The 55631-nt window shown below is 68.2% G+C and carries 53 protein-coding genes (2 of these 53 running past the window's edge); 25 read left to right on the forward strand and 28 right to left on the reverse strand.

The features are described from left to right. A protein-coding gene (locus BMW51_RS05640) for a putative 2OG-Fe(II) oxygenase (protein WP_093004274.1) crosses the window boundary here: on the reverse strand, nt 1-939 show its 5' portion. Its footprint begins 615 nt before the window's first position; only the first 939 of its 1554 coding nucleotides appear in the window; the start codon lies at nt 937-939; its stop codon lies beyond the left edge, outside the window. 71 nt (nt 940-1010) lie between these two features. Further along, nucleotides 1011-4217, reverse strand: a complete 3207-nt coding sequence (locus tag BMW51_RS05645) for a TonB-dependent receptor domain-containing protein (RefSeq protein WP_093004276.1) — start codon at nt 4215-4217, stop codon at nt 1011-1013. 163 nt (nt 4218-4380) lie between these two features. Between BMW51_RS05645 and BMW51_RS05650 the strand changes: the two genes are divergently transcribed. Next, nucleotides 4381-4914 (forward strand): hypothetical protein, encoded by a 534-nt coding sequence (locus BMW51_RS05650; RefSeq protein ID WP_093004278.1) that lies wholly within the window; start codon nt 4381-4383, stop codon nt 4912-4914. Between the two features lie 9 nt (nt 4915-4923). On the opposite strand, the gene BMW51_RS05655 is transcribed toward BMW51_RS05650, so the two are convergent. Both BMW51_RS05655 and xseA read right to left on the reverse strand, forming a co-directional pair. Continuing rightward, the gene (locus BMW51_RS05655; protein WP_093004280.1) at nt 4924-5124 is read right to left on the reverse strand and encodes a DUF2093 domain-containing protein; all 201 of its coding nucleotides are present in this window, start codon (nt 5122-5124) and stop codon (nt 4924-4926) included. Between the two features lie 14 nt (nt 5125-5138). Then, nucleotides 5139-6581: an exodeoxyribonuclease VII large subunit gene (xseA, locus tag BMW51_RS05660; protein WP_093004282.1), complete on the reverse strand. Its 1443-nt coding sequence runs from the start codon at nt 6579-6581 to the stop codon at nt 5139-5141. Here xseA and purD point away from each other — a divergent pair. Genes purD through BMW51_RS05675 form a run of 3 tightly spaced genes read left to right on the forward strand, consistent with a single transcriptional unit; the run spans nt 6580 to nt 9122 of the window. Next, a complete protein-coding gene (gene purD / locus BMW51_RS05665) occupies nt 6580-7869 on the forward strand; it encodes a phosphoribosylamine--glycine ligase (RefSeq protein WP_093004284.1) in 1290 nt (429 codons plus the stop codon). The genes xseA and purD overlap by 2 nt on opposite strands. A 48-nt stretch (nt 7870-7917) precedes the next feature. Beyond that, complete coding sequence (locus BMW51_RS05670; protein WP_143051815.1) at nt 7918-8670, forward strand: hypothetical protein; 753 nt, start codon at nt 7918-7920, stop codon at nt 8668-8670. After that, nucleotides 8667-9122: a GreA/GreB family elongation factor gene (locus BMW51_RS05675; RefSeq protein WP_093004288.1), complete on the forward strand. Its 456-nt coding sequence runs from the start codon at nt 8667-8669 to the stop codon at nt 9120-9122. Before BMW51_RS05670 ends, BMW51_RS05675 begins: the two co-directional genes overlap by 4 nt. 14 nt (nt 9123-9136) lie before the next feature. Here the strand turns inward: BMW51_RS05675 and BMW51_RS05680 are convergent, their stop codons facing one another. Genes BMW51_RS05680 through ykgO form a run of 3 tightly spaced genes read right to left on the reverse strand, consistent with a single transcriptional unit; the run spans nt 9137 to nt 10849 of the window. Beyond that, nucleotides 9137-10027: an EamA family transporter gene (locus BMW51_RS05680; RefSeq protein WP_093004290.1), complete on the reverse strand. Its 891-nt coding sequence runs from the start codon at nt 10025-10027 to the stop codon at nt 9137-9139. Nucleotides 10028-10065: 38 nt separating this feature from the next. Continuing rightward, a complete protein-coding gene (locus BMW51_RS05685) occupies nt 10066-10677 on the reverse strand; it encodes an HAD family hydrolase (protein WP_093004292.1) in 612 nt (203 codons plus the stop codon). A gap of 46 nt (nt 10678-10723) precedes the next feature. Next, on the reverse strand, nt 10724-10849 hold the full coding sequence (ykgO, locus tag BMW51_RS05690; protein ID WP_003046794.1) for a type B 50S ribosomal protein L36: 126 nt from the start codon (nt 10847-10849) through the stop codon (nt 10724-10726). Nucleotides 10850-11031: 182 nt separating this feature from the next. On the opposite strand from ykgO, the gene BMW51_RS05695 reads away from it, so the two are divergent. Then, complete coding sequence (locus tag BMW51_RS05695; RefSeq protein ID WP_093004294.1) at nt 11032-11634, forward strand: hypothetical protein; 603 nt, start codon at nt 11032-11034, stop codon at nt 11632-11634. Nucleotides 11635-11647: 13 nt separating this feature from the next. Further along, nucleotides 11648-12757: a M14 family metallopeptidase gene (locus BMW51_RS05700; RefSeq protein ID WP_093004296.1), complete on the forward strand. Its 1110-nt coding sequence runs from the start codon at nt 11648-11650 to the stop codon at nt 12755-12757. 42 nt (nt 12758-12799) lie between these two features. Here the strand turns inward: BMW51_RS05700 and BMW51_RS05705 are convergent, their stop codons facing one another. Continuing rightward, nucleotides 12800-16894, reverse strand: coding sequence for a translocation/assembly module TamB domain-containing protein (locus BMW51_RS05705; protein ID WP_093005060.1), 4095 nt, complete (start codon nt 16892-16894; stop codon nt 12800-12802). A gap of 20 nt (nt 16895-16914) precedes the next feature. Next, a complete protein-coding gene (locus tag BMW51_RS05710) occupies nt 16915-18864 on the reverse strand; it encodes an autotransporter assembly complex protein TamA (protein WP_093004298.1) in 1950 nt (649 codons plus the stop codon). A 203-nt stretch (nt 18865-19067) separates the two neighbouring features. On the opposite strand from BMW51_RS05710, the gene BMW51_RS16035 reads away from it, so the two are divergent. Beyond that, complete coding sequence (locus BMW51_RS16035) at nt 19068-19241, forward strand: hypothetical protein (RefSeq protein WP_177171530.1); 174 nt, start codon at nt 19068-19070, stop codon at nt 19239-19241. Nucleotides 19242-19245: 4 nt separating this feature from the next. On the opposite strand, the gene BMW51_RS05715 is transcribed toward BMW51_RS16035, so the two are convergent. Further along, complete coding sequence (locus BMW51_RS05715) at nt 19246-19869, reverse strand: S24 family peptidase (RefSeq protein ID WP_093004300.1); 624 nt, start codon at nt 19867-19869, stop codon at nt 19246-19248. A gap of 95 nt (nt 19870-19964) precedes the next feature. Between BMW51_RS05715 and BMW51_RS16040 the strand changes: the two genes are divergently transcribed. Both BMW51_RS16040 and BMW51_RS05720 read left to right on the forward strand, forming a co-directional pair. Continuing rightward, entirely contained in the window at nt 19965-20135 is a 171-nt protein-coding gene (locus BMW51_RS16040) for a hypothetical protein (protein WP_019517339.1), read from the forward strand. Further along, a complete protein-coding gene (locus BMW51_RS05720) occupies nt 20135-20437 on the forward strand; it encodes a hypothetical protein (RefSeq protein ID WP_093004302.1) in 303 nt (100 codons plus the stop codon). Before BMW51_RS16040 ends, BMW51_RS05720 begins: the two co-directional genes overlap by 1 nt. Here the strand turns inward: BMW51_RS05720 and BMW51_RS05725 are convergent, their stop codons facing one another. Both BMW51_RS05725 and BMW51_RS05730 read right to left on the reverse strand, forming a co-directional pair. Next, entirely contained in the window at nt 20438-21607 is a 1170-nt protein-coding gene (locus BMW51_RS05725) for a hypothetical protein (protein WP_143051816.1), read from the reverse strand. Then, entirely contained in the window at nt 21577-22812 is a 1236-nt protein-coding gene (locus BMW51_RS05730; protein WP_093004306.1) for a TIGR04063 family PEP-CTERM/XrtA system glycosyltransferase, read from the reverse strand. Before BMW51_RS05730 ends, BMW51_RS05725 begins: the two co-directional genes overlap by 31 nt. Nucleotides 22813-22895: 83 nt before the next feature. Here BMW51_RS05730 and BMW51_RS16325 point away from each other — a divergent pair, with 83 nt between their 5' ends. After that, entirely contained in the window at nt 22896-23030 is a 135-nt protein-coding gene (locus BMW51_RS16325; RefSeq protein ID WP_281243239.1) for a hypothetical protein, read from the forward strand. Further along, entirely contained in the window at nt 23023-24387 is a 1365-nt protein-coding gene (locus BMW51_RS05735) for a putative O-glycosylation ligase, exosortase A system-associated (RefSeq protein WP_093004308.1), read from the forward strand. Before BMW51_RS16325 ends, BMW51_RS05735 begins: the two co-directional genes overlap by 8 nt. Nucleotides 24388-24396: 9 nt before the next feature. On the opposite strand, the gene BMW51_RS05740 is transcribed toward BMW51_RS05735, so the two are convergent. Further along, nucleotides 24397-24954 (reverse strand): type 1 glutamine amidotransferase domain-containing protein, encoded by a 558-nt coding sequence (locus BMW51_RS05740; protein ID WP_093004310.1) that lies wholly within the window; start codon nt 24952-24954, stop codon nt 24397-24399. A 113-nt stretch (nt 24955-25067) separates the two neighbouring features. Here BMW51_RS05740 and BMW51_RS05745 point away from each other — a divergent pair, with 113 nt between their 5' ends. From BMW51_RS05745 to BMW51_RS05755, 3 genes are all read left to right on the forward strand, one after another. Continuing rightward, nucleotides 25068-26081, forward strand: coding sequence for a DNA topoisomerase IB (locus BMW51_RS05745; protein WP_093004312.1), 1014 nt, complete (start codon nt 25068-25070; stop codon nt 26079-26081). Nucleotides 26082-26103: 22 nt separating this feature from the next. Continuing rightward, nucleotides 26104-27285, forward strand: a complete 1182-nt coding sequence (locus BMW51_RS05750) for a mechanosensitive ion channel family protein (RefSeq protein WP_093004314.1) — start codon at nt 26104-26106, stop codon at nt 27283-27285. Between the two features lie 88 nt (nt 27286-27373). Next, nucleotides 27374-27667: a hypothetical protein gene (locus BMW51_RS05755; protein WP_093004316.1), complete on the forward strand. Its 294-nt coding sequence runs from the start codon at nt 27374-27376 to the stop codon at nt 27665-27667. Here BMW51_RS05755 and BMW51_RS05760 read toward each other — a convergent pair. Next, entirely contained in the window at nt 27651-28172 is a 522-nt protein-coding gene (locus BMW51_RS05760; protein ID WP_093004318.1) for a GAF domain-containing protein, read from the reverse strand. The two genes, BMW51_RS05755 and BMW51_RS05760, sit on opposite strands and share 17 nt — an antisense overlap. A 111-nt stretch (nt 28173-28283) precedes the next feature. Here BMW51_RS05760 and BMW51_RS05765 point away from each other — a divergent pair, with 111 nt between their 5' ends. Further along, nucleotides 28284-28664, forward strand: coding sequence for a glycine zipper 2TM domain-containing protein (locus BMW51_RS05765; protein WP_093004320.1), 381 nt, complete (start codon nt 28284-28286; stop codon nt 28662-28664). Between the two features lie 61 nt (nt 28665-28725). Here the strand turns inward: BMW51_RS05765 and BMW51_RS05770 are convergent, their stop codons facing one another. Then, nucleotides 28726-31668, reverse strand: coding sequence for an L-glutamate gamma-semialdehyde dehydrogenase (locus BMW51_RS05770; protein ID WP_245708302.1), 2943 nt, complete (start codon nt 31666-31668; stop codon nt 28726-28728). A gap of 173 nt (nt 31669-31841) precedes the next feature. Between BMW51_RS05770 and BMW51_RS05775 the strand changes: the two genes are divergently transcribed. From BMW51_RS05775 to BMW51_RS05785, 3 genes are all read left to right on the forward strand, one after another. Continuing rightward, the gene (locus BMW51_RS05775; protein ID WP_093005064.1) at nt 31842-32276 is read left to right on the forward strand and encodes a MaoC family dehydratase; all 435 of its coding nucleotides are present in this window, start codon (nt 31842-31844) and stop codon (nt 32274-32276) included. Nucleotides 32277-32317: 41 nt separating this feature from the next. Further along, the gene (locus BMW51_RS05780; RefSeq protein ID WP_093004322.1) at nt 32318-33496 is read left to right on the forward strand and encodes an acetyl-CoA C-acyltransferase; all 1179 of its coding nucleotides are present in this window, start codon (nt 32318-32320) and stop codon (nt 33494-33496) included. Between the two features lie 355 nt (nt 33497-33851). Continuing rightward, nucleotides 33852-34355 (forward strand): pyridoxamine 5'-phosphate oxidase family protein, encoded by a 504-nt coding sequence (locus BMW51_RS05785; protein WP_093004324.1) that lies wholly within the window; start codon nt 33852-33854, stop codon nt 34353-34355. Between the two features lie 59 nt (nt 34356-34414). Here BMW51_RS05785 and BMW51_RS05790 read toward each other — a convergent pair whose 3' ends face one another. Then, nucleotides 34415-35647, reverse strand: a complete 1233-nt coding sequence (locus tag BMW51_RS05790) for a polyhydroxyalkanoate depolymerase (RefSeq protein ID WP_093004326.1) — start codon at nt 35645-35647, stop codon at nt 34415-34417. 166 nt (nt 35648-35813) lie between these two features. On the opposite strand from BMW51_RS05790, the gene BMW51_RS05795 reads away from it, so the two are divergent. The 4 genes from BMW51_RS05795 (at nt 35814) to BMW51_RS05805 (ending at nt 39483) form a co-directional block, all read left to right on the forward strand. Further along, nucleotides 35814-37607, forward strand: coding sequence for an ABC transporter transmembrane domain-containing protein (locus BMW51_RS05795; protein ID WP_093004328.1), 1794 nt, complete (start codon nt 35814-35816; stop codon nt 37605-37607). 129 nt (nt 37608-37736) lie between these two features. Next, nucleotides 37737-37913: a hypothetical protein gene (locus tag BMW51_RS16045; protein WP_177171552.1), complete on the forward strand. Its 177-nt coding sequence runs from the start codon at nt 37737-37739 to the stop codon at nt 37911-37913. Further along, the gene (locus tag BMW51_RS05800) at nt 37910-38230 is read left to right on the forward strand and encodes a hypothetical protein (protein ID WP_177171553.1); all 321 of its coding nucleotides are present in this window, start codon (nt 37910-37912) and stop codon (nt 38228-38230) included. The genes BMW51_RS16045 and BMW51_RS05800 overlap by 4 nt, the downstream gene beginning before the upstream one ends. Nucleotides 38231-38316: 86 nt before the next feature. Beyond that, on the forward strand, nt 38317-39483 hold the full coding sequence (locus BMW51_RS05805) for a saccharopine dehydrogenase family protein (protein WP_093004330.1): 1167 nt from the start codon (nt 38317-38319) through the stop codon (nt 39481-39483). Between the two features lie 37 nt (nt 39484-39520). Here the strand turns inward: BMW51_RS05805 and BMW51_RS05810 are convergent, their stop codons facing one another. Genes BMW51_RS05810 through BMW51_RS05825 form a run of 4 tightly spaced genes read right to left on the reverse strand, consistent with a single transcriptional unit; the run spans nt 39521 to nt 44648 of the window. After that, nucleotides 39521-39808 (reverse strand): hypothetical protein, encoded by a 288-nt coding sequence (locus tag BMW51_RS05810; RefSeq protein ID WP_143051817.1) that lies wholly within the window; start codon nt 39806-39808, stop codon nt 39521-39523. Between the two features lie 24 nt (nt 39809-39832). Then, complete coding sequence (locus BMW51_RS05815) at nt 39833-42070, reverse strand: ribonuclease R family protein (protein ID WP_093005066.1); 2238 nt, start codon at nt 42068-42070, stop codon at nt 39833-39835. 60 nt (nt 42071-42130) lie between these two features. Further along, the gene (proS, locus tag BMW51_RS05820; RefSeq protein ID WP_093004334.1) at nt 42131-43663 is read right to left on the reverse strand and encodes a proline--tRNA ligase; all 1533 of its coding nucleotides are present in this window, start codon (nt 43661-43663) and stop codon (nt 42131-42133) included. A 55-nt stretch (nt 43664-43718) separates the two neighbouring features. Beyond that, nucleotides 43719-44648: a right-handed parallel beta-helix repeat-containing protein gene (locus tag BMW51_RS05825; RefSeq protein ID WP_093004336.1), complete on the reverse strand. Its 930-nt coding sequence runs from the start codon at nt 44646-44648 to the stop codon at nt 43719-43721. A 231-nt stretch (nt 44649-44879) separates the two neighbouring features. On the opposite strand from BMW51_RS05825, the gene BMW51_RS05830 reads away from it, so the two are divergent. Beyond that, nucleotides 44880-46304, forward strand: coding sequence for an aldehyde dehydrogenase family protein (locus tag BMW51_RS05830; protein ID WP_093005068.1), 1425 nt, complete (start codon nt 44880-44882; stop codon nt 46302-46304). A gap of 69 nt (nt 46305-46373) precedes the next feature. Then, nucleotides 46374-47588 (forward strand): alginate export family protein, encoded by a 1215-nt coding sequence (locus BMW51_RS05835; RefSeq protein ID WP_093005070.1) that lies wholly within the window; start codon nt 46374-46376, stop codon nt 47586-47588. 19 nt (nt 47589-47607) lie between these two features. Here the strand turns inward: BMW51_RS05835 and BMW51_RS05840 are convergent, their stop codons facing one another. From BMW51_RS05840 to BMW51_RS05875, 8 genes are all read right to left on the reverse strand, one after another. Continuing rightward, nucleotides 47608-48303 carry a TetR family transcriptional regulator gene (locus BMW51_RS05840; RefSeq protein WP_093004338.1) on the reverse strand — a complete coding sequence of 232 codons (696 nt, stop codon included), beginning with the start codon at nt 48301-48303 and terminating at the stop codon, nt 47608-47610. 109 nt (nt 48304-48412) lie between these two features. Continuing rightward, the gene (mmsB, locus tag BMW51_RS05845) at nt 48413-49306 is read right to left on the reverse strand and encodes a 3-hydroxyisobutyrate dehydrogenase (protein WP_093004340.1); all 894 of its coding nucleotides are present in this window, start codon (nt 49304-49306) and stop codon (nt 48413-48415) included. After that, nucleotides 49306-49569, reverse strand: a complete 264-nt coding sequence (locus BMW51_RS05850; RefSeq protein WP_093004342.1) for a hypothetical protein — start codon at nt 49567-49569, stop codon at nt 49306-49308. Before BMW51_RS05850 ends, mmsB begins: the two co-directional genes overlap by 1 nt. A gap of 1 nt (nt 49570) precedes the next feature. Beyond that, complete coding sequence (locus BMW51_RS05855) at nt 49571-50347, reverse strand: enoyl-CoA hydratase (RefSeq protein WP_093004344.1); 777 nt, start codon at nt 50345-50347, stop codon at nt 49571-49573. A gap of 34 nt (nt 50348-50381) precedes the next feature. After that, the gene (locus tag BMW51_RS05860; protein WP_093004346.1) at nt 50382-51428 is read right to left on the reverse strand and encodes an enoyl-CoA hydratase/isomerase family protein; all 1047 of its coding nucleotides are present in this window, start codon (nt 51426-51428) and stop codon (nt 50382-50384) included. Continuing rightward, the gene (locus tag BMW51_RS05865; RefSeq protein WP_177171554.1) at nt 51428-52582 is read right to left on the reverse strand and encodes an acyl-CoA dehydrogenase family protein; all 1155 of its coding nucleotides are present in this window, start codon (nt 52580-52582) and stop codon (nt 51428-51430) included. Before BMW51_RS05865 ends, BMW51_RS05860 begins: the two co-directional genes overlap by 1 nt. 28 nt (nt 52583-52610) lie before the next feature. Next, nucleotides 52611-53150 (reverse strand): hypothetical protein, encoded by a 540-nt coding sequence (locus BMW51_RS05870; RefSeq protein WP_093004348.1) that lies wholly within the window; start codon nt 53148-53150, stop codon nt 52611-52613. Nucleotides 53151-53153: 3 nt separating this feature from the next. Next, the gene (locus BMW51_RS05875; protein ID WP_093004350.1) at nt 53154-54701 is read right to left on the reverse strand and encodes a CoA-acylating methylmalonate-semialdehyde dehydrogenase; all 1548 of its coding nucleotides are present in this window, start codon (nt 54699-54701) and stop codon (nt 53154-53156) included. An 86-nt stretch (nt 54702-54787) separates the two neighbouring features. On the opposite strand from BMW51_RS05875, the gene BMW51_RS05880 reads away from it, so the two are divergent. After that, nucleotides 54788-55631, forward strand: partial view of a LysR family transcriptional regulator gene (locus BMW51_RS05880; RefSeq protein ID WP_093005074.1) — the 5' portion only. The gene runs 53 nt beyond the window's last position; only the first 844 of its 897 coding nucleotides appear in the window; the start codon lies at nt 54788-54790; its stop codon lies off the right edge, out of view.

A 55631-nucleotide genomic window follows, 5' to 3' on the forward strand; every position in this document is an offset into this window, starting at 1 on the left:
GCGCGGGTCGCCGGTCAGGCGCCAGACCAGTGACGAATAGGGGTAGAAGGACGCCGACTGCGGGCGCTCCAGCCACGGCTCGATCACCCGCGCCGCATGGTCGACCCGCCCGTGGCGCAGAAGATTGCGAAGGTGGTAGACCGCCATCACCGAGTCGCTCGCCGCCTCGGGCGTGGAGAACGCCTCGGCGTCGGCTGACAGCGATCCTCTTTCGGCGCGTGCGGCAAGTTCGCTCGCGCGCACGAACGGCTGATCCCCGAGGCTGGCCCGCGCCGCGCTCACCGTGCGCAACACGTCGTCGTACCGCTTCGCCTGCAGCAAGAGTTCGAGCAGCAACTGCCACTTCGCCGGCTCGGCGGGTTGCGCGGCAATGCTGCGTCGTAGCGGCGCGAAGGCGTTCGCGCCTGCACCGCGCAGCCAGAGCAGGTGCGCGAGCTCACGCTGCCCGTCGATCCACCTCGGCTCCTGCGCGAGCACCTGCGCCAGGCTGTCGCATGCCCGCGCTGCCTCGCCTGCGGAGAACAGCGCCGCCGCGCGCCCGAGCAGCAATCCGCCGTCGAACGGTGCCAATGCGAGCGCCGCATCGAACTGTTCTAGGCTCGGCAGCCCAGCCTCGTAGCGGCATTGCGCCAGCCCGTGCGCGATCCGCACATCATTGGGGGCCAGCCTTGCCGCGGTCGCGAAGGCGTTCAGTGCGCTACGCCGATCGTCGAGCGCACGGTGCAGCAGCGCGGTCCATTGCCACAGGCGCGGATCGCTGCCTGCGCGGCGTGCTGCAGCCGCGACCTGCTCGACCACCCGCTCCTCGCCGCCGTGCGCCAGCGCCTGCTCCGCCAGCATCGCGGCGTCGCGCGGGCTCAGCACCGCAGCCGCTCGACCGCCAAACGGCAGCACTCCACCGGCAAGTCGCGATTGATCGGGCAAGGACATGGCCTGCATGTGGTAACGCCTCGCGCGCACAAAAAAAGGGCCGGGAAAACATCCCGGCCCCCTCTAAGCTGATCGATCGATCAGAAGTTTAGCGTCACACCCGAGTAGATGTAGCGGCCGAGCGCGTCATACACCTGCGGATAGGTGTTGCCGTTGGCGAAGCCGGCCGGCTGCGCGTAGGCGCCCGCACCCGCGACGAGCGGCGGATCCTTGTCGAGCAGGTTCTGCACGCCCAAGCGGAAGTTGAACTTTTCCGCAATCGGCGCGGTCAGCGCCAGATCGAAGTAGCTCTGCGGCTTGATGCGCGCATTGTACGCGGTGAAGTCACCCGTCAACGCGGCCTGGTTGCTGCTCGCATCGATGCGAACGGCGGAGAAGTAACGCCACTGACCCGAGATACCGATGCCGTCGGCAAGAGTGAAGGTCAGGCGCGTCTTGTGGCGCCACTCCGGTGCCGGGGTGCCGCACTGCGTGCCGTAGTAACCCGCGCAATCGTAGGTCTCGACAACACCGTTGTTGACCTTGAACTCGTTCAGCCACGTGCCGTTGAAGTTGAACGAGATCGTGCCGACCGAGCCCACTTCGGAATTGAAGTTGGCGCCGACGTCGATGCCACTGGTCTTCAGCGTACCCAGGTTCTGCGTCAGGTCGGTGACGTAGCCCTGGCTTGAGCGCCACAGCGATCCGGTCGAGTCGCGGTTGATCAACGAACAGAACGGCGAGGCCGCATTGGCGGTGCACGACGCGAGGATCGTGTCCTGACCGATCTGGCGGACGGTGTCCTTCACCTTGATGTTGAAGTAATCGACCGTGACCGCGAAGTTGCGCAGGAACGAGATGAACTCCGGCCGCAGCACGACACCTGCGGTGTACGTGTCCGCCGTTTCCGGAATAAGGTTCGGGTTCCCACCGATCAGGCCGTTGTACTGGCTCGAAGGGTTCAGCGCTACGGTCTGACCGACACGCAGACCCTGCGCCAGACAGCCCGCATCCGCCGCGGTTAGCACACGACCCGCGCACGGATCGGTCGATCCGTTCAGGACCACACGCTGCGTCGCGAAGAACTCCTGAATGTTCGGCGAGCGTACCGCGCGGTTGTACGCGCCGCGGAAGCGGATCGCACGCACCGGCGCGAAATCGACCGCGACCTTGTAGGTGTCGGTGCTGTAGTCGCGCGCACCCACTTCGTACTTCGAGTAGCGGTAGCCGCCTTCGACTGCGAGGCTGTTGATGAAGCCGTCCGAGATGATCGGCACGCGCGCTTCGCCGAATGCTTCGTACACGTTGAACGCGCCGTTGATCGGCAGCGTCGCCGCACCCTGACCCGCGAGATCGCCGGTCTGGAACGCCGTGTCGGTGTTGAGGTTCAGCGTCTCGCGACGATACTCACCACCGAAGTTGACGCCGACGCCCTCGTTCGCCCACGGCGACTGGAGGCCGTATTCACCCAGCAAGCCGGTGAAGTTCACCGACGCGATCTGTTCGGTCACCTGACCGCGCTGGAAGCCCGGCGTCGCGAGATAGTTGATCGATGCCTGCGATACGCCGCCCTGCGTGAAGATGTTGTAGGGAACGCAGTTCGGATCACTGCCATCCACCACCGAGCGGCAGGTCGCCACACCGTTGACCGACACGACATCGAGCGCACGGCCGAGGCGCGTGACCGAGAAGTCGTTCAGATAGGTTTCCGAGTAATTCGTGCGACCATACTGATAATAAGCGTCGTAGGTCAGGCCCTTGGCAACGTCACCGCGCGCACCGGCGACGATGCGGTAGGCGGTGTGCTGCAGGTCGTCCTGACGCGGCCCACCCTCGACGTTACGGCGCAGAATCTGCGCGAAACCGCGATTATAGGTACCACCCGTCGTCGTATCGATGAAGTTGAACGGCGTAAACGCATCGGCCGGTACGCCGGCAATACCACCAAATGACGCGATGTTCTGCGCCACTGACGAAACGACACCCGTCGCCGCATAGGACGGCGCCACGGTGGTGTACGCCCCCGTGTCCGGGTTCTGCACGACCGAGCGCGCGATCAGGCTGGTCGGTGCACAGATGATGTTGCGCTGCTGCGCGCTGAGCAACGGGTTGTTGCAGTTGAGCGAGTAGGTGTTGCCGAAGTCACCCGACGGCGCGATCTGGGCGACCGTGCGGTCGTCCATGAACATGCCTTCCATGTACGGCTTGAACGAGTCGGACACTTCGTAATTGGCGAAGAAGCCGGCGGTGTAACGCTCGTCGGGGCGCTGGTAGTAGTTGGTCGGCGCGTAGTTGTACGGGGTCGAGCCGGGGACCAGCGTCGAGTTGGCGCCGACCTGATAGGTGTTTGACTGACCGTCGAAGATCGTGCCGTTGGCCGAGGTGGCCGAACCGCCGCAGCTGGGCACGCCGGCGCGGCTGAACGCGAGCGCGCAGGCGCTATAGTCGCGGTTTGCCTGCGTCACCGCGTTGATCTTGCGATAGCCGAGATAGGCAGTGATGTGACCACGGTTGTCGTCGAACGACGTACCCATGATGCCGCTGACGTCAATCGTGCCGCCATCGGCGACCGGGCCGCTCGGATAGCCGAAGCCGCGGTTGCGCAGCGCGTTGATCGTGCCCTGACCGGCGTTGTTGTCATGCTGGTACAGGCTGTACTGGCCGTCGAGCTTGAAGCCGGTGAAGTCAGTGTCGAGGATGAAGTTGACGACGCCGCCGACCGCGTCCGCGCCGTAGGTCGACGAAGCGCCACCCGTCAGCACTTCCGCACGCTTGATCAGCGTCGCAGGAACGAAGTTGATGTCGGCGGCCGAATCGCTCGGGTCACCGGGGACGAGGCGACGGCCGTTGATCAGCACGAGGGTGCGGTTCGCACCCAGGTTGCGCAGGTTGACGGTCGAGGTGCCGGTGGCGCCGTTCGAGACCGAGCCACCCTGGTCGGCGAACACCTGGGGCAGCGAGTTGAGCAGATCTTCGGTGCGGGTCACGCCCTGCAGCTTGAAGTCCTGCTGGTTGACGACGGTGACCGGGCTGCTCGAGGTCAGGTTCGGCTGCGGAATGCGCGAACCGGTGACGACGATATCGCCGCCCTGCGCCGCGGCGTTGTTGCCGTCCGCGCTGGCGGGGTTCGCCTGGTCGGCGGGGCTCAGGCCCTCGACCGGACCCGCGGTCGGCTGCGCCGTCTGCGGCGTGGTACCCGTGGTCGTGTCAGGCTGCGTCTGCGCGAACGCCGGCGCGGACATGAGGCCGAGGCCGATGATGACCGGGGCCGCACCCGCCTTCAAACTGGCAAGCAATTGCTTCTTCACTGCCGAGATCCCTTTCCGTTCTTTCACGGCACATTGCTGTGGTCGCAACTTCGTGACGTGTTATGTCCTGCTTGCTGCCGTATCGTGTCGCCTGTAAATCCATCGTTACAATGCGGCAGCGCTTTCCGAGGCGAGCGTCACCGAAAAGACACAGGGTGGGCAGATGGCAATGATCGGCGTCATGATCGGGCTGGCAGCGCAGGCAGCAAATGCAGCGCCGGCGAATGCGCCGAAAAGTCAGGCACTTGATCCATTGATCGCGTGCCGGGCGATTACGCGCGACGCCGACCGGCTGGCCTGTTTCGACCGCGAGGTCGCGGCGCTGTCGTCGGCGGCCGAGACGAAGAAGATCGTGGTGCTCGACGAGAAAGCCGTGCGCGAGACGCGCCGGTCGCTGTTCGGCTTCGCGTTGCCGTCGCGCAATCTGTTCGGGAAGGACGACGGCGACTCATCGAAGCGCGAGTCGGCCGAGCTCAAGCGGCTCGACACGGTGGTGACGAGTTCGGCCAAGAACAGCGCCGGGCAGCTCGTCTTCACGGTCGAAGGTGGTGCGCGCTGGGTGCAGGACGACGACCGCACGCTGATGCTCACGCGGATCAAGCCCGGCACGAAGGTGCGGATCAGCGCCGGCGTGCTCGGCAGCTATTTCGCGGTGTTCGACGGCAACGGCTCGGCCAAGGTACGGCGCGATCGCTGACGCGCCCGCTCAGCGCGGACGCATCGCCTCGCTCGCCAACTCGGCGGTCGCGAACGGGCGCTGCCCGGCGACATCCCAGTAGCGCAGATCGTCGAGCGCGATCGCCGCGCCCGAGGCGGCGCAGACGACGTGATCGCCCGAACTGAGCACGCGAAAGCCGTTCGCCATGTAATGCAGCTTGGCCGGGCGGTTGGTGTTGGACATCAGCATGGGGTCTTGTTCCGTCAGAGTAATGTCGGCTGCTCGGCCTTGCCGGCGTCGGTGGATGGCTTGCGACGCAATTGGGGTCGGGCGGGCGCTTCCTCAACCGTACCGGCGACGACCACGTCGACCACTTCGTGATGGCGGAAGTGGAGCGTCAACGCGCCCGCGTCGAGTGCGGCCTGCGCGCTGGTGATCGTCGCACCCGCCGGCGTGGTCACGCGGGCGTAACCGCGTTCGAGGATGCGATCGGGATTCAGGCTCTCGACCAGCCGTCCGACATCGGAAAGGCTGCGGCGCGCCGCTTCCAGCCGACGCTCGAGCGTCGCCGGACGGATCGCGCCCGCGACACGGTCGAGGGTGCCGCGCGCGTTCGCGACGCGACGCTCGAGCGCGCGGTCGGCGCGCGTCGCCGCCTCGTCCATCCGCTGCCGCTGCGGACCCAGCAGCCGGTCACGCGACGGCAGCAGCCTGGCGAGCGCGGTCAGCCGCTCGCGCCCGCGCTCGACATGGCGGCTGGCGCAGCGCGCGGTGCGCGCGCTCATCGCGTCGAGCGTGTAACGCAGGTCGGCGAGGACAGGGACGGCGATCTCCGCCGCCGCAGTCGGCGTCGGCGCGCGCAGGTCGGCGGCGTGGTCGCACAAGGTCGTGTCCGTCTCGTGCCCCACCGCGGAGATTATCGGGATCGAGCAGCCGGCGACCGCGCGAACGACCGGCTCTTCGTTGAATGCCCACAAATCCTCGATCGACCCGCCGCCACGCGCCACGATGACCAAATCTGGTTTCGCAACAGCGCCCGGCGCCGCATCATCACGGCCGGGCAGCGCATCGAACCCGCGCACGGCCGCCGCAATCTCCTCCGCCGCGCCCTGCCCCTGCACCTTGACCGGCCAGACAATGACATGGGTCGGGCAGCGATCCTCCAATCGGTGGAGAATGTCGCGGATCACCGCGCCGGTGCCTGAGGTAACGACGCCGATGACGCGCGGCATGAAGGGCAGCGCCCGGCGCGCGCGCGACTTGGCGAACAAACCCTCGGCATCGAAGCGCGCCTTGTTGCGCTCGAGCAGCGCCATCAGCGCGCCCGCCCCCGCCAGCTCCATCCGCTCGATGATGATTTGGTATTTCGACCGGCCCGGATAGGTCGTCAGCCGCCCGGTGGCGATCACCTCGATCCCGTCCTCAGGCCGAAAGGCGAGGCTCGCGCTGTTGCCCTTCCACATCACGCCGTCGATCACCGCGCTGTCGTCTTTCAGCGCCAGATACGAGTGGCCCGAGGCGACGCGCTTGTAGCCCGAGATTTCGCCGCGCAGCCGGACGTGGCCGAACTCGCCCTCGACCATTCGCTTCAGCCGGCCCGACAGCTCGCCGACCGACAGCGCCATCGCATTGTCGCCCGCGACCGGCTCGGCTACCAGCCGCCCTGCCGCAGCGTCCACGGACGTATCGAAAAGGGGGTCGGCCATGAATATCCTGTTGATCGGGTCGGGCGGCCGCGAACACGCGCTGGCGTGGCGGCTGGCGCAGTCGCCCCGTCTCGATACGCTCTTCGCCGCGCCGGGCAACCCCGGGATCGCCGAGCACGCCCAGATCGCCGAGCTGGATACAGCGGACCACCGCGCGGTGATCGACTTCGTACGGCGCCAGCAGATCGGGCTGGTCGTGGTCGGGCCGGAGGCGCCGCTGGTCGAGGGGCTGGCCGACAACGTCCGCGCGATCGGCGTGCCCGTGTTCGGTCCGGGCCGCGAGGCAGCGAAGCTGGAGGGATCGAAGGGCTTCACCAAGGATCTGTGCGCACGCGTGGGCATTCCGACCGCGCGCTATTTCCGCGTCACCTCGCGCGACGGCGCACTCGCCTGCCTCGACGACTTCGCGGACGGTGACACGTGCCGCTGCGTCATCAAGGCAGACGGCCTCGCCGCGGGCAAGGGCGTGACGGTGGCAATGTCGCGCGACGAGGCGGAAGCCGCGATCCGCGACCTGTTCGCGCACGGCCCCGCCGAGGCAGTGATCGAGGAGTTCCTGGAGGGCGAAGAAGCCAGCCTGTTTGTGCTGAGCGACGGCACGGGCAGCGCGTCATTCGGATCGGCGCAGGACCACAAGCGCGTCGGCGACGGCGACACGGGCGCGAACACCGGCGGCATGGGCGCCTATTCTCCCGCCGCGTGTCTATCCCCGCAAGACGAGGAACGCGCGCTGGGCGAGATCGTCCGCCCGACGATCGACGCGCTGGCGGCGGCGGGCACACCCTATGTCGGGGTGCTCTACGCCGGGCTGATGCTGACCGCGGACGGGCCCAAGCTGATCGAGTACAATGTCCGCTTCGGCGATCCCGAGTGTCAGGTGCTGATGGCCCGCTTCGACGGCGATCTGGTCCAAGTGCTGCTCGCGGTCGCCGAAGGGCGGCTCGCCGACCTGCCCGCGCCGCGTTTCCGCGACGAGATCGCGCTGACCGTGGTGATGGCGGCGCGCGGCTATCCCGGCACGCCCGAAACCGGTGGGGCGATCCGTGGCATCTCGGACGCGGAAGCGGGCGGCGCACGCGTGTTCCAGGCGGGTACGCGCCTGCAGGACGGGCAGCTGGTGGCGAGCGGCGGGCGCGTCCTCGCCGTCACCGCGACCGGCGACAGCGTGCGTGCGGCGCAGACCGCCGCCTACGCCGCGGTCGACCGTATCGACTTCCCGACCGGCTTCTGTCGCCGCGACATCGGCTGGCGCGAGATCGCGCGCGAGGATGAGCAAGCGCTGCCTTGAGGACATAACGAGCGCACTCTACGTTCCCGACGCATGGACAATTACGCAATGATACCGTTCTCGCAGGACAGCGTGCTGGTGCTGGTCGCGCTCGGGCTGGTCGCGGTGCTCGCGATCCTGACGATCCTGGGGATGATCAAGGGCGCGCGGCTGAAGAGCGCGCGCCGCGCCGCCGAGAAGGAAGAGCAGGCCCGGATCGACGCGCTGCGCGAGGACGGCGTCGAGGAACGCGAGGCCGACAACGCGGGTGAGTCGTTCACCGACGCGCCGCCGCGAAACGCGGCCTCGACGCTCGCGCCCGAGAAACCGGAGGAAGCCGGCGACTGTGACGGTCACGACGCTGCGCCGCTCGCTTCCTCAACGTCGCCCGAGGCGCCGACCGAGACGATCCACCAAGATCAGACGGATGACCGCCTGTCCGACGAGCAGCCGAGCGAGCGACCGCTCGCCGACGAGCCGATCGCGGCGGCCGCTCCGCTCGACGCCTCACCCGCGAGCGCCGCGGCTGATGCGCCCGGCGCGGGCGAGCCTGCTCCTGCTCCTGCCGCGACGACACCGGGCAATGGTTCGATCACGCAATTGAAAGGCCTTGGTCCGAAGATCGCGGCGCGTCTGGGTGAGCTCGGCATCACGCAGGTCGACCAGCTCGCCTGGCTCGACGACGCGGAGGCCGCCGAGCTCGACGCGAAGCTCGGCGCGTTCCAGGGTCGGATGGAGCGGGACCGCTGGCGCGAACAGGCGCGCTTCCTCGCGAAGGGCGACCGCGCGGGCTACGAGGCGCAGTTCGGCAAGCTCGGATGAGCGTCGCCTTTCGCCGCGAAAGCGACGACGAGCATCTCGAACCCACGTTCGAGCTGCCGCTGCCGTCCGGACCCAATCTGGTGACGCCGCGCGGGCGCGCGCTGATCGACGATCGCATCGCCGCTCTGGAACGGCAGATCGTCGAAACGGGTGACGCCGAAGAGGTCAAGAAACTGCGCCGCGACCTGCGCTACTGGCAGACGCGCCAGGTGACCGCGGTGGAGACGGCGCCGCGCTCCGATGGCGCGATCGGCTTCGGCAATCGTGTGACCTTCACGCTCGGCGGCAAGGAACGGCAGGTCACGCTGGTCGGCGATGACGAGGCCGATCCGGCAGCGGGCGCGATCCCCTTCTCCGCCCCGCTCGCGCGTGCATTGATGGGAGCAGAGGCGGGCGAGACGGTCGCCTTCAACGGACGCGAGGACGCGATCGAGGTGTTGACGGTCGACTAGATTCTGGCGGCCGGCTAGGCCCCCGCGCCGCGGCGCCACGGGATACGCCCGGCGAGCGGCCACAGGATGTTGAGCGCGAGCCCGCCGAGCACCAGCGCGCCCGCGCTCAGCTTCCATCCCGGCAGCGGCTCCCCCAGCAGTAGCGCGCTCGCCCCCATGCCGAACACCGGCACCAGCATCGCGAGCGGCGTGATCGTCGCCGCCGGATGGCGCGCGAGCAGCCAGCCCCAGGCGGCATAACCGAACAGCGAATTGCCGACCGACTGCCACACCACCGCTGCCCAGGCACCCGACGTCGCGTGCGCCAGCGCGGTCGCAATCGGCCCAGCACCTTCCAGCAGCAGCGCGGCTACGACCAGCGGCGGCACCGCGAACATGCTCGACCACACGACGAAGGCGAGCATGTCGGTCACTCCGCTCGCCTTCGCGACATGGTTGCCGCCCGCCCAGCTGAGCGCCGCCGCGATGACGAACACGAGGCCGAGCGGCGTCGCCGCCCCACCGCCGTGCGCGACGATCACGCCGATCCCCGCGGTCGCCATGACGAGCGCCAGCACCTGCACCGGCTTCACCCGCTCACCGCGGAACGCCATCGCGAGCGCGATCGTGAAGAACACTTGGCTCTGCACCACCAGGCTGGCGAGCCCGGGCGAGATCATCCCGTTCATAGCGATGAATAGCAGCCCGAACTGACCCGCGCCGATCAGCACGCCGTAAGCGGCGAGATCGCGCCAGCGTACCGCCGGGCGACGGATGAACAAGGCGGCGGGCAGGAAGGCGAGCGTGAAGCGCAGTGCCGCAAAGGCGAGCGGCGGCAATTGCTCCAGCGCGACGCGGATCACGACGAAATTGGTGCCCCAGACCACCACCACGGCGAGCCCGAGCAGCAGGTGACGCAGCGGCACGTGCCCGCCCCCTGTACTGGCGCTCGCGGCCGGCTGGCTCAGCGCAGCAGTCCCAGCTCGGTCAGCTCGGCACGCAGCGTCTCGGCATCACGGAAATGATGCGCGTGGATGCCGACCGCGCGCGCGCCTGCGATATTCGCCGCATTGTCGTCGACGAAGATCGTCTCATCCGCCGCCACGCCGAAGCGGCGCAGCGCTAGGTGGTAGATCGCGACGTCGGGCTTGATCAGCTTCTCGTCGCCCGAGACAACGATATCGCGAAAGCGGTCGAACAGCGCCGCCTCGCGTGCACGAAAGGGTGCGAAGAACTCGCCCGAAAAGTTGGTGATCGCGAACAGCGGCACGCCGTTCGCGTCCAGTTCCTCGACGATTGCCGGCATGCCCGCGATCGGCCCCGGTATCTGCTCGGAAAAGCGCGGACCCCAGGCGCGAATCATCTCCGCATGCTCGGGGTGGAGCGCAATCAGCTCGGCCGACGTCTCTGAGAAGGGGCGCCCGGCGTCGTGCTGAAAATGCCACTCGCGCGTGGCGACGTCGCGCAGGAACGCGTCGAGCGCCCGTTCGTCGTCGAACAGGCGCTCGTACAGGACCCGCGGGTCCCAGTCGTAGAGGACGTGCCCGACATCGAAGATCACCGATGTGACGGGCATGAACCGCTTTATCTCAACCGTGCCGAACGAATCAGCGCCGGGCGAATCAGCCCTGGCGTGCCTTGAAGCGGCGGTTCGTCTTGTTGATGACGTAGGTACGGCCGCGGCGACGGATCACGCGATTGTCGCGGTGGCGGTCCTTGAGCGACTTCAAGCTGTTGCGGATCTTCATGGTGCGCCTTTGGGAACGTGTTTCGTGTGAGAATAAGGAAGCGCGCCGCCTAGTGAAGCCGGGCGCGCAAGTCAACCGCGCGGCGGAATGCACCCGTGCACGATCGCGCTGCACCGGCTGGGAGCTTGCGCGCGCCTGCGGCGTTACTGCACCGAAACGACCCTTTCCAGGAGAGACGCCTCATGCGCGCTTTGCCCATCGCCGCCCTCGCCGCTGCCACCATGATGTCGGCCTGCGCCACCGGGCCGCAGCGCTTTCCGGTGTCCGCCACCCGCTTCCACTACGACCCGGTGACGCAGCGCGGCACGATCTCGGTCGAGCCGCTGGCCGGCCCCACGACGCCCAGCATCGAGTACAAGACCTACGCCGCCGCAGTGCAGAGCGAGTTGTTGCGGCAGGGCTTTACCAACCCCGCGCCGGGCACGACCGCTGAATATATCGCGACCGTGGGCTTCACCCGCGCGCCGCAATCGCTGCCGCGACGCCGCTCGCCGATCTCGATCGGCCTTGGCGGCGGGGTCGGTGGCGGCGGCTGGCGCAGCGGCGGCGGGGTCGGTGCGGGCGTCGGCTTCCCGGTCGGCGGCGGCGGTGGTGGCGAGGGCGTCGTAACCGAGCTGTCGGTGCGCATCCGCAAGGGCCCCGACGCGATCTGGGAAGGTCAGGCGCAATCGCTGACCGATGTCAGCGCGCCGACTGCCGACGCCGCCTCGATCGCGCAGCGGCTCGCGGGCGCGCTGTTCACTGGCTTCCCCGGCGAATCGGGTCGCACGATCGAGGTGAAATAGCTAGGCAAGGTCAATGACCCTATCGATCAACGCCGCCTTTGATGGCGGCAACATCCGCGTCGTCGCCGTTAGCGACACTCACGTCGATCTGGAGATCGTCAACGATCACCAGTCGGACTTCTTTCAATGGTTCTACTTTCGCGCGGCCGGGCTTGCAGGTCGTGCGACGACCTTTCGCATCCTGAACGCGGGCAAATCGGCCTATCCGTTCGGGTGGCCGGGGTACAAGACGCGCGCCTCGACCGACTTGGTTCACTGGCGGATGATCGACACACGCTACGAAAATGGCGTGCTCGAGTTCGACTGGGATGGCAGCGGCGACCTCGCCTGGTTCGCTTATTTCGCCCCCTATACGATGGAGATGCACGCGCATCTGATCGCGCGAATCGCCGCGCGCCCCGGTGTCACGCATCGCGAGATCGGCCAGACGCTCGACGGGCAGGCCATCGATTATCTCCGTGTCGGGTCGGGCGAGAAGCAGGTGTGGCTCTACGGCCGCCAGCATCCGGGCGAATCGATGACCGAATGGTGGATGGAGGGCGCGCTCGATTGGCTGACCAGCGATGCGGCGCGGCCTTTGCTCGACAAGGCGACAGTCCACGTCGTGCCCAACATGAACCCCGACGGCACGCGCCGCGGCCACCTGCGCACCAACGCGGCGGGGGTGAACCTCAACCGCGAGTGGCACGCGCCGAGTGCCGAGCGTAGCCCTGAGGTGCTCTGCGTCCTCGCCGAAATGGACCGCACCGGCGTCACCTTCGCGATGGACGTTCACGGCGACGAAGCCATTGCCGCCAACTTTATCGCAGGGTTCGAAGGCATTCCGTCGTGGACCGACGCGCACGGCGACAAATTCTACGATTTCGGCCGGCGCCTGGCGGCACACACGCCCGATTTCCAGACCGAGCTCGGTTACGACAAGTCGGCGGCGGGCAAGGCGAACCTGTCGATGTCGACCAACCAGCTCGCCGAGCGCTTCGGCGCGGTGTCGGTGACGCTGGAGATGCCGTTCAAGGATCACGATCCGAACCCGGACGCTGAATTCGGCTGGAGCCCAGAGCGATCGAAGCGGCTCGGCGTGTCCTGCCTCGAAGTCTTGTCGGAGATGATCGACGGATTGTGACTGACTGACGCTCCCGCCCACGCCCGGGCGGGAGCCGGCGGCTCAATAATCCTTCGACACGCGCACGTTGCCGCTCTGCCGGCCGAGCGTCGAGATCGACGACAGGAGCGACAGCCAGCGCGTGACCTGGAACTCCACCCGGGTCGCGGAATAGCCCTGCCCGTCGGTGATGATCTCTGCGTACAGCCGTCGCGTCACGTACTTGCCCGCCGCGATCGAGGTCGCCTGCCCGGTCTGCGGGTCGGCCGGCAGGATGCGCAGGCGGTCGAGCCCGGCCGCGCGGCGCACCGCGTTGATCGGGTTGATGCCGTTCCCGCCGTCCTGCAACGCTGCCACCGCGGCGGCGAGCTGCAATGCCTCGGGCGCGGACAGGTTGGTGATCGAGGTGCCGAACAGCAGCCGTGACAGCAGTTCGTCCTGCGGCAGCGCGGGCACACTGCTGAACGTGATCTCGGGCTTCTGCGCAACACCCGTCACGCGGATGCTGGCGCGCAGACCCGTCGAATCGGCGTTCGCCTCGATGTCGAGCGCGGGATTGGCGGGCACCTCACCGCCGAAACGCAGCACGCCGCGCTCCAGCTCGAACTCGCGCCCGGCGAACTCGTAATCACCGCGGATCAGGTCGGCGCGGCCGGTGATCGCGGGATTGTCGGGGGTGCCGGCGATGTTCACGTCGGTCGACCATTCGGACGACAGGCCGAGGCCGCTGACCATCAACCCGCCCTTCGCCCGCGCGTGCACCGCGAGCGTCCAAGGTGCAGGTCCGGTGTCATCGTCGGCTTCGCCACCACCGGGCAAGTTGATCTCGCGCACGTTTAGCTGCGGCAGCGCGCTCGCGACGGTCGCCTGACCGAGCCGGTAGCGGCTGGCGTCGAGCCGCACGTCGCCCGCGATCCGCCCGCCCGACCCGTCGGAGGTGAAGGTCACCGGCCCGGTCACCGTCGCGCCGATATCGTCGCGGTCGATCAGCACCGCGTGGTTCGCCTGCATCCTGAGATCGAGCGCGACGCCTTTCGCGCCGGCGAAATCGAACCGGCCGGTGCCGGTGACCGTCCCCCCGCGCCCGGCGTCGGCGGTGAAGCTCTGCACCTGCAATTGCGATCCGGCGAAGCGGCCCGCCGCCTGCACGTTGGTGAGCGCGGTGCCCGTCGTCGCGCTGCTGATCCGCGCGCCGGTCGCCCTCACCTGCCCCCTGATCTGCGGTGCGCGCACGCTGCCGGACACGTCGGCGGCGATCGCGACGGGTCCGGCAAGGTCGAACAGCTCGACCCGCGTCAGCCGCCACAGCGTATCCGCCGGGCCGGAATAGCGCAGCTGCGCAAATAGTCCCGCACCCGTCAGCCGCTCGACCGCGTCACCCTGCCCCAGCGGCCGCAGCAGCGCCTGTGCGCGCCCGATCGTGCGCCCGTTCGACGCCATGACGGCGCGCACGCCCGCCTTGTCGGCGGTCAATACGCCCGCGATCCCCAGATCGATCGGCGTGGAGGATTGCAGCAGCCCCGAGCGCGTCAGCCCGCGCACCGTCATGTTGACGCGACCGGTCGGCGCGTCGCTTCCCCGCGCCGAATAATGCAGCGAACCCGATGCATTGCCGCCGAGACCGAGTCCGGCATAGCCGATATCGAGCACCGACAAGGGCATCGTGTCGACGGTGAGGTCAACTGCGGTGTCGACTGCCCCAAACCGTCCCGACACCTGCGCCTTGCCGCCCGCGAACGACAGCGCGGTCGGCGCGAGGAGCCAGTCGTCGCCGTCGCGGCGCAGCCGCGCGGGCGTGTCGAGCCGGATCGGCTGGTTGCCGACCTTCCCTTGCGCCTGCACGGTGTAACCGTCGGCGGCGATCTGCGTCACCGTCTGGATCTGGAACCCCGCACCGCGCGATCCCGCGATCGAGGCGCGGACTTCGCCGGCGTCGCCGTTCAGTGACGCGGTGCCGGCGAACCGCGCGATGCTGAGCGAGCCGCGGCGCAGGCCGCTGCCCGTCGCCGTCGCGGTCACGCGCGTGCCGGCGGGGTCGAGCAAGGTGGTGAAATCCACGTGTCCCTGTCGCACCGACACGGTGCCGAGTCGCGCCGCCCGCGCGTCGAGTGCACCGACGATGCGCTGGATCGTCCCCTGCGGCGCGAAGTCGAGTGTGCCCGTGATACCGCCACCCGCAACCGTCAGGCGGCCAGCGAAGCCGTTCGGCACGATGTCGAGCGCGCCGCTCGCGCGCGTCCCGCTCACATCCAGCCGAGCGACCGCGATCCGCGCGGTGCCGCCCTTCGGCAGCAGGATCTGTCCCTCGGTCGTGAATGGTCCCAGCCTTGAGCCCCCTGCGGCGGTAAAGGCGAACCCGGCAGGCGTCGGATCGAGGTGGGCGCGTACCCCCGTCAGGCCCAGCGCCGCGTTCGGCCGCTGGAAAACGAGATCGATCACCGGCCGCTCGATCTGTCCGTCGAGGTTCAGAGTCAGCGCGCCGTAGGTCGCCTGCGTGCCTGCGCCCTCGAAATGGAACGTGCCGTCACGGCGACGAAAGCCGCTTCCCGCCAGCCTGATCTGCGGCGCGGTCAGGACGAGGTTGGAGAAGTGGAGCACGCCATCGGGCGTGCGTTCCAGCAGCGTCTCGACGTGCGGCAGCCCGCCCGCCAGACTGCGGAAGAACGCATTGTCGAGCCGCACGACCTGCGCGCTGCCACGTCCGACGACGCGCGTGCCCTTGCCGCCCGGCCCCGGCACGACGCTCAATCGCGATTGCACGTCGACCACGCCGAGGCCGGGGATCAGCAATCGGCCGAGCGCGCCGTTGACGCCGATGTCGAACTGCCCGTTCGACAGGTCGAGCTGCAGGTTTATCCGCCCGGTCAGCTTGTCCGAGCGCAGCCGCAGGTCGTCGCCCGTCACCAGTTTCGACGTAACCCGCAGCGTGCCGTCGACACTCAGGTTGCGCAGGATGCCGCCCGCGACGTTGCCAACGCCGGTCACCCGCGCGGCGGTGAAGCGGACCGGCAGCGTGATTGGCGACTTCGACCAGCGCCCGCGTCCCGCCGCGCGCGCCTGCTCGAACCCGGTCTGATCGAACGAGAAGCGCGGTGCCGTGATGCGGTAATCGAACGTGAACGCGCGAAGCGGCCCGTTCAGGATCGCGCGCAGCTCCATGTCGGTCGCCCGCATGTTGCGGAACAGCGCCTCGGGCCGGAGCAGCCGCGCGCGCAGGCGCACATTGTCGAGCCGACTTCGCGCCAGATCGACCACGCCCGTCGCCTCGGCGGCGAGCGCGGCGGAGCGAAGCGACAGCGTGCCGTCCAGCCGACGATCGGCGAAGGTGCCGCTGCCGTTCACCGCAACGCGCGGCGTGGTCAGCGCCTGGAGCTTGCCGCGCGTGATGCCCGCGACCGCGAGTGTTCCCGTCAGCGTGTAGCGGCCCGCGTCGTTGCCGAGCGCGAGGTCGAGCACGCGCGCGCCGCCGACCTGCCCGCGCGCGCGCCCGCGCCAGCGCTGCCAGTCACCCACCCCGTCAACGTCGAGCGTGACCGCGCGGCTGAGGCGCGTCAGTTGCGCCAGCACACCGTTCGCAGCACCCGCGGCGTGCACGTCGACGTCGAAGCGTCCTGCATCGGGCACCGCGTCGATCCGCGCGGTCACGCGGTCGCTCCCTTCGATCAGCGCGGCGAGATCGACCGCGGCATGGCCCGAGCGGATGTCGGCGCGGCCCTGAAGCCGTCCGTAGCGCAGCCGCCCCGTCACCCGCGGCGCGACCACGAGCCGCGAGACGCGCAACCGGCGGATCGCGATGTCGAAGTCGGGCAGGATCGGCCCCTGCTTGCCGGTGTCGATCGTCCGCGGCAGCTTGGCGAGCGTGGCTTGGGGTATGTCGAGCGCGTCAATGTCGAGCCGGTTCGACACCCAGGCGAACGGATTCCAGTCGAGCGTTGCGCGCGGCACCGCCAGCACCAGCCCGTCGGGATCGCTCAGGCGAAAATCGACCAGCTCGGCCTTGCCGTACAGCGACCCGTCGATACGGCCGAGGTGAAAGCGCAGACCGTTGGCGGGCGCGAGCGCGTTGACGCGGTCGGCGACGAAGCGATGGCCGATGTCGCTGTCGAGCACGGCCGCGACCGTCGCGATCAACAGCGCCAGCGCGCCGACGATCCGCATCGCCCAGCGCAGCGCGCGCCTCAAAACGCCTGCCCCAGCGAGACATAGACCGCGATCCGGCTGTCACCCGGTTGCGGGTTGAGCGGGGTGCCGACATCGAGGCGGATCGGCCCGAAGTTGGAGTAATAACGCACGCCCAGTCCCGCGCCGTACTGCAATCCTTTGAAGTCGGGCACGACGCCGGTGTATATGTTCCCGCCGTCGAAAAAGGGAACGACGCCGAAATTGCCGAACGCCTTGACCCGCGCCTCGATCGAGAATTCGGATAGCGAGCGCCCGCCGATTGGATCGTTGTTGACGTCGCGCGGGCCGATCGCCTGGAACCCGTAACCGCGTACCGACGCACCGCCGCCGGCGTAGAAGCGTCGCGACGGCGCGATCTGGTCGCGCGGTGCGCCGAGGATGGTACCGACGCGCACGCGCCCGGCGAGCGTCACGCTCTTGGTCGCCGGTACATAGCCGCTCACGTCCAATTGCGTGCGCGCGTAGCCGAACGCGCTGCCTTGCAGGCTGACCTCGGGGCTGAGCCGCCCGGCGAGGCGGAACCCGCGCGTCGGATTGAGCAGGTCGTCCGATCCGTCATAGCCGAGGCTCGTCGGCAGCGCGCCGATGAAGAAGGTGCGGCGGCGCGGCTCGCCGGTCGAGGCGATCACGTCGCGCTCGTCGGTCGCGACCAGCTCGGCCCCGAGCGACCAGGTCCAGGTCTTCTGAAAGAAGATATTGGTCTGTCGCTCGAGCGACCCCGACAGTGTCAGCGTGTTCGCGTCATACGCGTCGCGCTGCGTGTGCGCGGCGGCGAACTGCGCGGTCAGCACCTGATCGCGCTCACGAAAATTGTTGCGGCGGAACACGACCGAGCCGAGCTGCTCGCGCGTGCCGAGCACCCCGCGCAGCGTCAACGCACCCTCGGGCGGGAACAGGTTGCGGTGCGTCCAGCTGACCTCCGAGCGCGCGCCCTCGCCGGTGCCGTAACCCAGCTCGCCCGCGATCGTGCGCGGTGGCGCGGGCTCCAGCCGCACGTCGAGGTCGACCGTCTCGGGCGTCGCGCCCGGCACCGGCGTCACCTGCGCGGTCGAGACGAGCCCGGTCTGGATCAGCGCGCGGCGCAGGTCGTCGACACCCGAGGTCGTATACGGATCGCCGGGTGCGAAGCGCGCGATCTCCTGCACGTGCGCGGCGTCGAACACGCGGTTGTTCGCATTCGCGGTGATGCGCCCGAAACGGCGAGCGGTGCCCGGCGCGACATCGAGCGCGAGCGTCGCGGTGCGCGTCGCGTGATCGACCACGATCTCCGGCTCGCCGATCTTGGCAAAGGCGAACCCCTGCTCGCCGACCGCGGTGCGCAAGGTGGTCTCGGCGGCCGCAATCGTGTCGGCATTGACCGGATCGTTGCCGGTGACCGGAAACGCCTTCTCGAGCGCCGCCGCCTTGTCGCCCGCGCCCGCGACACCGTTCAGCGTCACGCCGGCGAAGCGGTAGAGCGGCCCGGGCGTCGCCTGCAGCACGATGACGGGGCGCTTCGCCTCGCTCGCGACCGCAGTCGTGACCGCGGCATCGTAATAGCCCTCGCCCTTCAACAATGTGACGAGCAGGTCGGCGTCCTGCTTCGCGCGGCGGTCGAGCTGCGCGGCGTTCGCCTCCTTGTTGTGGTTGGCGGCGAGCGTCGACAGTTCCACGAACCGCTGCCGCAGCAGCGCGGAGGCGATCCCGTCGATCCCCTCGACGCGGTAATCGTATCGCGTCAGCGCGTTCACGTCGGCGCGGCGCCCGGTCGTGCTCACGCTCGTCGCCGCGGGCGCTGCCGACAGATCGGGCCAGTCGACCCCGATGTCGGGCATCGCGGCGAGCGGCGCGGCAGGATCGAGGTCGAGCGGGTCGGACGATTGCGGTGCGCCGGCGACGGACAACGCGGCAGGTGTCGAGGCGGGCGAGACCGGGCGCGCCTGCTGCGCGTAGGCAGCCGGCACCATCCCGACGATCCCCCCGGCCGCGCACAGCCACGCGCGGCACCGCCCCACACGCGAACCCATAGTTTGCGGCTTAGCCCGCCGCCACGCGGCGCGACAGGGGCAAAGCGCCGTCAGGTCCGCTTCGGACCGCGCGCCTGCCACGGCCCGTCGCGCACCCGACGCGTGCTGGCGCGCGCCGGCGTGACGTGGCACAGCGCGTCGCCATGAGCCAGCCGACCAGATCATCCGCCGCGGGCGGCTTCTTCATCGCGATGGGTGCGCTCGTCGGCACCGGCGTCGGCATCGCCATGCGTCAGCCGTCGATCGGTTTTCTCGCCGGAACGGCGTTCGGCATCGCGGTCGCGCTCGGCATCTGGTTGATCGACCACCGGCGCTGACAAGCTACAGGTTGCGCAGCAGCAGCCGCGCGCGGCCGATCACCACGACCTCGCCGACCGCTCGCTCGATTGTCGCGAACAGCGGGTTGTCGCTCGCGATCACCAGAACGCCGCCGTCGCGCCGGACGCGCTTGATCGCCAGCAGGTCGTCGACGCGGATCACGAACAGGTCGCCGGCGCGCGAGACGGTGCGCGCGGCGCGATCGACCAGCACGCGGTCACCGTCGCGGATGTGCGGCGCCATCGACTCGCCGCGCACATCGATGATCGACGCGTCCGCGGCCGCGATCCCGGCGGCGCGCAACGTCTCGGGCGCGAACGCCTCGTATCGCACGACGCGCTCTTCCCCCGCATCGGCACCCGGCCCGGCCGAGGCGGCGAGCCCCAGATAGGGCACTCGCACGAGCACCGGCGCGTCCGGCACCGGACCGCCCAGCAGCGCTTCCTCGACGTCGAAGAAGGCAGCGAGCACGCGCCGGTCACGCTCGGGTAGCACGCGCGGCGTGCCCCGTCGGACGTATTGCTGAAGATAGGCGATGTTGCGCCCGAGCATTCGCGACAACGCCGACATGCTGGTTCCGCGTTCCCGCGTCAGGCGATCGAGCGCGTCGCGAGGTGTCTCGACCATGCACGTTCGTAGCGCAGGAAAATTCCTAGACAAGTTGGAAATTGCAGAACAGACCAAGAACACGTCCTGCTGGACATTGATTCTAGGAGCGCTGCATGACCCTGCTGACCGACATCGACCGATATTTGCGCCGCACTGGCATGCCCGAGACGAAGTTCGGGCGGCTGGCTGTGCGCGACCCGCGCCTCGTTCACGATCTGCGCCGCGGACGCGTGCCGGGCGAGCGTATCTGCGCGCGCGTATTCGCGATGATGGAGGAACGCTGATGCGCGCGGCGGAGCGGTTCGAACGCGCGCTATGCGCCTCGGCACGACGCGCCGGGGCACCGATCGCGATCGCCTCCCATGCCGCGCGCGAGTGGCGTTCGGCGACCTTCAGCGGCGCGCGTCACGTGGTGGAAGCGTGCGGTACGCGCGGCGACGCGCTCGACGCGTGGCTGGCGACGCTCGTCGATACCGAATTGACGGTGCCCGGCCACGTGGTTGCCGAATTGCGCGTGGACGAGCGCGCGAGCGACAGCGACGGAGCGCGCTTCCGTCTGGAAGGCGTCACCGTCGCACTCGGCTGATCAGCTCGCGGCGAGGCGACGCAAACGTTGCAGCGTATCGTCGAGCGAAGCGGGCGCTGCAGCCGGCGGCGGCGCAGGCGTCGGAGCGGGTGCAGGTGCCGCGACGGGCGTGGCGACGATCCGCCGCTGCGCTGCGCCGCGTTCGAGCCGGGCGAGCAGACCCGCGATCGACTCATCTTCGCTATCGTGCGGCGGCGTCACCGCGGCATGCGCCTGCTCGGCGACCACCAGCCGCGGTGCTACCGGCTCGCGCGGGGTCGGCGCTGGAGAAGCTGCGATCGGCGCGTGCTCCTCTGCGTCATCGAACACCTGCGGTGAGGCGAATTCCGCGGGTTGCGGAGCAGCAGCAGGCGGCCACTCTACATGCGACTCGTACGCCCCCGCTACGTCGATTGACTCGGCGTCCAGGCGGTGCGGCTGCTCGGTCGGCTCGTCAATCCATTCGGCGCGCTCGCTCGACTCGGGCATCGGAACGGCCGCAGCCGCGACCGACTGGTCGACGTGCTCCACCCACTCGGCCGTCTCCTCCTCGGGCGCCAGCCAGGCGAAGCGCGGCGCGGGCGCGTCCTGCCCCTTGACCTGCTCGACCCGGCGCGACAGCGGCGGCAGCGGCTCGGGCGGCGCCATCGGGCGCAGCGGCACCGCGGCGGGATCGAAATCGGCCAGCGGGCGGTCGAGGTCGGCGGGCAGCGGCTGCTCGGCAGGCGGCGGCAGCGGGGCGGAGCGCTGATCCTCCTCGCCGAAGATCGGCAGCGGATCGCCCAGGTCGCTCGCGGCGCGGATCGGGCGGCGCGGCGGCGCGTCGGGGTGCGCGTCGGCGCGGCGGATGACGGGCACGTCCTCCTCCTCGTCGCCACCCTGCCCCGTGCGCACGCGCGCCCTGCGCGCGAACGCGTCGGGCCGGTCGAGCAGCCACGCCTTGCCCTGCGGCGCGAACCCGCACGCTGCAATCAGCGCGCCGGCCAGCAGCGCCAGGATCGTCCGCCCGGTGGTGCCGATCGGCGAGGCGGCGGCGGGCAGCACGCTGTTGAAGCCGGCGCGATCGACCGCTGCGTTCAGCACGTCGCTCGGCACCGTCGCGATGCCGATCGCGACGCCCAGCCCGATCAGCGCGGCGACAGCGGGAAGGACGTAATGCCTCACGCGTTCAAGGGGGAATGTGCTTGCCATGTTCGGTCCTGACGCGCGTGGGCGAGTTCGTGGTAAACGGGATCGTAGCGCGCAATATTTGACGACCAGTTACGCTCGGCTTCGACGAAGGCACGCGCGCGCCGCCGCCGTGCCGGCCATTCCGATCGATCGGCGAGCAGCGCCGCCAGCGATGCCGCGATCGCGGCGGGATCGTCGGGCGCGAACAGCGTGCCCGTTTGGCCGTCGCGGATCAGCTCGCGGTGGCCACCGATGTCGGACGCGGCGACGATCCGCTCCTGCGCCATCGCTTCCAGCGGCTTCAGCGGGGTGACGAGATCGGTCAGCCGCATCCGCTTGCGCGGATAAGCGAGCACGTCGACCAGGCTGTAGTAGCGCTCGACCTCGGCGTGCGGCACGCGCCCGACGAAGCGGATCTGCGCGGCAGCCGGCGACGCCGCCGCCTGCCCGCGCAACGCTGCCTCCATCGGGCCGCCACCGACCAGCAGCAATTGCGCGCCCGGCCGGGCCGCCACCAGCGCGGGCATGGCGGCGATCAGGTCGTCGAGCCCTTCGTAATCGTAGAAGCTGCCGATGAAGCCGATCACCTCGTCGCCAAGCCCCAGCTCGTTCGCGAGCGCCTCGTCGCGCGCCGGCGGCGATCCGAACAGCGTCAGGTCGACGCCGTTGGGCGACACGATGATCTTGGCAGGCGAGATACCGCGCGCGATCAGGTCGCCGCGCAGTCCCTCGCAGATCACCGCCACTGCATCGGCGCGGCGGCACAGCCATGTCTCGAGCGCACGCGTCGCGCGGTAGCGCGCGCTTTTCTCCCGCCCGGTACCGTTCCCGACCGCGGCATCCTCCCAGAAGGCACGAATTTCGTACAGCAGCGGCAATCCCCGCGCCCGCGCGACGCGCAACGCGGCGAGACCACCCAGCACCGGCGAATGCGCGTGGAGCACGTCGGGGCGAAACGCCTCCACGACCTCGTCCACCCGGCGCGCCAGCGCGGCGATCTCACGCATCTCGCCCAGCGGCGCGGGCAGCTTGGCAGGCGGAGGTGTGCGAAAGAAGTCGATCCCGTCGACCGTCTCGTGCGCGGTGGCGCTCGCCCCCTGCCGCGCGCCCGTCACCGCCGCCACCTGCCACCCGCGCGCCATCTGCGCGTGCAGAATCGCGCGCGTGCGAAAGGTGTACCCGCTCTGCAGCGGCAAGCCGTGGTCGAAGACGTGAAGGATACGCATGGCGCACCCTTGCCCCAGCCGGGTTTAACGCCGCGTCAACTGCGCCGCGGCTAGGGCGTGCCGACGATGAGGACGCCGCGGCCATGATCGACAATTTCGCACTCGGGCTCGCGCACGGGCTGATGATGATCGCCGCGTTCCTGCTGCTGCGCCGCCCCGACCTCGACAGCGAGGTCAAGCCCGACACCGCCGTGGAGCGTCGCCGCCGCCGTGCGTGACCTCGCGTTCATCGGCTTCCTGCTGGCACTTTGGGGAACGGGCTTTCGCCGCCCGTTCCTGTTCGTGCTCGCCTACGTTTATATCGACATCATCTCGCCGCAGCGGCTGACCTATTACATGCTCAACAGCGTGCCGATCAGCCTGATCGCGGTCGTGCTGGTGGTGCTCGGCTGGGCGCTCGCCGACGACAAGAAGGACAGCCGCTTCGCGCCGCGACAGGCGCTGTTCCTCGTCCTGCTCGCCTATTGCTACGCCACCACCAAGATGGCCGATTTCCCGCTCGAAGCGCTCGATAAGTGGGAATGGGTGTGGAAGAATCTTGCCTTCGCCGCCTTCCTGCCCCTCACCTTGCGCACGCGGTTACGCCTCGAGTCGCTGCTGCTGTTCGTGGTTCTTTCCGCCGCGTCGATCATCATCGTCGGCGGGATCAAGACGCTCGTCTCTGGCGGCGGCTACGGCGAGCTCAACCTGATGGTCGCGAACAATTCGGGCCTCTACGAAGGTTCGATCATCTCCGCGGTCGCGATCTCGCTCATCCCGATCATCCTGTGGCTGGCGCGTGACGGAACGTTGTTCAAGCCCGACTGGCGCGTGAAGCTGTTCGCCTATGCGCTGACCTTTTCATGCCTGCTGATCCCGGTCGGCACCTCGGCGCGCACCGGCCTGCTCTGCATCGCGTTGCTCGCGGTGCTGATGCTGCGCACGGTCAAGCGGCGGATGCTCTACCTCGGCGCGCTCGGGCTCGCCGGGCTGGTCGCGGTGCCGTTCCTGCCGTCCGCGTTCAGCGAGCGGATGGGGACGATCAAGACCTATCAGGCCGACGAATCCGCCTCCACCCGGCTCGCGGTGTGGGGCTGGACGTGGGAATATGCCAAGACGCACCCCTTCGGCGGCGGGTTCGAGGCGTATCGCCAGAACAAGATCCGCTACGACACCGTCAGCGTGCAGGGATCGGGTGCGGGCACCACGGTCAAGCGCGACCTGACCGTCGACAAGAGCCGCGCCTATCATTCGAGCTATTTCGAGATGCTGGGCGAGCAGGGTTATCCAGGGCTAGGCCTGTGGCTGCTCTTCAACCTCATCGGCATCGTCCGCATGGAGGTGGTGCGCCGACGCTACATCAAGGATGGGGAAGGACAGGCCTGGGCCGGGCGGCTGGCAGAGGCATTGCAGCACGCGCAGCTGATCTACCTGCTCGGCGGCGCGTTCGTCGGCATCGCGTTCCAGAGCTATCTGTATTTCGTGCTCGGCGCGCAGATCGGGCTCGACACCTACATGGCGCGGCTGCGCAAGGAGGCGACGTTCGCGCCGATGCAGCGCCGCCGCCCCGCCCGGATGGCGGCAGCGGCGGCGTAGCGTATCCGCTCAGTCGTTCGTGGAGGCGACCTGCGTCAGCGCCTCGATGATCGCCTTGTTGAACGCCGGGATGTCGTCGGGCTTGCGGCTGGTGATGAGGTTGTCGTCGACCACGACCTGCTCGTCGACCACGTCCGCGCCCGCATTTTCTAGGTCGGTGCGGACCGACGGCCAGCTCGTCACCTGACGTCCGTCGACCACGTCGGCCTCGACCAGCAGCCACGGCGCGTGGCAGATCGCGGCCACGATCTTGTCGTCGTCCATGAACTCCTCGACGATCTCGAGCGCGCGCTCCTGCAACCGCATCTTGTCGGGATTGCCGACGCCGCCCGGCAGCACCAGCGCGTCGAAGTCCTGCGTGTCGACCGCATCGAGCGTCAGGTCGGGCGTGATCGTCTTGCCCTTCTCATCGTCGTTGACCACGCCCTGGATCGGGTCGGTCTTGATCGAGGCGAGCGTCACCTGCACGCCCGCGTCGAGCAACGCCTGGCGGGGATCGAACAGCTCGGCTTCCTCGAACCCGTCGGTGGCGAGCATCAGCACGCGCATGTTGGATAAATCGGCCATGTCGGGAAACTCCGTCGAAAGGGGCTGCCTGAACCCCTGCCCCCGCCCGCTCGTTCCGGGAACGAAGGCGTCACGCACGCATTTGCAAATAGTACGAGGAGGTTGCGGGCAGCGTGACGGCGACGATCAACTATTGCGACGACAGCGAACCCGGCATCACCCGCAAGAAGACGCGCGGCGGGAAGTGGAGCTATTGGACGCCGGACGGTGAGCGCGTGACCGATCGCGACGAGATCGATCGGCTGAACGCGATCGGCCTGCCGCCCGCCTATACCGACGCGTGGTTCTGCCTCGATCCGTTCGGTCATGTCCAGGCGGTCGGCTGGGACGAGAAGGGTCGCAAGCAATACCGCTACCACACCGAGTTCCGCGCCGCGCAGGAGGCGGCGAAATATTCCAAGTGCGTCAGCTTCGGCCTTGCGCTGCCCAAGCTGCGGCGGCGGATGGAGGAAGACCTCGCTCATCGCCGCCACGACAAGGACCGCACGCTTGCCGCGGTCGTGAAGCTGCTCGACACGCACAATCTGCGCATCGGCAACGAGACCTATGCCAAGACCAACAAGAGCTTCGGCCTGACGACGCTGCGCGACCGCCACGCGAAGATCGCGGGCAAGACGCTCAAGCTCAAATACCGCGCCAAGTCGGGCAAGGAGCGGATGCTGACGATCAGCGACCGCAGCCTCGCGCAGTTCGTCAAACGGTGTCAGGACCTGCCGGGACAGAAACTGTTCCAATACGTCGACGCCGAGGGTGAGCCGCGCCCGATCACCTCGTCCGACGTCAACGCCTATATCAAGGAAGCGATGGGCGAGGATTTCAGCGCCAAGCATTTCCGCACCTGGGGCGCGAGCGTCGTCGCGTTCGAAACGCTGGCCGAGGCGCCCGAGCCGATCAGCCTGAAGACGATGCTCGAACCGGTGGTCGAGCGCCTGGGCAACACGCCCGCGATCGCGCGCAAGTCCTACGTCCATCCCGACCTGATCGAGCTCGGCAAGAGCAAGGCGGCGCAGGCGACCTTCCGCGCCGGGCTCAAGCTGCCGCGCGCCACCCCCTACCTCAGCCGCGCCGAGCGCGGGCTGATCGCGTTCCTGAGCGCGGAAACCAACGAAACGGCGAAGGCGGCGTAACGCCGCCCGACGATTGGAAAGCATGACCAGCACGAACAAGGCGGCCGCCGCCGCGACCAAGACGCAGATCGACACCGCCCGCGTACAGGATCAGGCCGAGAGCCTGTTTCGATCCAGCACGCTGTGGCTACAAACCCACTGGCTGCAAATTCTGATCGGGATCGGCGCGGGGGTGGCGATTGCCGCCGCGCTATTCTGGCTACGTGGCTTTGGCCCGCGCATCGTCGCGCGCAGCAAAACGGGCAAGGGCTGGTCCGCCGTGTTCGGCCGCGCGGTAGAGCGGACGCACAGCTTCTTCATCGTCATGCTGTCGGCGAAGCTGGTCGTCGGTTACGCCGGCGCCCCCGCCGACGTTTCGAGCACGGTCACTTTCCTGTTCACGATTGCGGCGGTGTTCCAGGCGGCGATCTGGGCGCGCGAGATCATCCTCGGCGCGATCGAGCATCGCACCCGCGGCGAACATATCGGCGGCGAGGCGCTGGGCAGCGCGATGGGGCTGATCCGGCTGCTCGTCAGCTTCAGCGTCTTCGCGATCGCCCTGGTCGTCGTGCTCGACAATCTGGGCGTCAACGTGACCGGCCTGGTCGCGGGTCTGGGCGTCGGCGGTATCGCGATCGGCCTCGCCGCGCAGGGTATCTTCGCCGACCTGTTCGCCGCGCTGGCGATCATCTTCGACCGGCCGTTCCGCCGCGGCGACGCGGTCACCTACGACAGCACGTCGGGCAACGTCGAGGAGATCGGGCTCAAGTCGACGCGCATCCGCGGGATCGACGGCGAATTGCGCGTCATCAGCAACAAGAACCTGCTCGACAAGGAAATCCAGAACAATTCGGTGCGCGAACGTCGCCGCTCGACCTTCACGATCGGCCTCGCCTACGAAACGCCGCCAGACAAGCTCTCGCGCTTTCCCGACATGATGAAGGAAGAGGTCGAGGCGTGCGGCATGACCTTCGTCCGCTGCGGCTTCTTCCAGTTCGGCGCGTCGAGCCTCGACTTCGACCTCCGCTTCGACAGTCCGTCGGCCGACTTCATGGAGGCGTACGACGGCCGCCACCGCGTCGGCGTCGCGATCGTGCGGCGCTGCAACGACGAAGGGCTGGTGATCGCCTATCCCACGCAGGTGAACTACACCGCCGCCCCCGACGGGCGGTTGGTCGATCCCGCACCCGATGGCCCGCCACCACGGCAGGCAGCGGAGGGCTGATCGCGCGCCTTACGTTACGGCATGTTGCGGTGAACCGTTGCGCGCGTGCACTTCTTTGTAAGAAATTAGCCCGCTAAGACGGGGCGACATGATCAGCGCGCCGCTACACGACACGCTTCGCCAGACGGCGATCACCGCAGCGGTCCTGCACGTGCTTCACGCCGCATGGCCGGTCGCGACCGACCTCGACCCTCACGCGCTCGGCGTCATGGGCAGCGACGACGATCGGCTGTTCGTCGCCGCCGTGCGCGCGCTGGTCGACGAAGGACTGATCGCGATTGAGGCGTTACTGATCGGCACCGCCGACACCCCCGTCGCACGCGGCGCGATGCTGACTCACAAGGGCTGGAGCGTTCTCGACGAGGTTACGCGTCCGATGTGACCGCGTCGAGCAGCCGCTCCTCCAGCCGCGTCTCAAGCAGGTGCACGACCACTTCCGCCAGCTTTTTCAGGATCGTGAGTTCGCGCTCGCTCACCCCGCGCGGGTGAGCGTCGATTGCGGCGAGCATGCCCAGGTTGTTGCCGTCCGATCCCCTGAGCGGCACGCCGGCGTAGAAGCGCAGCCCGAAATCGCCCGCGACCAGCGGATTGGCGATCGTCCGCACGTCGATTTCGGCATTCTCGACCACCCAGGGATCGTCTTGCGCGACCGCCGATCCGCACAACCCCTCGTCGCGCGCCAGCTGATCGATGCCGTCGATCCCGGGCGACGCCTTGAGCCAGATGCGGTCCTTGCCCACCAGGCTGATGATCGCGATCGGGCAATCGAGCGCGAGCGCGGCTACCTCTGCCAGCTCATTCAGCATCGCATTGGGCGGCTGGTTGATGACGTCGAGTCGCAGCAGGCTGTTTAGCCGTGCACGTTCCCGCTCGCTGATTTGGTCCATATTCGCCTCCAATTCCGGGCTAGATAGCCCGAAGCGGCCATGTGGCAAGCGCGCCGAGCCGATGAACTTCGTCGCGCTCCCCCGCGTTGGGCGGGTGAAGGAGACGACCTCATGATCCGTAACGCCCTGTTCTCGCTCGCCGCAATCGCGTCGATGACTGCGCCGATGGCGATCGCGCCTGCCGCGGCACAGCGCGGCGACCGCGATTACCGCTGGCACGGCGACGACCGCAACTGGAACCCGCGCGACAGCTACCGCGCGCGTCGCGGCGACGATCGCCGGCTCGGGCGCAACGACCGCATCTATCGCGGGCGCGACGGCCGCGCTTATTGCAAGCGCAACGACGGCACGACCGGGCTGGTGATCGGCGGCGTCGGCGGCGCGGCGCTCGGCAATCTCGTCGGCGGCGGCCTGCTCGGCACGCTCGCGGGCGGTGGCGCGGGCGCATTGCTTGGCCGCTCGATCGACCGCGGCAACGTCAAGTGCCGCTGATCGACTGACCGATCAGATGACGGCGGCCGGGCAGTCACTGCCCGGCCGTTTTCCTATCCGCTCAGATCCCGCCTTCCTCCAGGCTGAGCAACGTCGCATTGCCGCCCGCGCTGGTGGTGTCGACCGACACCGCGCGCTCGGCGCAGAAGCGATAAAGGTAGTGCGGCCCGCCTGCCTTCGGCCCCGTGCCCGACAGGCCCTCGCCCCCGAACGGCTGCGACCCGACCACCGCGCCGATCATCGACCGGTTGATGTAGAGGTTGCCGACCTCGGCCAGCTCTTCCGTCACCTCGGCCGCGCGCGCGATGCGGCTGTGCAGCCCCATCGTCAGACCATAACCCTTCGCATTCACCCGCGCGATCGTCTGCTCCAGCTCGCCCGCCTTCCACGTCGCAACGTGCAGGATGGGGCCGAACCATTCGCGATTCAGCTCCTCGATTGACCCGAGCCGGATCAGCGTCGGCGGCACGAACAGCCCGCCTGCGGGTGCGTCGATCGTCTTGACCCAGCGCGCGCGGGCACTGTCGCGGTACGCCATCAACCGATCGTACGCATCCTGATCAATCACCGGACCGACATCGCTCGCCGGGTCGGACGGATCGCCGAGCGTCAGCAGGTCCATCGCACCTGACAGCATTTCGATCAGCCCGTCGGCGATATCCTCCTGCACCAAGAGCAGGCGGAGCGCCGAGCAGCGCTGTCCGGCGGAGCGGAACGCGCTGGTGACCACATCGGCGACGACCTGCTCGGGCAGCGCGGTCGAATCGACGATCATCGCGTTGATCCCGCCCGTTTCCGCGATCAGCGGGACGATCGGCCGCTCGTTGTCCGCCAGCAGGCTGCGCGCGATCTTCTTCGCAGTTGCAGTCGATCCAGTAAAGGCGACGCCCTGCACCCGCGTATCGGCGGTCAGCGCCGCGCCGACCTCCGGTCCGCCCGGCACCAGGATCAGCGCGTCGGCGGGAACGCCGGCCTCGTGCGCGAGTTCGACGGCGCGCCGCGCAATCGCGGGCGTCTGCGGCGCGGGCTTCGCCACCACAGTATTGCCCGTCACCAATGCAGCAACCGTCTGCCCCAGGAAGATCGCCAAGGGGAAATTCCACGGCGCGATCGTCGCCCACACGCCGCGCCCGTCCAGATGCAGCATGTTGCGCTCGCCCGTCGGCCCGGGAAGCTCGATCGGCTGCATCTTCGCGCGCGCCTGCATCGCGTAATAGCGACAGAAGTCGGCCGCTTCGCGCACCTCGCCGATTGAGTCGGCGATGCTCTTCTTCGCTTCCTGTACGCAGATCGCCATCAACTCGTCGCGATGACGCTCGAGCAGGTCGGCGAGGCGATCGAGGCAGTCCGCACGCGCCTCGACCGGGGTCGCGCGCCACGCCGGAAAGGCGGCATGCGCGCGTGGCACTGCGTCGTTTACCGCCTGCGTGCTCACCGCCTCGACCGACAGGTTTACCGGCGCCCGTACCGCATGCGTCGTCTTCGCCAGCACGTTACGCTCGGCCAGATCGATGCCCATCGAATTGCGATGCCCGTCGGCGGCGCGGAACAGGTCGACTGGCAGCGGGATCGACGAATGCCGCGCGCCGCCGACCGCGCTGATCTTCGCGACCGGATCGGCGAGGATCTCGTCCTCGGTCAGCCGCGCGTCGGCGAGCTGGTGGACGAAACTCGAGTTCGCGCCATTCTCCAACAGGCGACGAACAAGATAGGCGAGCAGGTCACGGTGTCCGCCGACCGGCGCGTAGATGCGGCAGTGATAGCCGTTGTCGCGCACCAGCCGCTCGTACAGCCCGTCGCCCATGCCGTGCAGCCGCTGGAACTCGAAGTCTCGGGCATTGCCCGCCCATTCGACGATCGTCGCGACCGTCAGCGCATTGTGGCTGGCGAACGCGGGGCGAATGTGAGGTGCGTCGAGCATGTCGCGCGCGACCGCTAGATAGCTGACGTCGGTCGACGCCTTGCGCGTGAAGAGCGGATAATCCTCCAGCCCCTCGACCTGCGTGCGCTTGATCTCGCTGTCCCAATACGCGCCCTTGACCAGCCGCACGTTCATCACGCGGCCGAGCTCGTTCGCCCAGGCGACGACGGGGCGCGCGCGCTTGCCGTACGCCTGCACCGCCATGCCGAATCCGTCCCAGTCGTTCAGTGCCGGGAGCGCGGCGACATTGCCGATGATGTCGAGGCTCATGTCGAGCCGCTCGCTCTCCTCCGCGTCGACGGTCAGCGCGATCCCCTTGCCCGCCGCCTGCACCGCCAGCGCCTCGAGCATCTCGGTCAACGCAGGAACGCACTCGTCCCACTTCGCCACCTCGTAGCGCGGGTGGAGCGCGGACAGCTTGACCGAAATTGAGTGGCCGGCGGACGGGTCACGCCCGACTGCGTCTATCGCATCGACGTACGCCTTGAAATACCGCTCGCCGTCCGCGGTCGTGCGCGCCGCCTCGCCCAGCATGTCGAAACTGGCGGTGAAGCCGCGGTTGTCGGGCTTCTTCATCCGCCGCATCGCCTCGTCGATGGTGCGCCCCATGACGAAGATCTCGCCCATCATCTTCATCGCGGCACCCACCGCCTGGCGCACGAACGGCTCGCCCGCGCGGCTCAGCAGGCGCTTCAGCGGCCCCGCCTCGCCCTCGCCCACGAGCGCGCGGCCGACCACCAGTCCCCAGGTAGCGGTATTGACGAGGCGGCTGTTCGATTGACCGGCGTGGCTGCGCCAGTTTGCCTCGCCCAGCTTGTCGGAGATGAGCAGATCGGCGGTCTCGGGATCGGGCACGCGCAGGAACGCCTCGGCCAGGCTCAGCAGCGCGACGCCCTCCGACGAGTTGAGGCGGTATTCCTGCAGGAACTGGTTCACCCAGCCGCGCGATTGCGCCGCGCGCAGGTCCGCGAGCAGCCCCGACGCCGTGTCCATCACCCGCTCGCGCGAATCAGGCGTGAGCGCGGCGCGGGCGAGCAGCGGTTTTAGAACATCCGGTTCGCTCGCGCGGTGCAGGCGACGCATGGTTTCGCGGGTTGCTGACGCTACGGCAGAGGACATGTTCATGTTTCCGGTTCGTGGACCACTTGCGGGATGGGCTACCCCGCGCTTATGCAGTGCCGCAGTGCAGCGCGGCGCTCGGCCGCTGCTTTAGCGCGTCGTACCGTGAAGGGGAATTCGTCGTGACCGCAGACGAGATGAAGGCCAGCATCGGGCAGGAAAGCGTTTCCGACTGGGTCGAGGTGACGCAGGACATGATCAACAAGTTCGCCGACGCGACGGGTGATCACCAGTTCATCCACGTGAACCCCGAAATGGCGAAAATGACGCCGTTCGGCACCACGATCGCGCACGGTTTCCTCACCCTGTCGCTGCTCCCGCAACTCGCCGCCAAGACGCCCGACGCGCCAAAGCTCGACGGGGTGAAGATGGGCGTCAATTACGGCGGCAACAAAGTCCGCTTCCTCGCCCCCGTGCCCTCGGGCTCGCGCGTGCGCGGCCGCTCCAAGATCATCCAGTTCGATGAAAAGCGCCCCGGCCAGTATCAATACACCACCGAGACGACGATCGAGATCGAGGGATCGGACAAACCCGCGATGATCGCCGAGTGGATCACGCAGGTGTTCAACTGACCGCTGACACCCCAACCCTGTTTCATCTGAAAGGCTCGCCCATGCGTTCCGCCGTTATCGTCTCCACCGCCCGTACCCCGATCGGCCGCGCCTATCGCGGCGCGTTCAACAACCTGCCCTCGCCGACGCTCGCCAGCCACGCGATCAAGGCGGCGGTCGAGCGCGCCAAGATCGATGGCGGAGAGGTGGACGACGTGATCCTCGGCTCCGCGCTGCAACAGGGTCATCAGGCAGGCAACATCGCGCGCACTTCCTTGCTGCGCGCGGGGTTGCCGACGACCGTGTCGGGCATGTCGGTCGATCGCCAGTGCGCGAGCGGGCTGATGGCAATCGCGACCGCGGCGAAGCAGATCATTGTCGACGGCATGGACGTGACGATCGGCGGCGGCGTTGAATCGATCAGCCTCGTGCAGACGCCGCAGATGCGCGTCGCGCCCGATCCCGAGCTGCTGGCGATGCACAAGAACATCTACATGCCGATGCTCCAGACCGCCGAGGTGGTCGCCAAGCGCTACGGCATCAGCCGCGACGCGCAGGACGAGTACGGCTACCAGTCGCAGATGCGCACCGCCGCCGCGCAGGCCGCGGGCAAGTTCGACGACGAGATCGTGTCGGTCTCTGCGACGATGGCAGTGACGGACAAGGAGACCAAGGAAGTCTCGCACAAGGACGTAACGCTGTCGAAGGACGAGGGCAACCGCGCCGACACGACGTTGGAGGGTTTGAAGTCCTTGAAGCCCGTGCTCGGTCCCGACCTCAACATCACCGCGGGCAACGCGTCGCAGCTGTCGGACGGTGCGTCTGCCAGCGTGCTGATGGAGGAAAGCCTCGCCGCCAAGAAGGGGCTGACCCCGCTCGGCCGCTACGTCGGCATGGCAGTCGCGGGCACCGAGCCTGACGAGATGGGCATCGGCCCCGTCTTCGCGATTCCGAAGCTGCTCGAGCGCAACGGCCTCAAGATGGACGACATCGGCCTGTGGGAGCTGAACGAGGCGTTCGCGGTGCAGGTGCTCTACTGCCGCGACAAGCTCGGCATCCCGGACGAGCTCTTGAACGTCAACGGCGGTGCGATCTCGATCGGCCACCCCTACGGCATGTCGGGCGCACGCATGACCGGCCACGCGCTGATCGAGGGCAAGCGGCGCGGCGCGAAATACGTCGTCGTCACGATGTGCGTCGGCGGCGGCATGGGCGCGGCCGGACTGTTCGAAGTGCTGTAATTGAAGCGTAAGGATCGATACGCTATGTAGTGGTCCGGCGACGTCATTGGCGCCTTTCTGTGAGCCTCGGATGTGTCAGCATCCGGGGCTCAATACGTTTGGGGCTCGTGTGTCAGCACGAGCCCCGCCCGTGCACTTACTTCTTCGTTACCTCAATGACCTTCACAACCAGGGTCGCGAAGGCGAAGAGGACGCCTAGAAACAAGCACAGATCGGCGAACGTCATTGGTTTCCGCCTTTCTGGCTGGCAGCAGGATTGCCGCCATCGGTCATCCAAGCAGGTCCGATACGCCCGCGCAACCAACCCCGCCGCGCCTCGTTCTCCCGCCGAAACCCCTCGTGAGGAGAGACGACGATGGCCGACGCCAACACCGATCCCAAGCAGCTCAAGACCGACATGTGGAAGAAGATGGCCGAGAGCCCGTACCTGATGGTCGGCCCGGCGGACGGCAGCACGCACAGCGAGCCGCTGGCGGTGCAGCTCGACAAGGATCAGGTCGACACGCTGTTCTTCTTTATCGGCAAGGACAACCGCGTCGCCGGCAAGGACAAGCTGATGGTGCAGTTCGTGTCGAAGGGACACGATTTCTTCGCCTGCATGCACGGCCGCGGCCGCATCAACAACGACCGCGCGCTGATCGACAAGCTCTGGAATAATCAGGTCGAGGCGTGGTTTCCAGGCGGCAAGGAAGACCCAAACCTCGCGCTGCTCCAGGTCGATATCGACAGCGCCGAGCTGTGGGAAACCGACATGTCGATCTCGGGCAAGGTAAAGCAGCTGTTCGGCGGCACGATCAAGGCCGGCGAGGAAGGCAGCCATGCCAAGGTGCAGACAACGGCGGAAAACTCGAACGCCTGACCGTCGCGTCGGCGTGCAGCAAGAGCCGGTCGCGTCACCCGCGGCCGGCTCTTCGCATATCAGGTGTTGGGGGTAATGAAATTCTCGACCACCGGCGCGATACGGTTGCGCCACTTGGAACCGTTGAAGATGCCGTAGTGCCCGACACCCTCGGCCATCAGGTAACGCTTCTTGTCGTCAGGCAGGTTGGTGGCGAGCGTCAGCGCCGCCTTGGTCTGCCCCAGCCCCGAAATGTCGTCGCGCTCGCCCTCGATCGCGAGCAGCGCCACGTCGGTGATCGCGCCCGTGTCGACCTTGCGCCCGCGATGCGTCATCATGCCCCTGGGCAGCTTGTGCTCCTGGAACACGACATCGATTGTCTGAAGGTAGAATTCCGCCGTCATGTCCGCGACCGAGCGATATTCCTCGTAGAAGTCCTTGGTCGCCTGTGCGCTCGCACCATCGCCCTGGACCAGATGCTTGAACATCTCCCAGTGGCTCAGCATGTGATTGCCCAGATTCATCGACATGAAGCCGGTGAGCTGCAGGAAGCCCGGATACACCCGCCGCCCGGCACCCGGATGGCACGCCGGCACCGTCGCGATCACATTCTGCTCGAACCACGCGAACGGCCGCTCGGTCGCGAGCGTGTTAACCGCGGTCGGCGCCTCGCGCGTGTCGATCGGGCCGCCCATCATCGTCAGCGTTTTAGGCCGCGCGGGGTTCTTGTCCGCGCTCATCACCGCGACGGCGGCGAGGCTCGGCACCGACGGCTGGCAGACCGCGAGCATATGCGTCCCGCCCTGCCCCTCGTTGCTGCCCATCTCCTCCAAAAACGCGATCAGGTAATCGACGTAGTCGTCGAGATCGAAGCGCCCCTCGCTGACGGGCACATTCTTCGCGTCGTGCCAGTCGGTGATGTGGACGTCGGCGAACGGCAGCATCCGCTCGACGGTGCCGCGCAGCAGCGTCGCGAAATGCCCCGACATCGGTGCGACGATCAGCAGCTTGGGGCCACCCTCCACGCCCTCACGGCGAAAGCGCTTCAGATCACCGAAGGGCCGCGCGAGCACGACCTCTTCGATCACCTTAACCTCGCGACCGTCGATCACCGTCGTATCGAGCCCGAACGCCGGCTTGCCACGCGACGCGCTCGCGTGCGCGAATACTTCCAGCGCGCTCGCCATCACCGGTCCGCCGCCCAGATAGGCGAACGGGTTTGCCGGATCGTTCAGCCAGCCGGCAGTCGCGGTCGCCAGTGCGCTGGCGGACGAGAGCCAGCTGCGCTGCAGTTCATAGGCGTCGTAGAACATCGGGTATGCCTCTCCGCCCCCAGATGGGGGCTCGTGATACTAACCGAAACGCTGCACTGCACAATGATGTTGCATGGTCGGCTCGACGCTTCGTGCCGGGCGGTGGCTCAAGGGTCACACCGGCCACGGCGTTGAGCCACCCTGTCCTCGCTGCTAGGGCACGCGCATGGCCAGCGCTCCCCCGCCCCCTGCATCAACCGAGGTTGCGCCATCGCGCCGCATCGGCAATCTCGCGATGGTCTGGCGCGCCGCGCGGGCGTACCCGTTGCAGATCGCGGGCGCCTGCGTGGCGCTCGCGGTCACGTCGGCGGCGACGATTGCGATCCCCTACAGCTTCAAGCGCGTGATCGATCGCGGCTTCGCAGCTGGCGGCGACAGCCAGGCGGTGTCGGGCGCGTTCCATTACATGCTGATGATCGTCGTCGTGCTGGCGATCGGCACCGCGTTCCGCTTCTACTTCGTGTCGTGGCTGGGCGAGCGCGTCGTCGCCGACATCCGAACGCAGGTGCAGCGCCACCTTCTGACGCTCACCCCGCGCTTCTACGAGGAGAACCGCCCGTCGGAGATCGCCAGTCGCCTGACCGCGGACACCGGTCAGATCGAGACGGTCGTTGGCAGCACGGTGTCGATTGCGCTGCGCAACCTGTTCACCAGCGTCGGTGGGCTTGTCTACCTGTTCACCATCTCGCCCAAGCTGACCGGGCTGCTGGTGGTCGCGATCCCGCTGATCATCGCGCCGATCGCCTTGCTGGGCAAACGCGTGCGCAGCTACTCGCGCACCTCGCAGGACCGGATCGCCGATGTCGGCTCGATCGTCACCGAAACACTCGGTGCGATGAAGATCGTCCAGGCGTTCGGGCAGGAGCGCCGCGAATCTGAGCGCTTCAGCGACGCGGTCGAGGCGACGATGGCGGCGGCGCGCAAGCGCATCCTGCTCCGCGCGATCATGACCGCGATCGTCATCGGCCTCGTCTTCGGCGCGATCACCTTGGTGATGTGGGAGGGCGCGATCGACGTCGCCGCCGGACGCCTGTCGGGCGGCGCGATCGCCGCGTTCGTGCTGACCGGCGGCATCGTCGCGGGCGCGTTCGGCGCGCTGACCGAGGTGTACGGCGATCTGCTGCGCGGTGCAGGTGCCGCAGGGCGTCTGGCCGAATTGCTCGACGAGCGGCCGGAGATCGCGCCGCCCGCCCACCCGATCGCGCTGCCTCAACCGCCGCAGGGCCGTGTCGACTTCGCGCAGGTCGAGTTTCGCTACCCGACCCGCCCCGACCTGCCCGCGCTGCACGACTTCTCGCTCTCGGTCGCACCCGGCGAGACGGTCGCGATCGTCGGCCCGTCGGGGGCGGGCAAGTCGACGCTGTTTCAGTTGATCCAGCGCTTCTACGATCCCGCCGCCGGTACGGTCAGCGTGGACGGCGTGCCCTTGCGCGACGCCGACCCCGCCGAGGTACGCGCGCGGATCGCGATGGTGCCGCAGGAGACGGTCATCTTCGGCACCAGCGCGCGCGACAATCTGCGCTACGGTCGCTGGGACGCCGACGACGCCGCGATCTGGCACGCCGCAGAGGCTGCCAATGCCGCCGACTTCCTACGCGCGCTGCCAGACGGGCTCGACACCTTTCTGGGCGAAGGCGGCGCGCGACTGTCCGGCGGCCAGCGGCAGCGCGTCGCGATCGCACGCGCGCTGTTGCGCGACGCGCCGATCCTGCTGCTCGACGAGGCGACCAGCGCATTAGATGCAGAGAGCGAACGGCTGGTGCAGGACGCGCTCGAGCGGTTGATGGCCGACCGCACGACGATCGTCATCGCGCACCGCCTTGCCACCGTCCGCGCCGCCGACCGCATCGTCGTGATGGACGAGGGTCGCATCGTCGAGCAGGGCACGCACGCGACCCTGTTCGCGCGCGGCGGGCTCTACGCGCGGCTCGCCAGCCTGCAATTCAACGAGGCTGCCTGAGCGCTCCGCCACTGCGCCTATCAATAGGCGCCCACATGCCCTATATCCAAGTCATCGTGCGCAACCGACCCGTAGGCGCGCGCGGCTGAGAGACCATCGCGCTCCCGCTTACGACGAGGAGCATGTGCCTTGGACCTCAACTACCTTCTTCACCGTCATCAGGTTTCGCTGATGCGCGCGCACGATGGCGCGACCAGCGAGGCGCGCTGCGCGCATCGCGGGCTCGCCCTCGGCTACCGCGAGCGGATCGCGGCGCTGCGCGAGACGATGGGTGTTACCACCATGACGCTGGACCGCGTCAGTTGAGCGATCCCGTCGACACCGGTGCTGATGCTCAGCCAGCCGCCCGCAAGCCCGCCGGCCGCCACTTTCGTCCGGCGCGCGTCGCAATGGACCGAGCCGCGGCCGAGCGGCAGGGCCGGATCGCGCAGGCCGCGTTCCTGACGCTCGGCAACCGCGATGCCGCGATTGCCTTTCTCAACACGCACGACGACGCGCTGGGCCAGCGCCCGATCGACGCCGCGGTGGCGAGCACCGATGGCCTTGCCGCGGCCGAACGGCTGCTCGCCGACCGCGCGAGTGGCGAAAAGCCCACAAACCTCACGCTCCCGCCTGCCACCTAAGCTGTTCCGCTCGCGTATCGAACCGGGGTTGTAACGCGCGCGCCTATTCGCTCTACTCCCACCCGTGAAACGGCAGGGAGGCTGACATGTCACAGGGTCAACGCGAGTTCGACGTGATCGTCTACGGCGCGACCGGGTACACCGGGCGGCTCGTTGCCGAATATCTGGCGCAGACCTACCCGACCGGCGTACGCTGGGCGATGGCGGGACGCTCGATGGCGAAGCTTGAGGCGGTTCGCGCCGAAATGGGCGTGCCCGCCGACGTGCCGCTCGTCACCGCCGACGCGGATGCACCCACGAGCCTGCGCGCGATGTGCGCGCGCGCCACCGTCGTCATCACCACGGTAGGCCCCTACCAGCTTTACGGCAGTGATCTGGTCGCCGCCTGTGTCGAAACCGGCACGGCTTACGTCGACCTGTGCGGCGAGCCGGGGTGGATGCGCGAGATGATCGACGCGCACCACGCCGCCGCCCGCGCGAACGGCGCGCAGATCGTCTTCTCGTGCGGGTTCGACTCGATCCCGTTCGACCTTGGGGTGCTGACGCTGCAGGAGGCAGCGCAGGCGCGCTTCGGCAAGCCCGTACCCCGCATCAAGGCACGCGTGCGCGAGATGAAGGGCGGCTTCTCCGGCGGCACCGCGGCGAGCCTCAAGGCGACGATGGCAGCGGCGGCGAAGAAGCCCTCGCTGATCCCGCTGCTCGCCGATCCATTCGCGCTGACGCCGGGGCACAAGGGGCCGAACCAGCCATCGGGGCTGATCCCCGAATATGATCCGACGCTCCACTCCTGGGTCGCGCCCTTCGTCATGGCGCCGATCAACACCAAGAACGTCCACCGCACCAACTTCCTGCTCGGTCAGCAATGGGGCGACATCGTCTACGACGAGATGGTGGTGACGGGTCTCGGCGACGTGGGTCGTGCCGCGGCAGAGGCGCTGGGCAAGCTCAATCCGTTCGGCGGCGACAAGGGCCCGAAACCCGGCGAAGGACCGACCAAGGAGGAGCGCGAGGCGGGTCACTTCGACGTGCTGTTCGCCGGCCTCTACGACGACGGGCAGCGGATCGACGCGGTCGTGACCGGCAACCGCGATCCCGGCTACGGCTGCACCAGCCGCATGCTGGCGGAGAGCGCCTTGTGCCTGGTCGAGGACGTGCGCGGCGATGGCGGCATCTGGACGCCCGGCGCGTTGATGGGAACGAAATTGCGCGACCGGCTGGTGGCGCGCGCCGGTATGACCTTCACCGCGCAGTGACGGCGACGGCGGTGGGCGACCTTTGCGCCGATCGCCCCTATCCGCCGATCGCCATCGCTCCCGCCGCGGCGAAACCGGCGAGCGCGATCCCGCCGAGTACGCGCGCGAGCGACTCCTTGCGGAAGTCAGACAGCCGCGACTGGTCGAGCCAGAAGCGGCCCTGCTTCACCTCGACCAGCAGGCCGAAATCGGTCATCCGTTTGAACAGCCGCGTCTCCATGCGACCCTTGGGCGCGTAAGGCAGCGCGGCGTCGGGCTTGGTCGCGCCGGCCTCGACGAAATAGTCGACGATGCGCCCGCGCGTGCGCGCGATCAGTGCTGACATTCGGTCGCCAATCATCGCTCGGTCCTATCGCTTTTTGCCGTCATGGCGGATGTTCGCCGGTCGGCCGCGTCGCTTGAGCACGCGCCCGGCCTTGTTCGGTGCGCGTTCCTTACCCGCACCACCGCGATGGCGCGAGGCCGAAGGTGGCGCGAACCGCCCCTCGGGAAGCTCGAAGCGCAGCGCACCCGACACCGGGTTCGCCTCCGCAAGTCGGAGATCGAGCCGCTGGCCGAGTGAATAGACCTCACCGCTCTGCTCGCCCGTCAGCGTGCGCGCACCCTCATCGAAGCGGAAATACTCGCCACCCAGATCGCGCACCGGCATCAACCCGTCGCCGCCGATCCCGTCGACGGTTGCGAAGAAGCCGAAGTTCGTGACGCCGGTGATCCGCACCTCGACCACCTCACCCTCGCGCTCGGCCAGGAACGCGGCGACGTAGCGATCGATCGTGTCGCGCTCCGCCTCCATCGCGCGGCGTTCCAGCTTGCTGATCTGCTCGCCCAGATGCTCGAAATTTTCGTCGCCGTTGAGCCCTCCCGGCCCGAGCGCGTAGGCCGACACCAGCGCACGATGCACCAACAGGTCGGCATAACGCCGGATCGGCGAGGTGAAGTGGCCGTAACTGCCGAGCGACAGTCCGAAATGCCCGTGGTTGAGCGGGGCGTAATAAGCCTGCGTCTGCGTGCGCAGCACCTGCTCCATCACCTGTGGCCGGTAATCGGCATCGCCGATGCGTTCGAGGATGCGGTTGAACGTCGCGGGCTTGATCACCTGCCCCATCGCGAACGGCACGCCGAACGTGTCGAGATAGTCTTTCAGCGCCACCAGCTTCTCGCGTGCAGGCGGTTCGTGGACGCGGTACATGACCGGCGCCTTTTTCGCCTCCAGCGCCTTCGCCGCCGCGACGTTCGCCGCGATCATGTAATCCTCAATCAACCGGTGCGCGTCCAATCGCTCGCGCGCGGCGACCGACATGATGCGGCCGTTCGCGTCCAACACCACGCGCCGCTCGGGCAGGTCGAGGTCGAGCGGCTCGCGCTGGTCGCGCGCCGCCGCCAGTGCGCGCCAGCAGTCCCACAGCGGACGCAGCGCGTCGATCTGCGCGCCCTCGCCCGCATCAATCGTCGCCTGCGCATCCTCGTACGCGATGTTGGCGGCGAGCCGCACGGTGGCACGGGTGAAGCGCCACGATTTCAGCGCCCCCGCCTTCGTCACCTGCAGGTGACAGGCGAGCGCGGCGCGATCCTCGCCTTCCTTCAGCGAGCACACGTCGGCCGACAGGATCTCGGGCAGCATCGGCACGACCCGGTCGGGGAAATAGACCGAGTTGCCGCGGGCACGCGCCTCGCGGTCGATTGCGCTGCCGGGGCGAACGTAGAAGCTCACATCGGCGATCGCGACGATCGCGCGCCAGCCGCCCTCGTTTGCGGGATCATCGTCGGGCGTCGCCCAGACCGCATCGTCGTGGTCGCGCGCGTCGGCGGGGTCGATCGCGACGATCGGCAGATGCGTCAAATCCTCGCGATCATTGCCCAGCTGCTGTCGCGCGACGCGCTCGGCCTCGTCGAGCGCTTCTTGCGCGAACGTGTCGGGGATGCCGTGCTTGGCAATCGCGATCAGCGAGAAGCTGCGCGGCGCGAATGGGTCGCCCAGTCGTTGCACGACGCGCGCGGTGATCCGCGGCGGTCGCCCGGCGAGCTCGGCCGAGACAAGTTCGCCCGCCTCGGCACCGCCCGCGTCCGACACGGCATACTCGCGCCGCTCCTTCTTGTCGGTGCTCTGCAAAAACAGACGATCTCCGGCCCCGCGCAGCACGCCGATCACCTGTTCGGAGGTGGGTTTCAGCACCTTCATCGGGTGCGCGGTGATCCCGCTGCCGGTCTCCTCGGTGCGCGCCAGAATACGCTCGCCGACACCCAGCGCGCCGCGCTTCTGCTCGCGCACTCGGATGCGCGGCAAGGGCGCCTCGCTGTCCCATCTCTCAGGCGTGGCCCAGACGGCGCCGCTGTCGTCGATCGTGGTGACGCGCAGCACGGTGACCTTGGGCACCCCGCCCATCTTGTGAAAGGCGCGGCCGGGCGCGGAGTCGATCAACCCCTCGTCCGCCATGTCCTTCAAGAGCGCCTTGAGCCCGATCTTCTCCTGCGCGGACAGCGCGAACGCGCGCGCGATCTCTCGCTTGCCCGCGGGCTGCGCCGATTGCGTGATGAAGTCGAGGATCTGCTCGCGGGTCGGCAGACCCGGCTTCGGTTTTCTTGGCACGCCCAACAGATAGGCGCTGCACCCGCCCGCGTCACCTGCGCGGGCGGGCTTGCCCGATAATCAGTAGGCGCGACCCACCAGCACGCGCTCCACGCACGGTTCCCCAGTAAAGATGCACTGACCTTCTGGATGCGTCTGCCCCATCGGCGCGTTGCGCAGCGTCAGCTTCAACGCCTTCAATCGCTCGACTACCTTGTCCAGCGCGTTACCGGTCGGGCGCGACCAGCGCACGTCGAGCCAGCCAGGCGTCTTGTTGCCGTCCGCGAAATGCGCCTCGACCTCAGCCCAGTCGTCGGCGGGCGTGATGTTCGCTTTCAACCGCGCGTCGGCCTCGTCGAACAGCGACTGCTGAATGTCGGCGAGCATCGCGCCCACGCCGGCGACGAACTCGTCCTTCGCCGTGCCGACGCTGTCGAGCTTGCCATCGGCACGGTACAGCCGGTCACGCCGGATCACCGACACGTTGCCCGCCGCCATGTCGCGCCCGCCGACCTCGATCACGATCGGCGCGCCCTTCTTCACCCAGCCCCAACGCTTGTTGGTCGACTTGACCGCTTTCAGGTCGAGCAGGGCGCGGACCGGCTCGCCGAGCGCGCTCTCACGTCCCAGCGCCTGTTGCAGCGTCTTGCAGTAATCGACCAGTGCGCCGTCGTCGTCGTTGTCGCGCAGCATCGGCACGATCACCACCTGCCACGGCGCGACGCGCGGCGGCACGCGAAGGCCGTCATCGTCGCCGTGCACCATGATCAGCCCGCCGATCATCCGCGTCGACACGCCCCAGCTCGTCGTGTTGGCGAGTTCGAGCTGCCCTTCGGCATTCTGGAACCGGATGTTCTGCGCGCTGGCGAAGTTGGTGCCGAGGAAGTGCGACGTGCCCGCCTGCAGCGCCTTGCCGTCCTGCATCATCGCCTCGATCGAGTAGGTCGCGACGGCACCGGGGAAACGCTCGTTCTCCGGCTTCTCGCCCGCGATCACCGGCAGCGCGACTGCGTTCTCGGCGAAGTCGCGGTAGACCTCGAGCATCTTGAGCGTCTCGTCACGTGCCTCTTCAGCCGAAGCATGCGCAGTATGCCCCTCCTGCCACAGGAACTCTGCCGTGCGCAGGAACATGCGCGTGCGCATCTCCCAGCGCACCACGTTCGCCCACTGATTGATCAAAACCGGCAGGTCGCGCCACGATTGCACCCAGCGCGAGAAGGCCGCGCCGATCACCGTCTCGCTGGTCGGGCGCACCACCAGCGGCTCTTCCAGCTTTGCGGCGGGATCGGGCACCAGCCCGCCCTTGCCGTCCGCGACCAGCCGGTGGTGCGTGACGACCGCCATCTCCTTGGCAAAGCCCTCGACGTGCTCGGCTTCCTTTTCGAAGTAGGAGAGCGGGATGAACAGCGGAAAATAGCAATTCTCGTGCCCCGTCGCCTTGATCGCGTCGTCGAGCAGCCGCTGCATCCGCTCCCAGATGCCGTAACCCCACGGGCGGATCACCATGCACCCGCGCACGCCGCTCTCCTCGGCGAGGTCGGCCTCGCTGATGACGGTCTGGTACCATTGGGCGAAATCACCCTCGCGGGTGACGGAAAGCGCGTGCTTGATCATGACGCGCCCGCGATAGCCGCGACCGCCCGCGTGATGGAAGCAAAACGTTGACGCGTCAGCGCGTCTCGTACGGCTTGATCCCCGCGCCGAGCCGGTTCTGCCCGATCGCCAGCCGATCGCCGCTCGCGTTGGCGACGAAGGAGGGCTGCTTGTCCTGTCCCGGCGCCAGCGAGGCGGTATTGCCCTCCACCTGCAGCCCCGCGGAGGAGAAATTGTGCGCTTCCGCCGCGACGACGATCATGCCCGACCAATTCTCCTTGTGCGTGCCTTGCACGAACACGTTGTCGGCGATGCGCCCGGTCCCACCCTCGGGCAGGTCGATCATGTAATTGGTCTTGCGGCCAGCCGTGTCGTCGAAGCTGTTGTTGGTGATCGACACGCGCGGCGCGCGGATCTTCACGTAATGCCCGCCGCGCCCGCGCTCGAAGCGCGAGTTGGTGATCGTCACGCTGCCGTGCGTGCCGAGATAGACCGAGTGCGCGCAATCGGGCGTCTCGTCGCACTGGCCCAGCCCCGCGAAGGTCGAATGATCGATGCGGATCCGCGTCGGCTGGTCGGTCGCGCCCAGGATGCCTTCCTGGCTGTCGAGGAACATGGAGTTGGTGACGGTCAGATCGCCCAGCTCGATGCGGATGCCCGCGCCATTGCCGTCGTCGACGCGCATGTTGCGGAACACGATGCCGTCGACCGCCGAGCCCTCGCCCCGCAGCACCAGCGCCGCCTTGCCCTCGCACGTCGTCCCGTCGAAGATCACCGCACCCGCCCGCGCAGCCTTGAACGTGATGTGCCCGGCCTGCTGCACCGCGCATTCGCGATAGGTACCCGGCGCGATCACCACGGTCGCATCCTGCCCGCGCACCGCCATCAATGCCTCGTCGAGCGTGCCGAACGACTGCCCGCTCTCCTGAATCGTGAACGGTCCGCTCCCCTGCGCCGCGGCGGGGGCGCTCAGCGCGAGAGCTAGGAAAGGCAGGAACTTGCGCATGGACGACTCCTTCGTGTGCCGCCGGCCTTGCACGCGCGCGGGTGAACGAGACCACCCGCAAAGAGGGTTAATGCCGCCCTCGCCCGCGCCCGCTGCTTAAGCGGCTGCCGAACCGTGCCAGGGCGGCACGCCGCGGCGCTGACGCCGCCCGTCACGTTTCGCCTTGCAACCGGTCGGAGCGCGCGCCATCACCCATGCCAATCCGAACGGAAAACAGCGGTGGAGAGCGCGATGCAGAGCTACCTCAAGCATTACATCAACGGCGAATGGGTCGACAGCGATGGTGGCCGCACCTATCAGGTGATCAATCCCGCGACCGAGCAGCCCTGCACCGAGATCACGCTCGGCACTCCCGCCGACGTCGACCGCGCGGTAGCGGCGGCGCGCGCTGCGTTCGAGACCTGGTCGCAGACGAGCGTCGACGAGCGCAAGGCGGTGCTCACCCGCATCATTGCCGAGTACAAGACGCGCATTCCCGATCTCGCCCGCGCGATGGCGCAGGAGATGGGTGCGCCGATCGGTCTCGCAATGGCCGCGCAGGCGCCGACCGGGCTCGGCCACTTCGCCGCGACGCTAAAGGCGCTCGACAGCTTCTCGTTTGAGGAGACGATCGGCAAGGCGCGTGTCGTCCACGAACCGCTCGGTGTTGTCGCGATGATCACGCCGTGGAACTGGCCGCTCAACCAGATCTGCGCCAAGGTCGCGCCCGCGCTCGCCGCCGGCGACACGATGATCCTGAAACCGAGCGAGGAGGCGCCGGGCTGCGCCGTCATCCTCGCCGAGATCATGCACGCGGCAGGCGTCCCCGCGGGCGTGTTCAACCTCGTCAACGGCGACGGAGCCGGCGTCGGCGCGGCGCTCAGCGCGCACCGCGGCGTCGACATGATCAGCTTCACCGGATCGACCCGCGCCGGCATCGCGGTCGCGCAGGCGGCAGCGGCAACGGTCAAGCGCGTGCATCAGGAACTGGGCGGAAAGGCCGCGAACCTGGTGCTGGAGGGCGCAGACCTCGGCAAGGTACTGCCGCCCACGGTGGCGGGCGTGCTCGCCAATTCGGGGCAGAGCTGCATCGCCCCCACCCGCCTGCTCGTGCACAAGAGCCAGGTCGAGCAGGCGACCGCTATCGTGAAGTCGATGATGGAGCAGACCCAAGTCGGCAACCCGATGGACGAGGGCCAGCATATCGGCCCGGTCGTCAACAAGGCGCAGTATGAGAAGATACAGGCGCTGATCCAGTCGGCGATCGACGAGGGCGCGACGCTCGTCACCGGTGGCCCCGGCCGCCCCGACGGGCGCAACTCGGGCTTCTTCATTCAGCCGACTTTGTTCACCGACGTGACCCCCGACATGCGCATCGCGCAGGAAGAGACCTTCGGGCCCGTCGCCACGATCACCAGCTACGACGGGATCGACGAGGGCGTGCGGATCGCGAACGATACCGAATATGGCCTGTCGGCGACGATCTCGGGCGATCCGGCAGAGGCGGCGAAGGTCGCGGGTCGCCTGCGCGCCGGTCTGGTCACCATCAACAGCTGGTCGCCCGACATTGCCGCGCCCTTTGGCGGCTACAAGCAGTCGGGCAACGGGCGCGAGAACGGAAAATACGGCCTCGCCGACTTCATGGAAGTGAAGACGATCACCGGCGCGCCCGCCTGACCTTTGGGCTGGCGCGGGGTTGCGCGCGACCCCGCGCCCGTCGCATTGGCGCCCCGCAAAGGGGTGATCATGCAGCGTTATCTTTTATCCGCGCTCGCCACGTCGCTGGCGGTCGCGGGCAGCGCCGCCGCGCAGACGGTGACGCTCGAATCGCTCGCGGAGGCGCGGCTGCGCTACGAGGGCGTCGAGCAGGATGGCCTGCCGCGCCGCTCCGACGCGGTCACGCTGCGCGCGCGCGCCGGCGTCGAGGCGCGCTACGATCGCCTCTCCGCGCTGATTGAGAGCGAGGGCACGCTCGCGATCGGCACGGCCTATTTCGACGGTTTGGAGGGCGACACCGGGCGACCGACGATCGCCGATCCGCAGAACATCGAGCTGAACCGCGCGCAGCTCTCCTACGCCGTACCCGACCGCATCACGGTTACTGCGGGTCGCCAGTACCTTGCGCTCCTTGACCAGCGCTTCGTCGGCGCGGCGAAGTTCCGGCAGAACGCGCAGACCTTCGATGCCGCGCGCGTGCAGGCAACGCTCGCGCCCAAGCTGACGCTCGATCTCAGCTACGTTTGGAACGTACGCCCGATCAACGGCATCGACGGACGCGGCGCGCGACCGCGCTCGATCGGTGGCGACAGCGTGTTCGCGCTGCTCGGCTATGCCTCGCCGGTCGGCATGCTGACCGGCTTCGCCTATCTGATCGACGCCGAAGAGGCCGCGTACCAAGGCTATCGCCTGTCGAGCCAGACCTACGGCATGCGGCTGGCGGGCAAGCGCGCGCTCGGCGGCGGCTACGCGGTCGACTACGCGCTCAGCTACGCGCATCAGAGCAACTACGCGCGCAACCCGAACGACTATGCCGCCGATTACTGGCTCGCCGAGGCGAAGCTGTCGCGCAAGGCGGTGGTCGCGACACTCGGCTACGAGGTGCTCGGCGCCGACGACGGGCGCGCGCTGACCAGCGTGCAGACGCCGTACGGATCGGTGTTCGGGTTCCAGGGCTGGGCCGACAAGTTCACGACGACGCCCGCGGACGGCGTGCGCGACCTCTACGCCGGGCTGGGTGCGCGCTGGGCGACGCTCGGGCGCGTGCGCAACGTCGAATTATCCGCCTTCGCGCACCATTACGACAGCGACCGGCTGGTGCGCAGCTACGGCGACGAGATCAACCTGCTCGCCAGCGCAGAGGTAGGCGGGGTGACGTGGTCGGCACGCTACGCCGATTATTTCGCCGACCGCTTCGCAACCGACACGCGAAAGGTCTGGCTGACCGCGGAATGGGCCCTATGACACGTTACTCGCTGACGCATCACGCGTTGCCGCACGCGCGCAGCAGCACCCCGCCGAGCACCGTGTCGGCGACCTGATCGGCGTAGCGGCGGCTCAATTCCTCGTCGATCTCGCCAACGCCGAACGACCAGCAGAGCGAGTGGCGCGCGCTGAACAGATGCTCGCACGCGCCGAACAGCGTAAAGTAGAACAGCATCGGATCGACGCGGCGGAACGCGCCTTCCGCCACGCCTTGCGCCAGGATCGCGGCGTGCGCGGCGGCGATCGGCGTCGTGAACCGTTCGGCCAGGAAGCGCGCGCTCTCTGAATCGCTGTCCGCGGTCATCGCCGCCACTAGCCGGCTGATATAGGGATAGCGCCAGTAGACGCGGATCACGCCGTGAACGTGCAGCCGCAGCTTCTCCGCCGCGCTGCGGTCGGACGCGATAAGCGCGTCGAGATGCGGAAAGACGCCGCCCGCGTCGCGCTCCAGCAACGCGCGGAACAGCCCCGGCTTGCCGCCGAAGCGGTAGTGGATCAACGCGGAGTTGAGGCCGGATCGTTCGGCGATGTCGGCGAAGGTGATGTGGACCGAGTTGCGCTCGATCATCAGCGCGCTGGCAGCGTCGAGCAGCTGGTCGGCCGAGTTGCGCCGCCGTGCCGCCCGCGCGCCCGGAGCGGACGACGGCGATCGTTCGCGCGACGGCTCACCCGCCGCCCCCCGATGGATGGGCATCCCCTGTACTCGCCCTTACTGTCGGTGCCGTTGTGGCATCCTCTCCGCCGACGAGGATAGCGCGTTTCGCGCGCCGCGCAACGAGGATTATGCCCGATCCGGGCGTGCCTCAGTCAGCGGTCGCACCCGCCCCGAATGTCTTGATGATGCCGGAAAAGTCGGTCGCGCCCTCGCCCGCGTCCGCGAACGCCTCGTACAGCTCCTTCGCACGCGTTCCCATCGGCACGTCCGCGCCCGCGTCCGCCGCAGCCGCCATCGCGAGCCGCAGGTCCTTGAGCATCAGCGCGGTCGCGAACCCGCCCTGATAGCCGCGATCGGCCGGGCTCTCGGGCCCGACACCCGGCACCGGGCAGTAGGAGGTCATCGACCAGCTCTGCGCGGTGGACACGCTGCCGACGTCGTAGAACGCCTGCGGGTCGAGCCCGAGCTTCTCAGCCAGCGCGAACGCCTCGCACGTCGCGATCATGGTGGAGGCGAGGACGAGGTTGTTGCACATCTTCACCGCCTGCCCCGCGCCGCTCGCGCCGACGTGAAACACCGATTTCGCCATCGCGTCGAGAAACGGCTTGGCCTCGGCGACGGCCTCGTTGCTGCCGCCGACCATGAAGGTCAGCGTCCCCGCATTCGCCGCCGCGATCCCGCCTGACACTGGCGCATCGACCGCTAGCAACCCGCGCGCGGTCGCCGCCTCCGCCACCCGCCGCGCGGTCGCGACGTCGATCGTCGACGAATCGATCAGCACTGCCGAGGGCGGCGCGGCATCGAACACGCTGTCGCGGTAGACCTGCTCGACGTGCGTGCCCGCGGGCAGCATCGTGATGATCGCCTCGGCACCTTCCGCCGCCTCGCGCGCGGACGCGACCGGCAGACACCCCGCCGCCTTCGCCTTGTCGAGCGCCTCGGCTGACAGGTCAAACGCGCGCACGTCGTGCCCCGCCTTCGCCAGGTTCGCGGCCATCCCGCCGCCCATGTTGCCCAGCCCGATGAAACCGACGCGTGCCATTAGCTTATCCTCTCCACATTCATTCGCCGCAGCCAGCCGCCGAACGCGCCGAGCGCGGCGATCCCACTACCGACCGCGAAACACATGCCGCCGACGATCAGGATCGTCGGCCCACCAGCGAAAAATCCCGCCATCGCCAGTGCACCCAGCAAACCCGGCAGCAGCCCGATCGCGCCGCCGATCACCAGCGGGTGCAGCCGCGTCCATCGCCCCAGCGCCGCGCCCACGAGTGCGAGCGGCAGCGCGAGGGCGATCAGTTCCACCTCACTTGCCCGACCAGTTTCCTGCGCGCTTCTCGACGAAGGCGCTCATGCCTTCCTTCTGATCGGCGGTGCCGAACAGGCCGTGGAACAGCCGCCGCTCGAACTGCACGCCCTGCGCCAGCCCCGTCTCGAACGCGGCGTTGACCATCTCCTTGTTGGCGATGACGGCGAGCGGCGCCATGCCCGCGATCGTCGCCGCGGTCTTCACCGCTTCCTCGACCAGCTCGGCGGCGGGGACGACGCGGCTGACGAGACCAGCGCGCTCGGCTTCCGCGGCGTCCATCATGCGCCCGGTCAGGCACATTTCCATCGCCTTCGCCTTGCCGACCGCGCGGGTAAGGCGCTGCGACCCGCCCATGCCGGGCGACACCGCCAGCTTGATCTCGGGCTGGCCGAACTTGGCCGTATCCGCCGCCAGGATGAAGTCGCACATCATCGCGAGCTCGCACCCGCCGCCAAGCGCATAGCCCGCGACCGCGGCGATGATCGGCTTTCTGGTCTGCGTCAGCCGCTCGTACCCGCCGAAGAAATTGCCGCCGTACATGTCGGCGAAGCCCTGCGCCTGCATTTCCTTGATATCGGCGCCGGCGGCGAACGCTTTCTCGCTGCCGGTCAGCACCGCGCAACCCTGCGACGGGTCGGCATCGAACGCGGCGAAGGCGGCGAGCAGGTCGGCGAGCACCTGGCTGTTGAGCGCGTTCAGCGCCTGCGGACGGTTGAGCGTGACCAATGTCACGCGCCCGCGCTGCTCGACCAGGATGGTTTCGTACTCGGCCATGTCAGAATTCCCTCAAAACAGTCGAACAGCGCGATCAGTCGTGCGGCGTCCACGCCTCGGCGTCAGGCAGCGGCGCGAAGATCTGGTCGATCACGTGGTCGCTCACACCCTCGGGCGTCGCCGGGTCCCACTTGGGCGCGTTATCCTTATCGACGATCACGGCGCGCACCCCTTCCAGGAAGTCGTGCCGCTGCACCACGCGGCTGCCGACCGCATATTCCTGCCGCATCTCATCGGCGAAGGTCGCCATGCCTGCGCCGTCCTTCAGCAACTTGAGCGATACCTTCATCGTCTGCGGCGACTTGGTGCGAAGCGTGGCGAGCGTCGTCTGCGCGAAGTCGGACGAGTCCGCTTCCAGCGCGGCGAATACCTCCTCCAGCCGGTCGGACGCGAACAGCCGGTCGATCGCGTCGCGCTGGGCGAGAATGCGAGCCTCGGGCGCGTCGGTCGCCAGCTCATCGAGCACCGCCTGCGGCCCGTCCGAGATCCGTGCCTTCGCTTCATCCAGCGCACTTGCCGGCAGATAATGCGTCGCGAGGCCGAGCGCACGGCATTCCGCACCATCGAGCCGGTGCCCGGTCAGCGCGAGATACTGCCCGATCCGCCCCGGCAGCCGCGACAGATACCAGCCGCCGCCCACGTCGGGGAACAACCCGATCCCCGTCTCCGGCATGGCGAGCCGCGTGTTCTCGGTCGCGACACGGTATCGGCACGGCTGCGAGATGCCGACGCCGCCGCCCATCGTGATCCCGTCCATGAACGCGACCACGTCCTTGGCATAGGTGAACAGCCGGTGGTTCATGCGGTATTCGGTGAAGAAGAACTGTCGTGCCTCGATCCCATCCTTCGCGCCGCTCTCGGCGAGCATGCGGATGTCGCCGCCCGCACAAAAACCCCTGCCCTCGGCATGGTCGATCGTGACGACGCGCACGTCCGCGTCGGTCCGCCACTCTTCCAGCGCGGCGAGCACGCCTTCACACATCGCGGTGTTGAGCGCGTGGATTGCCTTGGGCCGGTTCAGCCGGATGCGTCCGACCGCGCCCGCGGTCTCGACGATCAGGTCGTCGGTGACGTGCTCCATCACTGGCGCACCAGATCGCGGCCGACGATCATCCGCATCACCTGATTGGTGCCCTCCAGGATCGAGTGGACGCGCAGGTCGCGCCAGAAGCGCTCGATCGGGTAATCGCGCAGGTAGCCATAACCTCCGTGCAGCTGCAGCGCGCGGTCGACGATCGACGAACCGTTATCGGTCGCCAGCCGCTTCGCCATCGCGGAGAAGCGCGACTTGTCGGGCGCGTTCGCGGTCACCTTGGCAGCGGCGAGGTAGAGCAACGCGCGCGACGCCTCCAGGTCGGTCGCCATGTCGGCGAGGGTGAACTGGGTGTTCTGGAACTCGGCCACCGGCTGCCCGAACTGCTGCCGTTCCTTGGTGTAACGGATCGACTCGTCCAGACAGCGCTGCGCCCCGCCCAAGGAACACGCCCCGATGTTGAGCCGCCCGCCGTCCAGCCCCGCCATCGCGATCTTGAACCCCTCACCCTCGCCGCCGACCAGGTTGGCGGCAGGCACGCGGCAATCCTCGAAGATCACCTGCGCGGTAGGTGACGCGTTCCAACCCAGCTTCTTCTCGGGCGCACCGAACGACAGGCCGGGCGTGCCCTTCTCCACCACGATCGCGCTGATGCCGCGCGATTTCTCCTCGCCTGTGCGCACCATGCAGACGTAGACGTCGTTGTAGCCGGCGCCAGAAATGAACTGCTTTGTACCGTTCAGCACATAATGGTCGCCGTCGCGTCGCGCGGTCGCCTTCAGCGCCGCCGCGTCCGAGCCCGAACCCGGCTCGGTCAGGCAGTAGCTCGCGATCTTCTCCATCGTGACGAGTTCGGGCAGGTAACGCGCCTTCACGTCGTCGGAACCGAAGCGGTCGATCATCCACGCCGCCATGTTGTGGATCGAGATGAACGCCGACGTGGCAGGGCAGCCGTAGGCCATCGCCTCCATCACCAGCGCCGCCTCGAGCCGGCCCAGCGCGATGCCACCCGACGCTTCGCTGACATAGATCGCGCCGAACCCCAGCTCGCCCGCGGCCTTCCACACGTCGACCGGATAATGCGACTTCTCATCCCACTCGGCCGCGAACGGCGTGATCCGGTCGGCGGTAAAGCGGCGCGCGAGTTCCTGAATCTCGCGCTGGTCTTCGGTCAAATCAAACTGGTTGGTGTCGCTCATCATCGTTCAATCATGTTTGAGTTGGTGCCGTTTAGCACCGCTGGTACCTTGCCGTCTGCCCCGGCCGCCCGGCATCACCCTGCTCGACCAGCAGCAAGCGTGTGCCGCCCTGTTCAAGCGTCAGGCGTGTCGAATGCGTCCACCGCGCGTCGTCCTGCTTGAACGACAAGGTGGCGACCACTTCGTTCGCGGACGGTTCGCTGAGTGCATCGACACGCGCGCGCTGGCGGAAGAAGCGCAACTGGTCGGCCTCGATCGCCAGCCGTCCTTGCGCATCGACATTGGCGAGCGCGCAGTCGCCCGGGGTCCTGCCCCAGTAACCCTGGAATGCGAGCGGCAGCTTGCGCGTGCCCGCCGATGTCGGCGTCACGGTCGCCACCGGCAGGCCGTTACGCGCCGCGGCCCGCGGTCCCTGCGCGGCCGCCGCGCGATCGATTTGCTCCTGCGCGCGTGCCTGGGCGGGGTCGACGTGGACAGCGTTATAGTCCGCGTCGGACGAGGGAGAGCAGGCCACCAGCAGCACCGCGCCCATCATCGTCCCCCAGCCCGATCGCCGCATCACGCGCCTCATCCTTTATCCCATCGTCGGGATGACGAACGCGTCCTGGATGCGGCTGGGTCCACCGTCCTCGCTGCCGCGCGGCAGGTCGCCGCCCGACATGCCGAACCCGTCGGGCCAGCGCTGCGTCACCGTCTTGACCTTGGTCCAGAACTTGACGCCTTCCATGCCGTGCTGGTTGGTGTCCCCGAACGCCGAGCGCTTCCACCCGCCAAAGGTGTGGTAGGCGACCGGTACCGGGATCGGCACGTTGATGCCGACCATGCCGACGTTGACTCGTGCGGCGAACTCGCGAGCGGCGTGGCCGTTGCGCGTGAAGATCGCGACGCCGTTACCGTACTGGTGCTCGCTCGGCAGCCGCACCGCGTCCTCGAACGTCTTGGCGCGGACGATCTGGAGCACGGGGCCGAAGATCTCCTCCTTGTACGCGCTCATGTCGGTCGTCACGCGATCGAACAGCGTCGGGCCGACGAAGAAGCCGTCCTCGTGCCCTTGCAGCGTGAAGCCGCGACCGTCGACGACCAGCTCCGCGCCCTCGTCGACGCCGGTCTGGATCCAGTTCTCGACGCGCTGCTTGTGCGCGGCGTTCACGACGGGGCCGTAATGTGCCTCCGCGTCGGTCGACACGCCGACGCGCAGCGCCTCGATCGCGGGGATCAGCTTCTCGCGCAGGCGATCGGCGGTCTGATCGCCGACCGGCACTACGACCGGCAGCGCCATGCAGCGCTCACCCGCCGAACCGAACGCCGCGCCCGACAGGTCGGCGACGACCTGATCCAGATCGGCGTCGGGCATGACGATGCCGTGGTTCTTCGCGCCGCCCATCGCCTGCACGCGCTTACCCGCCTCGACGCCGCGACGGTAGACGTAATGCGCGATGTCGGACGAGCCGACGAAGCTGACCGCGCTGATCGCGGGATGATCGAGGATCGCGTCGACCATCTCCTTGTCGCCGTGCACGACCTGCAATATGCCCTCGGGCAAGCCGGCGTCGCGGAACAGCTCGGCCAAACGCACCGGCACCGACGGATCGCGCTCGGAAGGCTTGAGGATGAACGCGTTGCCCGTCGCGACCGCGACGCCAGACATCCACAGCGGGATCATCGCTGGAAAGTTGAACGGCGTGATGCCCGCACCGATGCCGAGCGGCTGGCGCATCGAGTAGACGTCGATGCCCGGCCCGGCGCCCTGCGTATACTCGCCCTTCAGCACGTGCGGGATGCCGCAGCAGAATTCGATCACCTCCAGCCCGCGCTGAATGTCGCCCCTGGCGTCGGCGATGACCTTGCCGTGCTCGGACGAGAGCAAGTGCGCCAGCTCGTCCATGTTCGCCTCGACCAGTTCCTTGAACCGGAACATGACGCGCGCGCGGCGCTGCGGATTGGTCGCGGCCCAGGCGGGCTGCGCGGCCTGCGCGGCGGCGATCGCACGATCGAGGTCCGCTTGCGTGCCGAGCGTGACGCTCGCCTGCACCTTGCCGGTGTTGGGATCGTATACGTCGCCCGTACGCCCGGCACCCGCGCCGCCCGAATGGCCGACGATGTGATGGTCGATGAACCGCATTGGCGCTCTCCTGATTTCTTGAGCGAGCGTCTGCGCCTCATGCGCGTTGCAGGCAACCGGCAAATCTGCAACGTTCGCCTGCAATGATGCAGCCGATACCCTGGGGCGACCTGCAGGACTTCCTCGCCATCGCGCGCGCCGGGCAGATCGCGCGCGCCGCCGCGCAGGTGGGGGTCGACGCGACCACGATCGGGCGGCGCCTGCGCCGGCTGGAGGCGCGGCTGGGTGCGACCTTGTTCGAGCAGACACGCGAGGGTCAGGTGCTGACCGAGGCCGGCGAGCGGCTGCTGGCGCAGGTCGAGGCGATGCAGCGCGCGTCCGAGCGCATCGGGGAGACGCCCGAAGGTGACCGCGACACGCTGTCGGGCCTGCTGCGTATCAGCGTATCCGAAGGCTTCGGCACCTGGCTGGTCGCCGAACACCTGTACGACTTTGCGGCACGCCACCCGGCACTGACGATCGACCTGGTGGCGAGTTCGGGGTTCCTGTCGCCGTCGAAGCGCGAGGCCGATCTCGCGGTGCTGCTCGATCGCCCGAGCGCGGGGCCGGTGGTCGCCAGCAAGCTCGCCGACTATACGCTCCGGCTCTACGCCAGCCGCGGCTATCTCGATCGCCACGGCACGCCGACGCGCGAAACGATCGCCGCCGACCACCGCCTCGTGGGCTACATCCCCGACCTGCTCTACTCGCCCGAGCTGCGCTACCTGCGCGAGATCGACGCCGGGCTGTCGCCGGTCCTGCGCAGTTCAAGCATCAACGCGCAGGCACGATTGATCGCGAGCGGGGCCGGCGTCGGCGTGCTGCCGCACTTCATCGCCGGCGGTGATCCCGACCTCGTCCGCGTCATGCCCGCGGTGGAGATCGCGCGCGCTTTCTGGCTCGTTACACACCGCGATACCCGCCAGCTGCGCCGCGTCCGCGCCTTTCGCG

The organism is Sphingomonas palmae (assembly GCF_900109565.1).
GTDB classification, from domain to species: Bacteria; Pseudomonadota; Alphaproteobacteria; order Sphingomonadales; family Sphingomonadaceae; genus Sphingomonas; species Sphingomonas palmae.

Excerpts from the sequence above, each read along its gene's own strand:
- BMW51_RS05705 (WP_093005060.1), bottom strand. The coding sequence starts at position 16,894 with ATGCGGATCGTCGGCGCGCTGGCGCTGTTGATCGCGACGGTCGCGGCC.
- BMW51_RS05655 (WP_093004280.1), bottom strand. The coding sequence starts at position 5,124 with ATGCTGATGTCCAACACCAACCGCCCGGCCAAGCTGCATTACATGGCG.
- xseA (WP_093004282.1), bottom strand. The coding sequence starts at position 6,581 with ATGGCCGACCCCCTTTTCGATACGTCCGTGGACGCTGCGGCAGGGCGG.
- BMW51_RS05720 (WP_093004302.1), top strand. The coding sequence starts at position 20,135 with ATGCGCGCGGCGGAGCGGTTCGAACGCGCGCTATGCGCCTCGGCACGA.
- BMW51_RS05785 (WP_093004324.1), top strand. The coding sequence starts at position 33,852 with ATGGCCGACGCCAACACCGATCCCAAGCAGCTCAAGACCGACATGTGG.
- BMW51_RS05750 (WP_093004314.1), top strand. The coding sequence starts at position 26,104 with ATGACCAGCACGAACAAGGCGGCCGCCGCCGCGACCAAGACGCAGATC.
- BMW51_RS05865 (WP_177171554.1), bottom strand. The coding sequence starts at position 52,582 with ATGATGAGCGACACCAACCAGTTTGATTTGACCGAAGACCAGCGCGAG.
- BMW51_RS05775 (WP_093005064.1), top strand. The coding sequence starts at position 31,842 with ATGAAGGCCAGCATCGGGCAGGAAAGCGTTTCCGACTGGGTCGAGGTG.
- BMW51_RS05810 (WP_143051817.1), bottom strand. The coding sequence starts at position 39,808 with ATGTCAGCACTGATCGCGCGCACGCGCGGGCGCATCGTCGACTATTTC.
- BMW51_RS05755 (WP_093004316.1), top strand. The coding sequence starts at position 27,374 with ATGATCAGCGCGCCGCTACACGACACGCTTCGCCAGACGGCGATCACC.
- BMW51_RS05830 (WP_093005068.1), top strand. The coding sequence starts at position 44,880 with ATGCAGAGCTACCTCAAGCATTACATCAACGGCGAATGGGTCGACAGC.
- BMW51_RS05695 (WP_093004294.1), top strand. The coding sequence starts at position 11,032 with ATGCGCGCTTTGCCCATCGCCGCCCTCGCCGCTGCCACCATGATGTCG.
- BMW51_RS05700 (WP_093004296.1), top strand. The coding sequence starts at position 11,648 with ATGACCCTATCGATCAACGCCGCCTTTGATGGCGGCAACATCCGCGTC.
- BMW51_RS05825 (WP_093004336.1), bottom strand. The coding sequence starts at position 44,648 with ATGCGCAAGTTCCTGCCTTTCCTAGCTCTCGCGCTGAGCGCCCCCGCC.
- BMW51_RS05805 (WP_093004330.1), top strand. The coding sequence starts at position 38,317 with ATGTCACAGGGTCAACGCGAGTTCGACGTGATCGTCTACGGCGCGACC.
- BMW51_RS05790 (WP_093004326.1), bottom strand. The coding sequence starts at position 35,647 with ATGTTCTACGACGCCTATGAACTGCAGCGCAGCTGGCTCTCGTCCGCC.
- BMW51_RS05710 (WP_093004298.1), bottom strand. The coding sequence starts at position 18,864 with ATGGTGCCGGCTGCCTACGCGCAGCAGGCGCGCCCGGTCTCGCCCGCC.
- BMW51_RS05870 (WP_093004348.1), bottom strand. The coding sequence starts at position 53,150 with ATGAGGCGCGTGATGCGGCGATCGGGCTGGGGGACGATGATGGGCGCG.
- ykgO (WP_003046794.1), bottom strand. The coding sequence starts at position 10,849 with ATGAAGATCCGCAACAGCTTGAAGTCGCTCAAGGACCGCCACCGCGAC.
- BMW51_RS05670 (WP_143051815.1), top strand. The coding sequence starts at position 7,918 with ATGATACCGTTCTCGCAGGACAGCGTGCTGGTGCTGGTCGCGCTCGGG.
- mmsB (WP_093004340.1), bottom strand. The coding sequence starts at position 49,306 with ATGGCACGCGTCGGTTTCATCGGGCTGGGCAACATGGGCGGCGGGATG.
- BMW51_RS05725 (WP_143051816.1), bottom strand. The coding sequence starts at position 21,607 with ATGGCAAGCACATTCCCCCTTGAACGCGTGAGGCATTACGTCCTTCCC.
- BMW51_RS05875 (WP_093004350.1), bottom strand. The coding sequence starts at position 54,701 with ATGCGGTTCATCGACCATCACATCGTCGGCCATTCGGGCGGCGCGGGT.
- BMW51_RS05860 (WP_093004346.1), bottom strand. The coding sequence starts at position 51,428 with ATGGAGCACGTCACCGACGACCTGATCGTCGAGACCGCGGGCGCGGTC.
- BMW51_RS05675 (WP_093004288.1), top strand. The coding sequence starts at position 8,667 with ATGAGCGTCGCCTTTCGCCGCGAAAGCGACGACGAGCATCTCGAACCC.
- BMW51_RS05840 (WP_093004338.1), bottom strand. The coding sequence starts at position 48,303 with ATGCCCATCCATCGGGGGGCGGCGGGTGAGCCGTCGCGCGAACGATCG.
- BMW51_RS16040 (WP_019517339.1), top strand. The coding sequence starts at position 19,965 with ATGACCCTGCTGACCGACATCGACCGATATTTGCGCCGCACTGGCATG.
- purD (WP_093004284.1), top strand. The coding sequence starts at position 6,580 with ATGAATATCCTGTTGATCGGGTCGGGCGGCCGCGAACACGCGCTGGCG.
- BMW51_RS05770 (WP_245708302.1), bottom strand. The coding sequence starts at position 31,668 with ATGCGTCGCCTGCACCGCGCGAGCGAACCGGATGTTCTAAAACCGCTG.
- BMW51_RS05855 (WP_093004344.1), bottom strand. The coding sequence starts at position 50,347 with ATGGCCGAGTACGAAACCATCCTGGTCGAGCAGCGCGGGCGCGTGACA.
- BMW51_RS05650 (WP_093004278.1), top strand. The coding sequence starts at position 4,381 with ATGGCAATGATCGGCGTCATGATCGGGCTGGCAGCGCAGGCAGCAAAT.
- BMW51_RS05730 (WP_093004306.1), bottom strand. The coding sequence starts at position 22,812 with ATGCGTATCCTTCACGTCTTCGACCACGGCTTGCCGCTGCAGAGCGGG.
- BMW51_RS16035 (WP_177171530.1), top strand. The coding sequence starts at position 19,068 with ATGAGCCAGCCGACCAGATCATCCGCCGCGGGCGGCTTCTTCATCGCG.
- proS (WP_093004334.1), bottom strand. The coding sequence starts at position 43,663 with ATGATCAAGCACGCGCTTTCCGTCACCCGCGAGGGTGATTTCGCCCAA.
- BMW51_RS05715 (WP_093004300.1), bottom strand. The coding sequence starts at position 19,869 with ATGGTCGAGACACCTCGCGACGCGCTCGATCGCCTGACGCGGGAACGC.
- BMW51_RS05765 (WP_093004320.1), top strand. The coding sequence starts at position 28,284 with ATGATCCGTAACGCCCTGTTCTCGCTCGCCGCAATCGCGTCGATGACT.
- BMW51_RS05685 (WP_093004292.1), bottom strand. The coding sequence starts at position 10,677 with ATGCCCGTCACATCGGTGATCTTCGATGTCGGGCACGTCCTCTACGAC.
- BMW51_RS05835 (WP_093005070.1), top strand. The coding sequence starts at position 46,374 with ATGCAGCGTTATCTTTTATCCGCGCTCGCCACGTCGCTGGCGGTCGCG.
- BMW51_RS05780 (WP_093004322.1), top strand. The coding sequence starts at position 32,318 with ATGCGTTCCGCCGTTATCGTCTCCACCGCCCGTACCCCGATCGGCCGC.
- BMW51_RS05740 (WP_093004310.1), bottom strand. The coding sequence starts at position 24,954 with ATGGCCGATTTATCCAACATGCGCGTGCTGATGCTCGCCACCGACGGG.
- BMW51_RS05795 (WP_093004328.1), top strand. The coding sequence starts at position 35,814 with ATGGCCAGCGCTCCCCCGCCCCCTGCATCAACCGAGGTTGCGCCATCG.
- BMW51_RS16325 (WP_281243239.1), top strand. The coding sequence starts at position 22,896 with ATGATCGACAATTTCGCACTCGGGCTCGCGCACGGGCTGATGATGATC.
- BMW51_RS05760 (WP_093004318.1), bottom strand. The coding sequence starts at position 28,172 with ATGGACCAAATCAGCGAGCGGGAACGTGCACGGCTAAACAGCCTGCTG.